The following is a 53,108-nucleotide window of genomic DNA, read 5'->3' as shown; positions in this document are numbered from 1 at the left end:
CGAGTTTTGCTTGCTCTGTGTACTTCCCCATGACACCCCCAAAGGTTGTGTCCAACATTTGGGGGTCAGTTCACAGAGCGTGGGAATGATCTATTCATGCCTCGACGTGGGAACGATTCGGTTTGTCGGGCTTGGCCAGCAACGTGTAGATGCAGGGCAGCACGAACAGCGTGAACAGTGTCCCGATCGACATGCCCGTGGCGATCACCATTCCGATATCGTAGCGGCTGACAGCCCCCGCGCCGGTGGCGATGATCAACGGCACCATGCCGAAGACCATGGCGGCCGTGGTCATCAATACCGGACGCAGGCGAATGGCTGCCGCTTGCTCCACGGCTTCGCGGGGCGTCAGGCCCTTGTCCTTGCGCAACTGGTTGGCGAACTGGACGATCAGGATCCCGTGTTTGCTGATCAGTCCGATCAAGGTCACCAGCCCGACCTGGGTGTAGATGTTCATGCTCGACCAGCCCAGGAACAACGGGATCAGTGCACCGCAAATCGACAGTGGCACGGTCACCAGAATCACCAGTGGATCACGGAAACTTTCGAACTGCGCCGCCAGCACCAGGAAAATGATCGCCAGTGCCAAGGCAAAAGTCACCCACAAGGCGCTGCCTTCCTGAACGAACTGCCGCGAGGTGCCGCCGTAATCGAAGGCATAACCCGGTGGTGCTTCCTCTTTGGCGATTTGGCGCACGGTATCGATTGCCTCACCCATGCTGACCGTAGAAACGCCGGAAACAATCGCCGAGTTGAGTTGCTGGAACTGGTTCAACTGCCGCGGTCGTGCGCGGTCACTGATGTTGATCAAGGTCGACAGGGGCAACAGTTCACCCTTGGTGTTTTTAACGTAGTAGCTGCTCAACCACTCGGGATTGTCCCGGTAAGGCCGTTCGACCTGGGCGATGACCTTGTAACTGCGCCCCTCGATGGTGAAGCGGTTGATCTCGGCTTCCGCCAGCAACGTCGACAGCGTCACGCCCAGATCTTCCATCGAGACGCCCATTTGAGCGGCCTTGGCGCGGTCGATATCCACCACCACTTCGGGCTTGTCGAAGGCCAGGTCGATGTCGAGGAACGCGAACTTGCCGGACTCCAGGGCACGCTTCTTCACCCGATTGACCAGCTCCAGCAATGGCTCGTAGTCATTGGCGGTGTTGATCACGAACTGGAACGGCAAGCCTTCACCCGTGCCCGGAAGAGAGGGCAGGTTGAAGCCGAAGATTTGCAGGCCGGAGATGCTTGAAAGCTTTTGCTGCACCTCTGGCAGAATCTGCATCTGGGTTCGTTTGCGCTCATTCCAGGGTTTGAGCAGGAAACCGCCAATACCTGACTGCACGCCGTTGAATCCGTTGATCTGGAAGGACGAGTAGTACTCGGGAAACGCCTTGAAGATCGCGAGGAATTCGTCGGTGTAGGTATTCAGGTAATCCAGGTTGGCCGTTTGCGGGGCGTTGGCCATCATGAAAATGACGCCCTGGTCCTCATCCGGTGCCAATTCCGACTTGGTGAACTTGAGAAACACTGGAATCAGGCACAGCACGATCACGGCGAACACCAGCACCACCGGCCGGGTATTGAGCGTGCCGTGCAGGACACTTTGATAACGACGCTTGAGCCCTTCGAAAATCAGATCGAGGCGATGGGCCAGGCCTGACGGGTTTTCATCGTGACGCAAGAGCAGTGCGCACATCATCGGCGACAGCGTCAGGGCAACGATCCCGGAGATCACCACGGCGCCGGCCAGGGTCAGCGCGAACTCCTTGAACAGAGCACCGGTCAGGCCCGTCAGAAAGCCGATGGGCGCGTAGACCGCCGCCAGAGTGATGGTCATCGAGACCACCGGCATGGCGATTTCCCGGGCGCCTTCGAGGGCTGCGTCCAGCGGCGTTTTGCCTTCTTCGATGTGTCGGTGAATGTTTTCGACTACGACGATGGCGTCGTCCACCACCAGGCCGATGGCCAGCACCATCGCCAGCAAGGTCAGCAGATTGATCGAGTAGCCCATCAGTTGCATGAAGAACATCACGCCGATCATCGACAGCGGAATGGTCACCACCGGGATCAGCACCGAGCGCAGCGCGCCAAGGAACAGGAATACCACGACAATCACGATCAGCACCGCTTCGAAAAGGGTTTTCACCACTTCGTTGATCGAGGCCTGAATGAACAGTGTGGCGTCGTAGGCGATTTCGGCCTTGAGGGTGGGTGGCAGCTGGGATTCCAGCTCCGGCATGAGCTTGCGTACTTCCTTGATCACGTCCAGCGGGTTGGCGGCCGGTGTGGCCTTGATCCCGATGTACACCGACGGTGTACCGCCGAAGGAGCTGACGGTGTTGTAGTTCTCGGCGCCCATCTCCACGCGTGCCACGTCGCTGAGCAGGACCCGACTGTCGCCGTCGACTTTCAACGGAATCGCGGCGAAGGCTTCGGCGCTCTTCAATTCGGTGTTGGCATTGATGCTGGTGACGACGTACTCACCTTTGACTTCACCGGCAGCGGACAGAAAGTTGTACTGGCGCACTGCGTTACCGACATCACTGGCGCTCAAGCCGAAACCGGCGAGTTTTACCGGGTCGAGCCAAAGACGCATGGCAAACACCTGATTGCCGAGAATGGCCGCTTCAGCCATGCCGGGAAGGGTGGCGAGCTTGGGCTGGATCACCCGCGACAGGTAATCGGTGATTTGCGGGTTGCTCAATTCCTTGCTGTAAAAACTCATGTACATCAGCGCCGAGGCACCTGCGGCTTCCTTGCTCAGCACCGGGTCTTCAGCGTCTTTGGGCAGTTTGTTCTTGACCTCGTTGGCCTTGGCCAGCAGTTCGGTGAACAGTCGGTCGCTGTTGGAGCCGATGCGCGCGTAAATCGAAATCACCGAGAAGTTCTGGCGGCTGACCGAAGTCATGTAGTCGATGCCTTCGGCACTGGCCAGGCTTTGCTGCAAGGGTTGGGTGATGTAACCCTGAATGGTTTCGGCGTTGGCGCCGGGGTAGGCCGTGGTCACCGTGATCAGCGCGTTCTCCATTTGCGGATATTGGCGCAGCGGCAGTTTGCTCCAGGCCTGGAAACCCAGCAGCACAATCAGCAGGCTGACCACGGTGGCGAGCACCGGGCGGCGAATGAACGGATCGGTAAAAGCCATGGGAATTCCTTGATCAGTTCGTGCGCGGTTGGCTGGTCTGTTCAGTTGGCAGGTTCTTGTCGGGGCTGACGACAATATGCGTGCCGTTGTCGAGTTTGATCTGACCGGCACTGACCACTTGCTCGCCGCTCTGCAGGCCTTTGTTGATCATCACCAGGCCTTCGCGACGCTCGCCGGTTTCGATGAAGCGCCGTTCGGCGATTAGGATCGGCTGGCCCTGGTCGTCTTTCTCGACGTTGCCGTTCGCGTCCTTCTTCTGGGCGACCACGTAGAGAGAGTTGCCATAGAGGGTGTAGGTGATCGCGCCTTCCGGTACGACGATTCTGGGTTGCGGGTCCGGCAACATGACCTGCAGGCTGGCGAACATGCCCGGCAGCAATGTGCCGTCCGGGTTGGCGAGAGTGGCACGTACCAGCACGTTGCGGGTGCTGCTTTCGACCTTGGGGTTGATCGCGCTGATGGCACCGGGGAAGTTCTGTGTCGGGTAGGCCGGGACCGTGATTTGAACCGCCTGGCCGAGGGCGATTTTCGGCACCATTTGTTCCGGCACGAAGAAGTCGACGTAAAGGCTGCTCAAGTCCTGCAGGGTGGCGATGACCGTGCCGCTGGGCAGGAAGTCGCCGACGTCCACCTGACGAATGCCGATGGTGCCGCTGAAGGGCGCGACGATGTGTTTCTTCGCCAGCGCAGCCTTGAGCTGATTGACGGTGGCCTTGTTCTTGGCGAGCACCGCGGTGAGCCGGTCGAACTCGCCCTTGGAGATCGCCTGACTGCCGACCAGTTGACTGCCACGACCGTAATCCAGTTGCGCCAGGCCCAGGTCGGCCTGGGCGGTTTCCAACAGGGCGCTTTCAACGGCGCTGTCGAGTTGCACGAGCGGTTGGCCGGCCTTGACCTTCTGCCCGGATTCGAACTGCACCACCTTGACCGTACCGGCGATCTCCAGGCTCAGGTTGACCCCTTGCAGCGCCTTGAGTGTGCCGACCGTGGGCAAGCGCGATTGCCAGGGCCGTTCGGTGGCCGTGGCCACGGCAACGCTCACCGGTGGTCTTGGCACAGCGAAGGTCTGGATCATCTTGTAGATGGAGAAGGCCTTGTAGCCTCCCAGCATCAGGACGATCAACAGCACGACACCCAACATGATCAGCATGCGGCGACGCAGCATATTCCACTTCCTTGGAAAAAATCAGGCGAGACAGACCAAACATTACTCCGTGTATGCGGGTGATTCCAGCTGCTACAGGGGAGCGTGATTCAGACCAGATGCAGGTGGTTTATTGATCGTTCCCACGCTCCCGCGTAGGAATGCAGCCAGTGACGCTCCGCGTCACCTGCCGAAGCGGACGCAGAGCGTCCGGTGAGGCATTCCCACGCAGAGCGTGGGAACGATCAATTTGGCAATTTCAGACCAGATGCAGGTGGTTATCCCAGAGCCCGGCGGGGAGTTCGAGGGGCTTGGCCAGCAGCGGTGTCTGGCGACAATCATAGAAACGGCAACGCCCTTGCCCCGAGGTCACGACAAAGCCATCGGCCACTGCCCCGACACCGGCGCAGTCGGGCAGCGGTGCATCGAGGCGCACTTCGCCGCTGTCCAGGTCCCAGATGAAAAACCGGTTGCCGCGCGGCGCGGTGAGCGCCACCAGCCGCAAGTCACTGTGCACCGCGACGCTTGCGGTGTAATGCCCCATGGCCTGCAATTGGTGCTCGGCCACCGGGAAGGCGACAAAGGGCTGGCCGGGACGCTTGATCGCCAACAGCTCGGATGATTCATGGGCGGCGCCCATGAATTGCTGGCCGGTGACAATGGTGCCGTCGCTGGCGATCCCCATGTGACGCACGCTGTTCATCTGCTGGGCCAGGGTTTCCTTGCTCAGCAGGCTGCCGTCGCGTTGCATCAGCACCAGGCTGGGTTCCATGGCGTCGAGGTTCATCTCGACCCGGCTTTCGGCTTCGGTACGAATCCCGCCGTTGGCCACCACCAGGGTTTCACCGTCGGGCATCCATGACACCTGATGCGGGCCGATGCCGTGGGTGGAAATCTCACCGCTGTAAACCAACCGCTGGCCCTCGAAACGGTACACCCCGAGCAGGCCGCGACCCGGGTCGGTAGTGTCGTTTTCGGTGGCGTACAACCATTCGCCGCTTTTATGAATAACCGCGTGACCGTAGAAGTGCCGGTTCGGTTGCGACACCACGGTTTGCAGCAGCGTACCGTCACGCAAATCGACCAGATAACTCTCGGTGCCCGGCCGCCGTGCGACGAACAGGGCTATTGGCAGAGCAGGGTGGTTGATGATGTCGTGGCAGCGCTGGCCGACTTCGGTGGCGAACACTCGAGTGCCGTCCAGCCGATAGCCGACGGCGTAATGTTTGCCGTCGCTGTCGTCGCGCGCCGAAAGCAGCAAAGGACCGTGGTCCTTTTGCTTGAACAGTTTCCAGCCGCCCAGCGTCACGGCGCCCAGCAACAAACTGCCTAAAGTCAGAGCCTGGCGTCGCAGCATGGCGCTACCCCTCATCAGTCACCGTCGTTGGCGTTGAAGCCGAGTTGGATGCCCAGCGCCTTGGCCAGATCACCTTCGTGCAGGCGATGAACGACGTTGAGGCTGTCGTAAAGGTCGTTGAGTTGCTGGCGACCGGCATCGTCGGTGAGCATTTCGGTCAGCGAGCGCTGGCTGCTTTCGAACAGTTTCAAGGACGCGGCGTAGGCGGCATCGATCTTGTCTGCCAGCGGCTTTTGTTCGGCCGGCAACAGGCCACGCAGGCCCTTGTTGTCGACACCGACCCAGACCGTCCGGGCGGCAGCCAGGCTCGCTTCCATGCTTTGCAGCGACGTATGACTGCGCCATGCGTCCGCCTGGAACGGCTGCGGAATGCCCTTGGTCTGACGCCCCATCGGCGTGCCGAGTTTTTTCTTCAGGGTATCCAGTGCGGTCACTTGCGCACGCAGCAGATCGGCGATGGCTTCGTGGGAATCGGCATAACGCTGGTTCGGGAATTTGCTCAGTTGCGCGAGCATGCCGTCGTTACTGTTCCAGCTTGTCAGAATCTCTTCGGCAAGCTGTTTCTGACGTTCGCCGATGGCAGTCAGCAGTGGGCAGTAACGGGCTTTTTGCGCGGCGTCGGCAACGTTGGTCTTGTCGTCGAACAGAATGTACTCATAGGCCGAGAGGCCCTGCACGACGACGCTGGATTTGGCCAGGGCAGCGGCGTCGATCTGCGGTTGTGCGCTGACCAATTGTTCGACCTGACGGCCGACCAGGTTTTTCTTGTCCGGCCAGAACTGCACCTGCCAGGAGCGATTGCCCTCTGCCAGCGGGCCAATCAGCAACGGTTGCAATTGTGCCCAGGCTTTTTGTGCATGGAGGAAATCGGCGCGAGCGGTCGCAAGGTCGGCCTTGCCTTCGCAGTAGGCCAGCGCACTGACGGCCAATTGGCGGTCAGCTTCAACCCAGCGACTGTAGGTCGGCAGGATCACTTGCTTGGCGATGGCTGCCGAGGTGACGGCTTGAGGGTCCTGGGGCGAGCAGGCACCGAGGACGAGTGCGGCAAAGCTGGTGAACAACAGCTTGGGGCGGAACATGTCGGGCTCCCTTTTTTATGGGCAAAAGCGTATGGGAAATGCGTCAAAGAGAATTCAAAAAGGCCAGCAACGCCGCGCGCTGCTCGGCGTTGAACGCTAAAACCTGCTGCTGCGCCGCGCGTGCTTCACCGCCGTGCCAGAGCACGGCTTCGAGCAGATTGCGGGCGCGGCCGTCATGCAAAAATTGAGTGTGGCCACTGACCGTCTGCGTCAGGCCAATGCCCCACAACGGCGGTGTGCGCCAGTCGCGGCCAGAGGCCTGGAATTCGCTACGGTTATCGGCCAGGCCTTCGCCCATGTCATGCAGCAACAGATCGCTGTAGGGGCGAATCACTTGATTGGCCAGTTCAGGTTCTGCGGCATTCGCGGCGGTGGTGAATTTCGGCGTGTGGCAGGACTGGCAACCGGCCTGATAGAACAGGTTTTTACCGGCCAGGACTTGCGAGCCGTTGACGTCACGGCGGGCCGGGACGGCCAGGTTACGGCTGTAGAACAGCACCAGGCGCAAGATGTTGTCGCTGACTTCCGGTTCGCCATTCGGGCCATTGCCGTTGGGCGCCTGCAGGCAGGCAGTCTGGGCCTGGGTGCAGTCATCAAAAGGTCTCAGGCTGGTCGTGAGGCCCATATCACCGGAAAACGCGTGAACGTTTTGCTGATTGAGATTCGGTTGCCCTGCTTTCCAGCCAAAACGCCCCAAAACGGTCTTTTGCTGCGCGTCATCCCACACCCGGTTCGGACGTCCGGCGATGCTGTTCTTGTCTTTTTTCTGCGCATCGGCGTTGGCCAGAATATCCGCGTCGGGGATCGCTTCGAGCAGTCCGAGGCCAATCATCGGCGGGGCGACTCGAGCGGAAAAAAGCGTGTCGGGATGCATCGGGCCGTAGCCCAGTTGCGTGATCAGCAGCTTGGGTTTGCGCAGTTCGACTTCGGTGCCGTCCTTAAAGCGCACCGGGACCGGATCATAGTCGACTCGAACCTTGCCTTCGGGGGCGACGCCGGGCACGGCCATGTCCTGAAGTTGCCCGCCGTAGACGGGTTCGGGCACCACACCCATTTGTTCAATGACCTTGGCGTAGGCGGGGGCGTTGGGGATCGACAGACGCACCAGCATCGACACGGCATTATTGGAATCGGCCGTCGGCGGATGACCGCGACCGTCCTTGATATGGCAGTTCTGGCAGGCGTTGGTGTTGAACAGCGGGCCGAGGCCGTCGCGGGCGGTGGTGGTCGAGGGGGCGATCACCCAAGGGCTGCGGAAAAAACTGTTGCCGACGCTGAAGTCCAGCCGACGGGTCGGCGAGAGGTTGGCTGAAGGCAGTGAGAACGCGTTCTGGTCGGTCTTTCTGACGGTCGCTGCGCCACCGGAGCGGGCTTCACCGGGTTCGGCCTTGGTAAAACGCGGGGCGTCATCGCAGGCACTCAGGCCCAGGGCCAGAAGCAGTGCAGACAAGCGAAGAGGCAGCGAGGGCATCGGCAATCCTGAAAGACGAGCCAAACAAGGGCGCAAAGTCTAACAGGGCAGCGGAGTTTGAATAAGAGGAATTATCGTTCGCTCTCACAGGTTGATCGCAATTCCCTGTGGGAGCGAGCTTGCTCGCGATAGCGGACTGACATCCGATCGTTCCCACGCTCCGCGTGGGAATGACTCTAGGGACGCTCCGCGTTCCGCTCGTGACATGTGACGCAGAGCGTCACGGGATGCATTCCCACGCAGAGCGTGGGAACGATCGGTGGCAAGCGTTGATCAGAACTCGTGATCGGCGTTGTCCGGGTTCAGGTCGCTGATGCCCAGTTTGCCGGCAGCCTGTTCGATCGAGGTAGTCTGCTTGACCAGTGCCGCAATGGCGTCACGCACAATCTGGTTACCCGCGGTGTTGCCGGCAGCGATCAACTGGTCGTAGTGCTCACCCTTGTTGGCGTGATCAACCATGACCTGGATTTTGGCCTCGGTGGTGGCCAGATCAGCCTTGAGCGCAGCATCGGCAGCCGGCTCGGCTTTGGCCACCAGCGACGACAGGCTGGCGCCGGTCATTTTGGTGCCGTCGGTGCGGGTGTATTCGCCCAGGTACACGTTACGAATGCCTTTGGCATCGTAGAAGTGCGAGTTGTGGGTGTTGTCGCTGAAGCAGTCCTGTTCGTCTTCCGGGGAGTTGGCTTCCAGGGAAACTTTCATGCGCTCGCCCGCCAGTTCGCCCAGCGAGAGGCTGCCCATGCCGAAGAGCATTTTGCGCAAACCGCTTTCAGCCGGTTCTTCTTCCAGCTCGGCGCGGTAGTTGTCGGGTACGTTCGGCTTCCAGTTGCCGACCATTTCTTCCAGGTCGCTGACCAGCAACTGGGTCACGGCTTTCAGGTAAGCGCGACGACGATCGTTGTGGCCACCGGTAGCCCCGGGGCCTTCCAGGTAGTCCGACGCCGGACGGTTGCCGGCACCAGGGCCGGTGCCGTTGAGGTCCTGGCCCCAGAGCAGGAATTCGATGGCGTGGTAACCCGTCGCGACGTTCGCTTCGGAACCGCCCAGTTCGTTCAGGCTGGCGAGTTTTTCCGGCGTGATGTCGGTCACGTCGATCTTGTCTTCACCCACCTGGATGATCGGATTGGCGATGATGTTGGCGTTGGCCCCCGGGTTACCCAATGCGTGCTCGTAGCTCTTGTCGACATAGTCGATCAGGCCTTCGTCGAGCGGCCAGGCGTTAACCTGACCTTCCCAATCGTCAATGATGGTGTTGCCGAAGCGGAATACTTCACTCTGCAGGTAAGGCACGCGTGCAGCGACCCAGGCTGCGCGAGCGGCTTTCAGGGTCTCGGCATTCGGCTTGGCGAGGAACGCGTCGATGGCCGTTTGCAGGGTTTTCGCAGTGGATTCGGCATCGCTGAAGACCGCAAAAACCATGTCGGCGTAGTGCGCGACAACGGCTTTGCCAGCGGCTTCATCGACTTTCCCGGTAGCGGCAGGCGCAGCGGGTGCCGCCGTGCTGGTGGCCGGAGTAGGCGCTTGAGGAGCGGCAGCCTTGTCTTTACCTTCGCCGCAACCGGCGAGGGAAATAGCGATGGCCAGCAAACTGGCGGTAGCCAGAGGCATACGAATCATGGCGAACATCCTGCTTCGGTAAATAATGGACAGGCGCGGGGGTGCGCAAAACTGCGACATAATGCAAATCTTTCGCATTATGTGTAAAGGGCCGCGATTGGAAATATTTCTTGTTTACGAGGGTGGTGCGGGGTAGATCAAAAGATCGCAGCCTGCGGCAGCTCTTACGTCGACCGCATACTTGCGCAGACTGCGATCTTTTAGACCGTCACAAGATCAACGCGTTACTGCGTTGGGCCTGTTTCAGATAAGCGGCCAGCTCTCGCGCAGGCAGCGGTTTACTGTAGAAATAGCCCTGACCTTCGTGGCAGCCTTCGGAGATGATGTAAGCCTCTTGTTCGACCGTTTCCACCCCCTCGGCGATCACCTGCATGCCAAGGCTTTTGCCGAGCTGGATGATCGCGCGAACGATAGTTGCATCGTCGTCGTCGTCGAGCAGGTCCTGAACGAAGCTCTTGTCGATCTTGATCTTGTCCAGCGGCAGACTCTTCAAATAACTCAGCGATGAGTAGCCGGTCCCGAAGTCGTCGATAGCGATCAAGGCGCCCGAACGGCGCAGGCTGAGCAGGTGTTGCGCGGCGGTGCTGATGTCTTCCATCAGACCGGTCTCGGTGACTTCCAGCTCGAGGCTGCGCGGCGGCAGGCGATACATTTGCATCAGGTTGTTGATGACCCGCGGCAACTCGGCGTGGTGCAGTTGCACAGTGGACAGGTTGACCGCCATGCGCAGGTCGCTGAACCCCTGGTCGTGCCATTCACGCAGTTGTCGGCAGGCCTGGTCCAGCACCCATTCGCCGATGGCGATGATCGTGCCGTTCTGCTCGGCCAGCGGAATGAACAGATCCGGCGGCACCAGCCCGTGTTCCGGGTGTTGCCAGCGAATCAGCGCCTCGACACCGACCACCCGCTGATCGCGGTAACTGATCTGCGGTTGGTAAACCAGATAGAACTGATTGCGGGTGAGGGCATCGCGCAGGTCTTTTTCCAGTTCGCGGCGACGGCGCATTTCGCTGTCGACGCTGGCGATATAGAACTGATAGCGATTGCGCGAACGGGTCTTGGCCAGGGTCATGGTCTGTTCGGCTTTCTGCAACAGCTTCTCGGTGCTGTCGCCATCTTCCGGGAACAGGGTGATGCCGATGGTTGCGCGCAGGCGGATTTCCTGATGATCGAGGGCAAACGCCGCTTCCAGGTCATCGAGGATGCTTTGTGCCAGCTCGGCGGCTTCGTAGGGTTGCTCGATATCGGCCTGAACCAGCGCGAACTGATCGCCCCCCAGGCGGGCGAGCGCGCCGAGACGACCACTGTGGGCACGCAGACGGTCAGCCAGGGCCAGCAGCAATTGGTCGCCAGTCTGGTAGCTGAACTGCTCGTTGATGCCTTTGAAATCATCCAGGCCCACACACAGCACGGCGACCCGGCGTTGCAGGCGACCGGCGTCTACCAGAATCTTGTCCAGTTGCTGCTGCAATTGCTGACGGTTCGGCAGGCCGGTGAGGAAATCGTATTGCGCCATGCGCAACAGGCTGTTTTCGGCTTCGTGGCGCAGGTGGGTATTACGTTCGATGGACTCAAGCAACTGGTTGGCGGTGTTGATCCAGATCCCCAGTTCGTTCTTTTCGTGGCCCTTGAGTTGCGGAATCTTGTGTTCGCTGGGACGGTCGGGATTGACGTTGGTCAGGTGTTCGATGATCCGTGACAGCGGTTTGGTCAGCAGCCAGTGATAGACCAGGTACAGCACCAGGCTCATGGCCATGGCCCGCAATACGCCGGAAATGAAGATGATCACCGAGCTGACAATAAAGCCCTGACCGTAGGTGGCGGTGTCGAGGGTGATGCTGAGGTCGCCGTAATATTCGCTGTAGGGACCGCGTCCCACCAGTTGCGTGGTGAACGTGCGTTCCTGGCCCAGAATGAGGTCGGTCAGCCAACGGCTGTGAGAATGCTGCAAGTCACGGGATTTTTCCGCAAGCATGGCTTCATTGGGATGGCCGATGGAGGCCATGCGCACGGCGTCGTCCTGGAACAGGCCTTCGATAACCTGCATACCCATTTCCCGATCGAGGCTGTACACCGCCTGGGTCGAGGGATCGCGGAACATGTCGAGGATGCGCTGGGCATCATTGGCCACGGCCTGGCGTGTTTTATAAGCATCGAAAACGATCTGCGCACAGCTCAACACCACGCCGACGATCAATGCCGACAGGAGCACGACCCGGAGCAACTTCACCGACAAGCTGTTTTTGAGTTCCAGCTTCAAAGGGTTATTCCTTGTTCCGTGCGGGTAACGTCAAGTTGCCATGAGTATTGGCAATCCCGTGATGGCAGTCAAAGGGACAATCAAGCCGTGTAGATTTTGTCTGCTGGCTTGGCCGCATTGCCCGGGGTATTGGCAATTAGGGCCCATTAGTAGTGTTTCGGTAGGCACCTCCTGCAACTTGAGGGGGAGGGGCGAATATTTGTGTCTGGTTGATGGTAGACGGCTGTGGCGTTGGGGCAAGGGAACGTTTGTTTTCGGTGGTGTTGCAGGTGTATTTCACGTTGCCCGGGCATAAAAAAACCCGGCAATGCCGGGTTTTTTTGACTGCAAGCAGACTTAAGCGGTGAAGACTTTGCCTTCGAACTGCTCAGCCACGAACTTCCAGTTGACCAGGTTCCAGAACGCTTCAACGTACTTCGGACGCAGGTTGCGGTAGTCGATGTAGTAAGCGTGTTCCCAGACGTCGCAGGTCAGCAGCGGGGTGTCGCCGCTGGTCAGCGGGTTGCCGGCGCCGATGGTGCTGGCCAGGGCCAGGGAACCGTCAGCTTTTTTCACCAGCCAGCCCCAACCGGAACCGAAGGTGCCGACCGAAGTCTTGGTGAATTCTTCTTTGAACTTGTCGAACGAACCGAAAGCGGCGTTGATCGCCTCAGCCAGTGCGCCGGTTGGTTGACCGCCAGCGTTTGGCGCCAGGCAGTTCCAGTAGAAAGTGTGGTTCCAGACCTGAGCGGCGTTGTTGAAGATGCCACCCGAAGAAGTCTTGACGATTTGTTCCAGGGTCTTGCCTTCGAACTCGGTGCCTGGCACCAGGTTGTTCAGGTTCACGACGTAGGTGTTGTGGTGCTTGTCGTGGTGATATTCCAGCGTTTCCTTGGAAATGTGCGGCTGCAGTGCATCGTGTGCGTAAGGCAGTGGCGGCAATTCGAAAGCCATGGTGATTCTCCTAATCAGGTCAGTTGCGGTGAGCGCAAGGCCGATCACGGGCGGCCAGACAAGCGCCGGGAGTTTGTACTCTTTGCGGCGCAGGTGTCGGATCATAGCACCGGGGTGGCGGCTTAACCACGCAACAACTGTGTGGAATAGAGGTTCCAGAGCCTTTGGGAATAATCAGGCGGCGCTGATCAGTTGGAAGGCCACGGTAAACATCATCACCGCCACCAGCAGGTCGAGAATCCGCCAGGTGCTCGGGCGTGCCAGCCACGGCGCGAGCCACGCGGCGCCCAGCGCCAGGGTGAAAAACCACAGCAATGACGCACTCGCCGCGCCCACCACATAAGCGCTCGGCACTGTTTGTTGGGCCCCGAGCGAACCGATCAGCAACACGGTGTCCAGGTACACGTGAGGGTTGAGCAGGGTCACCGCCAATGCACTGAGCAATACCGCGCGCAATGAACGCACGGTCTGGTTTTCACCCTGTTGCAGGCTTTGCTTGGAACAGGCGCGACGCAGGGCCAGGCTGCCGTACCACAGCAGGAAGGCCGCGCCGCCCCAACGGGCGATCGCCAGCAACAGTGGATTTTGCGCGAGGATCGTCGCCAGCCCGAACACTCCGGCGGCCACCAGCAACGCATCGCAGGTCACGCAGAGCGCCGCCACCGGCAGGTGATGTTCGCGGCGCAGACTTTGCGCCAGCACGAACGCATTTTGCGTACCGATCGCCATGATCAATCCCGCAGCGACCAACAGGCCGTTCACATAGCTTTGCCACATAAGGTTTACTCCGCGTTCGCCGCGAGTTGCCGCAGTACCGACATCGCGCGCTTGGTGTCGGCCTGGCCGACAAACAAATGGTCGTGGTAATAGCCGGCAATCACGTTGCAGCTGATCCCGGCCTGGCCGAGGGCTGTGGCGAAGGCGGCGGTCAGGCCAACGGCTTCGAGGGCCGAATGCACATTGAGGGTGATCCACGCCGCCAGGTAGTCGAAGCTGAACCCGGCCTTCTCGGCTTGCGAGCGCTCAAGGATCACCGTCAGGCCTTCCTGTTCGCGGAAACTGCCGATGATTTCGCAGTCCTTCGGCAGATGACCGTCGCGAATCGTGCAGAACACGTATTCGCCGTCGTTGAGCTGCGGGCTCATGCTGCGCAGCAGGGTGTTCAGTGAGGTTTCGCCAGCCATGTCGCTGATCCTTTGTGAGGAGTTCTTGCTGGTCATTCTCCTGTCCCAAGCTGTATAAGAAAAACCAATATTGCTGATCGCTCATTAGGAAAACTGATGTTCGACTATAAATTGCTGTCCGCCCTTGCTGCGGTGGTTGAGCAAGCGGGGTTCGAACGCGCGGCCCAGGTGTTGGGGTTGTCGCAATCGGCGATCTCCCAGCGCATCAAGTTGCTCGAAGCGCGTATCGGCCAGCCGGTGCTGGTGCGGGCCACGCCGCCGGCGCCGACCGAAATTGGCCGGCGTTTGCTCAACCATGTGCAGCAGGTGCGTTTGCTGGAGCGCGACCTGCAAAGCCTGGTGCCGGCGCTGGACGAAGAAGGCTTGCCGGAACGCCTGCGCATCGCGCTCAACGCCGACAGTCTGGCCACGTGGTGGGCCGAGGCGGTGAGTGACTTTTGCGCCGAGCAACATCTATTGCTCGACCTGGTGGTGGAAGACCAGACCGTTGGCCTCAAACGCATGCGCGCCGGTGAAGTGGCGGCCTGCGTGTGTGCCAGCGAGCGTCCGGTGGCGGGCGCCCGCAGTGTATTGCTGGGCGCCATGCGTTACCGCGCGCTGGCCAGCCCGGCGTTTATTGCCCGGCATTTTCCCCAAGGGGTCAGGGCCGATCAGTTGGCGCGCACGCCGGCACTGGTGTTTGGCCCGGATGACTTTCTGCAGCACCGTTACCTGGCGTCATTGGGCGTGGAGGGTGGTTTCGAGCATCATTTGTGCCCGTCATCCGAAGGTTTTATCCGTCTGACCGAAGCCGGTCTGGGCTGGGGGTTGGTGCCGGAGTTGCAGGTGCGTGAACAGCTTGAGCGCGGTGTGCTGGTGGAGCTGTTGCCAGATAAACCGATTGATGTGCCGTTGTACTGGCATCATTGGCGCAATGGTGGCCAGTTGCTGGGGTTACTCACCGAGCATCTGGTACGTTTATCCAGGCAGTGGCTGGTGCCGTTGGACTGACGGGCAGCGTCAAGAGCACACGAAATCTGTAATGCGACACGCATGAAAAACGAAACACATCGGAGCAAGTCATGAAAATTCTGGTCACCGGCGCAAGCGGCTTCATTGGCGGGCGCTTTGCGCGTTTCGCCCTGGAGCAGGGCCTGGACGTGCGGGTCAACGGCCGCCGGGCCGAAGGCGTCGAACATCTGGTACGGCGGGGTGCGGAGTTCGTTCAGGGCGATTTGAGTGACCCGGAACTGGTTCGCGAGCTGTGCGCAGACGTCGAAGCCGTGGTGCATTGCGCGGGTGCGGTGGGGCTTTGGGGGCGTTATCAGGACTTCCATCAGGGCAACGTTCTGGTCACCGAAAACGTCGTCGAAGCCTGCCTGAAGCAAAACGTCCGGCGGCTGGTGCACTTGTCGTCACCCTCGATCTACTTCGATGGCCGCGACCACCTGGGGCTGACCGAAGAGCAAGTGCCCAAGCGCTTCAAGCATCCCTATGCAGCGACCAAATACCTGGCCGAGCAAAAAGTCTTCGGCGCCCAGGAATTTGGTCTTGAAGTGCTGGCCCTGCGTCCGCGTTTTGTCACCGGTGCCGGTGACATGAGCATCTTCCCGCGCCTGCTGAACATGCAGCGCAAAGGGCGTTTGGCAATCATCGGCAACGGCCTGAACAAGGTCGATTTCACCAGCATGCAGAACCTCAACGAAGCCATGCTCAGCTGTTTGCTGGCGACGGGATCGGCGCTTGGCAAGGTCTACAACATCAGCAACGGTGCACCGGTGCCGCTGTGGGATGTGGTCAATTATGTAATGCGCCAGATGGACGTCCCGCAGGTGACTCGCCATCGCTCCTATGGTTTGGCCTACAGCATTGCGGCGCTGAACGAGGGCTTTTGCGCACTGTGGCCGGGGCGTCCGGAACCGACCCTGTCACGTTTGGGCATGCAAGTGATGAACAAAAACTTCACCCTCGATATCAGCCGCGCCAGGCATTATCTGGACTACGATCCCAAGGTCAGTCTGTGGACGGCGCTCGATGAGTTTTGCGGCTGGTGGAAGGCTCAAGACCCGGGCGCAAAATAAACTCTGAACCGAGCCAACTGATCACGGTCGATCAATGCGGCGAGCTCAGGGTTTATACTCGTCGCATTTAGCCATCACTGTGGTTCAGAAAGGTTGCCTCATGTCCATGCGTAACGATGCCAACGACGACTTCGACGATGTACCGAGCCTGCGTGCCGACCCTCACGATGCCGACGATTTTCCAACCGCCGCCGCTGCCCGTGAACACACCAGCGTACATGCGCGAAGCGCGAGCAGGGGCAAAGTAAAAGTCCCGAGTACCGGCCCACTGTGGGCCTTGGTCGGGGCGTTGCTGTTCGCTTTTGCCGGCCTTGCCTGGTGGAGCTTTCAGCAGATCTCGCTGATGGAGCAGCAACTGGTCGCGACCCAGGAAAGTTTTGCCCGCATCAGCGAGGAAGCCGCCGGGCGCTTGCAGGATATTTCCGGCAAAGTGGTCGCCAGTCAGTCGAACGTCACCAGTGACAGCGAAGCGCTGAAACTGAAAATCAAGCAACTTGAAACCAGGCTGGTGGAGCAGAACCAACAGCAGCAAGGCGTAGTCGGCCAGGCGTCGGACCTGGACAAGCGGCTGGCACAGATCGCTGCGCAAAGCGTCGAGCAACATGCCGTCAACGCTCAGTTGCAAACCGACCTGAAAGCCCTGGGCGCTGACGTGGCGACCCTGAAAAATACCCCGAGCGACACCAGCAAGTTCGATGCCCAGCTGAAAAGCCTCGGTGCCGAAATCGCCGCCTTGAAGAAACAAGGCAACCCGAGCGCGGCGATCGAGCGCCTGGAGCAAGAATTGGTGGTGATCAAAAGCCAGCAGGACAGCCGCCCGGCCGCCGCTCAAGGCAGCAACGCCAATGTCGCCGAGTTCGACGCCTTCCGTGGCCAGGTCACGCGTAACATCACCACCTTGCAGAGCCAGATTCAGAACCTGCAACAGCAGCTCAACGCTCGCCCTTGATGTATAGGCGTTGAATACCTGTGGCTGTTGGGTATTACAGCTCTTGATGATGTGGTGTTTGTGATGATGTCATCGCGGGCAAGCCTTGCTCCTACAGGTATTGCACTGCTCTTGTAGGAGCAAGGCTTGCCCGCGATACAGGCGACTCGGTCTTTCTACCGAACCTTGTCTTCCCGCCCGCGCAACACCTTGTTCGGCATCGCAATCGCTGCCGCCAGGCCCAGCAACGACACCGCCGCGCTGACCATCAGCAAATGCCGGAAGGTCAGCAGCAGCTCGGCGCGCAAGGCGTTTTGAGTCTCGCCCGGTGCGGCGTTCAGGCCATCGAGCAAAACGTTTCCGGAACTGCCTTCGGCGATCAGCGACGAGCCGGTCAAATGGGCGAAACTCGAATCCTGCAACAGCGCCAGCAACAAGGCCGACATCAATGCCACGCCGACCGCGCCACCGAGTGAGCGAAACAGGTTGGTGGTGCTGGTGGCGACGCCGATGTCGCGTTGTGCCACCGAGTTTTGCGTGCCGACCAATGAGGTCGGGAACTGCATGCCGGCGGCGATGCCGCTGAGCATCATGAAGAAGCTGCTGATGAGCATCGCTTGCGGCGGGCTGAACGCCATGCCGAGAATCGCGATCGGGGTGAGCAGGGCGCCTGTCAGGATCATCGGTTTGTAACGACCGGTCACCGAGGTTCGGCGACCGGCGAAGTAGGCGCCCATCGGCAACCCCATCGCCAGCGGCAACAGGTGCAGCGCCGCACTGTCGGCCCCGGCCCCGGTGACGCTCTGGAAGCGCAGCGGCATCAGCACAATCAGCGAAATCGCCTGGAAACTGGTGAAGAAAATCGTGCACCAGCAGAGGAGCGCATTGCGGTTGGCGAACAGGTGCATCGGCAGCAACGGCTCGCGCGCCCGCCGCTCATGCCAGACGAACAGCGTCAGGGTCAGCAGCGCACACGCCAGCAACCCGAGCACTTCGCTGCTGCGCCACGAATGCCCTTGGCCAACCTGAGTGATACCCAGCAGCAACGCGGTCAGGCCGATGATCATCAGCAGCGTGCCCAAATAATCGATGACCGGCTTGCGCTGTGGCACCGGCAAACCCACCAGCGTGCGGTTGGCCACCAGCCAGGCGCCGAGGCCCAGCGGCAGGTTGATCAGAAACACCCAGCGCCACGACAGGTACTCGGTCATGTAACCGCCGAGCACCGGTCCGGCCACGCTGGCTACTGCGTACATGCTGCTGAAGTAACCCTGATAACGCCCGCGTTCGCGGGGCGGCACGATGTCGCCGATGATCGCCTGGCTGACCGAAATCATTCCGCCGGCGCCGATGCCCTGAATGATCCGGGCGAGGACCAGCTGCTCCATGCTCTGGGCCATGCCGCAAAACACCGAGGCCAGGGTGAACAACCCCATGCCGAACAGCATCAGTCGCCGACGGCCGTAAAGGTCGCCGAGCTTGCCGTAGATCGGCACCGCCACGGTCATCGCCACCATGTAGCCTGCGATGACCCAGGCCAACAGGCTGAAATCCTTGAACTGGGCGGAAATGGCCGGCATCGAGACGGCGACGATGGTTTGATCCAGCGCCCCGAGAAAGATCGTCAGCATCAGGGAGACCAACACGCTGCGGATGGCCGGTTTGGTGGAGTCAGGCTGGTTCAGATTGGTCACGGGGCAAACCTGCGGGCAGTGATTAACCCGCAAGAGGCAAGGCGAGCGGGGATGCTCGCCAGTGTAAGTCGGTAGGAGGCTATTCGATAGCCTCGTACGGAAGTCCGACGTAATTTTCTGCAATGGTTTTTCGACCGGCTTCGGAGTCGACGAAATACTCGAGTTCCGACTCGCTGATGCGCTGGCTGAAGGCATCGCTGTCTTCGAAGGTGTGCAGCATCGAGGTCATCCACCAGGAAAACCGTTCGGCCTTCCAGACTCTCCGCAGGCAGATTTCCGAGTACTTCTCCAGCAATTCGGTGCGACCGTCGCGGTAGACCTTGAGCAGAATGTTGAACAAGGTGCTGACATCGCTGGCGGCCAGGTTCAGGCCTTTGGCGCCGGTGGGCGGGACGATATGTGCCGCGTCGCCGACCAGGAACATCCGTCCGTACTGCATGGGCTCGACCACAAAACTGCGCAGCGGCGCGATGCTTTTTTCAATCGACGGTCCGGTGACCAGCGTGTCGGCAAGTGCCTGCGGCAGGCGCGATTTCAGCTCTTCCCAAAAGCGCTGATCGGACCAGTCTTCGACCTTCTCGTCAGCGGGCACCTGCACGTAATAGCGGGTACGTGTGGTCGAACGCATGCTGCACAACGCGAAGCCGCGAGCATGTCGGGCGTACACCAGTTCATCGTGGACCGGCGGGGTGTCGGCGAGTATACCGAGCCAACCGAATGGGTAGACCCGTTCGAATATTTTCAGCGTGTCGGCGGGAATCGATTGCCGTGCGACACCATGGAAACCGTCGCAACCGGCAATGTAGTCGCAGTCCAGGCGCCAGGTTTCACCGTCCTTTTCAAAGGTCAGGAACGGCTCGGCGGATTTCATCCCGTGAGGCATCACGTTGCCGGCTTCGTAGAGGGTCGATGCCCCCGCCGACTGGCGGGCAGCCATGAGGTCGCGGGTGACTTCGGTCTGGCCGTAGATCATCACGGTTTTGCCGCCGGTCAACGCGTGCAGGTCGATGTGCACCTGGCGGCCATCGAGGGCCAGCTGGAAGCCGCCATGCACCAGACCTTCAGCGTCCATGCGCTGGCTGACGCCGGCCTGGCGCAACAGCTCGACCATGCCCTGTTCCAGGACCCCGGCGCGGATTCGCCCCAGTACATAGTCGGGTGTCTGGCGTTCGACAATGACCGTGGCGATGCCGGCGTTGTGCAACAACTGGCCGAGCAGCAGGCCAGAGGGGCCGGCACCGATAATCGCGACTTGGGTTTTGAGGGTTTTCATTATTGTTAGGGCTCTCAAGCTTCACGCGGACAAAGTCGGTGAATGGTTTTTATGAATCGAGTGCTTGCATTTTTCGCTTGTGAGTCGGTCAATTGAAGGTGAAAACTGCGCTGAAACCTGTACATTTCGCCAATCGGGGCGATTACCGCCCGTTACGCTGAGGCCTGGACTGAAGTGATGAACAAGCCTGCCCTTCCTTCGATTCCTGTATTCAAACTCTATGGCGAGAGCCTGGACTGGCCGACCCCTGACTTGTTGCATTGCGAAACCATTTCCAAACGTAGCCGTGAACATCAATGGGAAATCAAACCCCATCGGCATGCCGATTTATGTCAGTTACTGTTTGTGTACAAAGGTCAGGCGGAGCTGGAGATCGAGGGGCAGCGCACGCAACTGAGCGAAGCCGCGATCCAGATCCTGCCACCGCTGTCGGTACATGGTTTTCGATTTTCCGAAGATGTAGAGGGATTTGTGGTGACACTGGCGGCGCCGCTGGTGGCTCATCTTCAAGCGCAACTGGGCAGTTCGGTGAATGCCCTGGCAGTGGCCGAGAGTTACGCGGCAGGAAGCGATGCGGACTACCTCAACAGCCTGTTTACAGCCTTGCAGAATGAATACGTCGGGCACCAGCCTGCACGCGAAATGCTCATGCATTCGCTGGTCAGCGTGATCATGGTGTGGGTCAGCCGCCAGGTGATCCAGCGCCGCGCCGCTAGTCAGCGACCACAGCGTGCACGCGAATACCTCAACGGGTTTATTCAACTGGTGGAAGAGAATTATCGCCAGCACGTGAAGGTCGAGGATCTGGCACACCGACTGGGGATTTCCGTGTCCCACCTCAACGGCACCTGCCGTGAGCTGGCGGGGCAACCGGCATTGCAGATCATGCACGAGCGTCAGTTGCTGGAGGCCAAGCGATTGCTGACCTACACCAGCATGACCATTTACGAGATGTCGGATGTGTTGGGTTTCTCCGACCCGACCAATTTCACACGGCTGTTTCGACGCCGTGTAGGGATCTCACCGAAAGCGTTTCGGGATCGCTTGAAAGCTGATCAGGACAACGAGGGCTAAGGGCCCTCGTTACTTGAGGTTCAGGGTCGCGGTGTGTGGAATGCACCGTTCGAAGTTGCAGCTGGCGTACTCGCGCGGCAGCTGCCGGGCCTGTTCAACGCGGTAGGCGGCGGTGCCATACAACGCCAGCGCGGCGGTGCAGGTGATAAAGATCGCGAGATACCTTCTGGTTTTGACGTTCATGGCGCTGACCTCTGAACCCATACCCCTTATTTTTAAAGGGGTACTGATATCAGCATAGGTCAGCGGTGGTGAGTTGCCATAAACCCCGCCCACACCACTGATTGGGTGAAACCATTGTGGCGAGGGAGCTTGCTCCCGCTCGGCCGCGAAGCGGTCGTAATCCGGCAATCGCGGTCCAACTGAATACTCGCGGTGGTTGATTTTAGGGTCGCTTCGCCCGAGCGCGGACCGACCCGCGGGAGCAAGCTCCCTCGCCACAGCGTATTTACAACCCCACATCCCACGCCGGTTCTTCGGGAAATCTCGACACCAGAAAATCCAGCATGCTGCGCAGCGCTGCGGGCATGTGTTTGCGTGAGGCGTACACCGCGTACATGTTCATCTGCCGTGGTTCGGCGTGAGGCAGCAGGCGCACCAGTTCGCCGCTGTGGATATGCACGCCGGCCTGGTAGCTGGGCAGCATCGCCACGCCGGCACCGGCCATTGCTGCGCGTAACAGCGTGCTGGCTTCGTTGGCGCTGATGTTGCCTTGTACCGGCACCGAAACCTGCTCGCCGTCCTGTTCGAAATGCCAGAGGCTTTTGCCGAAGTAGGAGTGGGTCAGGCAATTGTGCTGGCTCAAATCCTCTACCCGTTGCGGCGTCGGGTGCTCGCGCAGGTAGGCGGGGGAGGCGCAGATCACCGAACGGCAGACGGTCAGCCGCCGGGCAATCAGGTTCGGGTCCAGGTCGTTGCTGGTGCGGATTGCGAGGTCAATGCGCTCGTCCACCAGGTTCACCGTGCGGTCGAGCATTTGCAGGTCGATACTGACGCCAGGAAAGCGTTTGACGTACACGGCCATGGCGTCGGCCAATTGCGCCTGGCCGAACGAGGTACTGACGCTGATCCGCAGCAAGCCGCGTGGCGCATCGTCCGGTTCACTGACGGCGGCTTGCATGTCGTTCGACAAGTCGAGCATCTGCCGACAGCGCGGCAGGATCTCGGTGCCGGCGGCGGTCAGGCTGAGTTTGCGCGTGGTGCGGTGCATCAAGCGCGCCCCGACCCAGTCCTCCAGTTCGGCCAGATAGCGCGATACCACCGGGCGCGACAGGTCCAGATGATCGGCCGCGGCTGACTGGCTGCCGAGGTCGACGACGGTGACGAACACCCGCATTGCTTGAAGACGATCCATGATTTGCCCGCTTTCAGAAACAAACTATGTTCAAGCATCGCATTTTTTGTAGCGAGTCAGGCAACTAAGCTCTGTCCCATCGCCAAACACGGCTTATGCACAACGGAGCAGCACCATGATCGGCTTCACTTCTCTCAAGCGTCTTTTACTCGCCACCGCCACCCTGGGCTTTGCCGCTCATGCGGCAGCCGCCACTCCGGCACTGACCCTGGACGTCTACAACCCAGGCGCCGCTGCGATCTTCCCGGTGACCTCGGTATTGGTCAGCGGCGAGAAAGAAGCGATTCTGGTGGACGCGCAATTCGGCAAATCCCAGGCCGAGCAGGTGGTGGAAAAAATCCGCGCCAGCGGCAAGCAACTGACCACCATCTACATCAGCCATGGTGACCCGGATTACTACTTCGGCCTGGACACCCTCACCGCCGCGTTCCCGAAAGCCAAAGTGCTCGCCTCGCAACCGACGGTTGATCACATCAAGGCCACCGTTGAAGGCAAAGTAGCGTTCTGGGGACCGAAACTGGGTGCCGATGCACCGGCAAAAACCATCGTGCCGGGTGTGCTCAAGGGCCATAGCCTGACCCTGGAAGGCAAGCAGCTCGACATCATTGGCCTGGACGGCAAGCAACCGGACCGGAGCTTTGTCTGGATCCCGTCGATCAAAGCCGTGGTCGGTGGTGTGGTCGTCGCGGAAAACATCCACGTGTGGATGGCCGATACTCAAAGCGCGCAGTCCCATGCCGATTGGTTGACTACCCTGAAGACCATCGACAGCCTGAAACCGAACACCATCGTTCCGGGTCATTACCTGGGTGACAGCGCGCGTTCGCTGGCCGCTGTGCACTTCACCGCCGACTACATCAAGGCGTTCGACGCTGAGACTGCCAAGGCCAAAGATTCGGCCGAGCTGATCGCCGCGATGAAAAAGCGTTACCCGAACCTCGGCGAAGAAAGCTCGCTTGAGCTGAGCGCCAAAGTCGCCAAAGGCGAGATGAAGTGGTAAGTCGCTGAAGTAACGACTGTAGCAAGGGGCTTTTGTGGCGAGGGGGCTTGCCCCCGTCGGCTTGCGAAGCGAGCCCGAAACTTGTGAACGAAATTTGTCAGGTAGAACGAGTTCGCAGGTTTTACGACTGCTTCGCAGCCGAACGGTGCGGTGCGGCGTTCCGACAAGCCCCCTCGCCACAAAAGCCCCTTGCCACAGGTCACACCTAATCAACTGGAGCATTGTTCATGAGCAAGATCGCAATCATTGGCGCCACCGGTCGTGCCGGTAGCCAACTGCTGGAAGAAGCCCTGCGTCGCGGTCACAGCGTCACCGCCATCGCCCGCGACACCTCGAAAATCAGCCCGCGTGCCGGCGTTGTCAGCAAAAATGTTGACGTTGCCGACAGCGCAGCGTTGCAAGCGGCGGTTGCAGGTGCTGATGCGGTGATCAGCGCGGCACACTTTTCGACAATCCCGGCCAGCGCGATTATCGAGCCGGTCAAAAAGGCCGGCGTGAAACGTCTGCTGGTGGTCGGTGGTGCCGGTTCGCTGTTGGTGCCGGATGGCAGCAAAGTCATCGAATCCCCGAACTTCCCTGAAGAGTACAAGGCCGAGGCGACTGCCGGTGGTGTCTACCTCGACACCCTGCGTCAGGAAAAGGATCTGGACTGGACCTTCCTTTCACCGTCGGCGCTGTTCGTCGAAGGCGAGCGTACCGGCACCTTCCGTGTGGGCAAGGACCATCTGCTGGTGAGCGCCGAAGGCAAGAGCTGGATCACCTTCGCCGACTACGCGATTGCGATGATTGATGAAGTCGAGAAGCCAGCGCATAGCCGTCAGCGGTTTACTGTGGGCTACTGATCCACACACTGTGGCGAGGGGGGGCTTGTGTGGCGAGGGGGCTTGCCCCCGTTCGGCTGCGCAGCAGTCGTAAAACCGGCAGATGCATTCTTCCTGATGCAATGCGATCACCGATTTTAGGGCCGCTTCGCGCCCCAGCGGGGGCAAGCCCCCTCGCCACAGTGAGTGATTGTCCCGATCCGGATGCTCAGCGCGCCTGCGCCTGCACCACCAGCCATTCCATCAGTTCACGCAACTGCGACGACGGTCCCGGTTTCTGCGGGAACACCAGGTAATACCCCAGCCCCGTTTTCACCTTCAAATCAAAAGGCATGACCAGCCGTCCGGCACTCAGGTCATCGCCGATCAACGACCAATCCCCAATCGCCACCCCCGTTCCTTGAGACGCTACGGACATCGCCAGGTCCAGGGTTTCGAAATGCTGACCCTTGCCGAGTGTGCTGAGGTTGACGTCCGCCGCTTTCAACCAGGCCTTCCAGTCCCGCTGATCGCGCGTTGGGTGCAGCAGCAAGTGTTGACTCAGGTCTGACGGACTGTGCAGCGGCACCGGGCCGTCGAGCAGAGGCTGGGAGCAGACCGGGGTCAGTTGCTCGTCAAACAGGTGCAGTGACGCCAGTGAACTGTCCGGCGGTGTGCCATACATGACCGCAGCGTCAAACTGCTCGCGATGAAAATCCACGCCATGTTGCACCGTGGTGGTCAGTTCCACCGGCACGTCCGGACGTTCCTTTTGCCATTGCAGCAAACGCGGCAGCAGCCAGCGCATGACACAGGTCGGGGCCTTGAGCTGCAAGGTTTCGCGGTGTGCGCCCACCTGTTCCACCGCCTCATCGATCAAGCCGAACACCTGCTGAATCCGTGGCAGCCACTCGAGCCCCTCGGCCGTCAGGCTCAAACCGCGTGCCTGACGGTGAAACAGCGTGTAGCCCAAATGTTCTTCCAGCCCGGCGATCTGCCGGCTCACCGCGCCCTGGGTGATGTGCAACTGCTCGGCCGCCCGGGTGAAATTACAGCACTGGGCCGTGATCAGGAACGTGTGCAGCGCGGGAAGGGGGGGAAGTCGTTTCATGGGACGCCAAGGCATGAGGTGAGGACATGGCGAGTATGACTTTTTATCGATTGTTGCGGCTACCCGCTGACCGTTCCAATAACGCCATACCTGAGCACCGCTGCGCGCCTTCAATTGCCGCGCGGGGCCAGCGTCTCAACGAACAAGAAGGGCAAAGATATGGCGACGTGCGGCGAAGTATTGGTCAAGTTACTCGAGGGTTACGGGGTCGAGCAGGTGTTCGGCATTCCCGGCGTGCATACCGTTGAGCTGTATCGCGGGCTGGCCCGTTCGAGCATCAACCACGTTACTCCGCGTCACGAGCAGGGTGCCGGCTTCATGGCCGACGGTTATGCACGCACCAGCGGCAAACCGGGTGTGTGCTTCATCATCACCGGCCCCGGCATGACCAACATCACCACGGCGATGGGCCAGGCCTACGCCGATTCGATCCCGATGCTGGTGATCTCCAGCGTGCAATCGCGCAGTCAGTTGGGTGGCGGGCGCGGCAAGCTGCATGAGCTGCCGAACCAGGGCGCACTGGTGGCCGGCGTTGCGGCGTTCTCCCATACGCTGATGTCCGCTGCTGAATTGCCGGGTGTGTTGGCCCGTGCTTTCGCCTTGTTCCAGGCCGGTCGCCCGCGTCCGGTGCACATCGAAATTCCGCTCGACGTGCTGGTCGAAGATGCCGATGCCTTGCTCGCCAGCCAACCGGTGAGCATCACCCGCGCCGGTGCAGCGCCGTCGGCCGTGGCCCGGATGAGCGAATTGCTGGCCAATGCCAAACGGCCGTTGATCCTCGCCGGTGGCGGTTCGATTGATGCAGCGGCCGAGCTGACCCGGCTCGCAGAATTACTCGATGCACCGGTAGCGTTGACCATCAACGCCAAAGGCATGCTGCCGTCGGCGCACCCGTTGCTGATCGGTTCGACCCAAACGCTGGTGGCCACCCGCGCCCTGGTGGCTGACGCCGACGTGGTGCTGGCAATCGGTACTGAACTGGCCGAGACCGACTACGACGTGACCTTTGCCGGCGGCTTTGAAATTCCGGGCACTTTGCTGCGGGTCGACATCGACCCAGACCAGACCGTGCGCAACTACCCACCGAAAGTGGCGCTGGTCTCCGATGCCCAAAGCGCGGCGCAGGCCTTGCTCGATGGCCTGGCCAAACATTCGCTGGCTGAGCGTTGCAGCGATTGGGGCCAGGCTCGCGCTGCCAGCTTACGTGCCGAGCTTGAAACCATCTGGGACGCGCCAACCCGTGCGCAGACGCTGTTTCTGCACACCGTGCAGGATGAGTTGCCGGAAGCGGTATTCGTCGGCGACTCGACCCAACCGGTGTACACCGGCAACCTGACATTCAATCCGGAGCGCCCGCGTCGCTGGTTCAACTCGTCGACCGGTTACGGCACCCTCGGTTATGCCTTGCCGGCGGCCATTGGCGCGTGGCTCGGCGGTGGTCAGGAACGCAACAGTCGCCCACCGGTGGTGTGCCTGATCGGCGATGGCGGCCTGCAATTCACCTTGCCGGAACTGGCCAGCGCGGTGGAAGCGCGCACCCCGGTCATCGTCCTGCTGTGGAATAACCAGGGCTACGAAGAGATCAAGAAATACATGGTCAACCGCGACATCGAACCGGTTGGCGTCGACATCTATACCCCGGATTTCATCGCCGTGGCCAAAGGCCTGGGCTGTGCGGCACATGCCGTCAGCGGCGTAGAAGAACTGCGTGCGGCACTGCGTGCGGCCACCGATCGCCAGGGCCCGACCCTGATCGAAATCGATCAGACCCAGTGGATGAAGGCGGTGTCGGCATGAGCTTTCCAATCATCCAGGAAGGGCTGTACATCGACGGCCAATGGTCGGCCGGCGACGAGCACTTGCGGGTCATCAATCCGGCGACCGAAGCGCTGTTGACCACCGTCAAGGGTGGCGATCAGCGCGCGGTTGACCACGCGGTCACAGCGGCCAGCGCGGCGTTTGTGCAGTGGTCGAAAACCACCGGTGCTGAACGTGGTGCGGTGCTGCGCAAGATCGCCAACGGTGTGCAGGCACGCCGCGAGCGCTTGATGCATTTGCAGTCGAGCAACAACGGCAAACCACAGTTCGAAGCGGGCATCGACGTCGACGACGTGATCGCCACGTTCGAGTATTACGCAGGTCTCGCCGAAGCGCTGGACGCCGGCCAGGACCGCGTTGTGGAACTGCCGAGCGAAGACTTCGCCGCCCGCGTGCGCCGCGAAGCGTGCGGTGTGGTCGGGTTGATCGTGCCGTGGAACTTCCCGATGGTCACCACCGCCTGGAAGCTCGCGCCAGCCTTGGCCGCGGGCTGCTGCGTGGTGCTCAAGCCTTCGGAAGTCACGCCGCTGCCGGAGCTGGAACTGGCAGCGATCATCGCCGAGAGCGGCTTGCCCAAGGGTGTGTTCAACCTGGTCTGCGGTACGGGGCTGGCGGTCGGTGCGCCGCTGTCGGCTGATCCGCGGGTGGCGAAAATCTCCTTCACCGGCAGCAACGCGGTCGGCGTTCAGGTCATGCAGCGTGCGGCGGAAACCGTCAAAGGCGTGAGCCTGGAACTCGGCGGTAAATCCTCGCTGCTGGTGTTGGCGGATGCTGATCTCGAGCTGGCCGTGGAGTTGGCCAGTGGCGGTGGTTTCTTCAACGCCGGGCAGATGTGTTCGGCCACCAGCCGGGTGTTGGTCGCCGATGAACTGGCGGACGAATTCCTGCTGCGTCTGACGGCGCGGGCCGAGGCGATTCGCGTGGCCGACCCGTTTGACCCCGAGGTTGAAATGGGCGCGTTGGTCAATCAGGCGCAATACCAGCGCGTGCTGGGCCACATTGATCGCGGCTTGAGCGTGGGCGCGCGGCTGGTCTGTGGCGGTGACCGGCCTGCCGATCTGCCGCACGGCTATTTTTTGCGGCCGACCATTTTCACCGAAGTGCCCCTCGACAGTGCGTTGTGGTGTGAAGAGATTTTTGGCCCGGTGCTCTGTGTCCGCAGTTTTGCCACGGAGCAAGAGGCGATCGAGCTGGCCAACGACAGCCAGTTCGGTCTGGTGGCCAGCGTGGTCAGCCGTGATCCGCTGACCGCCGAACGGGTCGCCAACGCCTTGCAGGCCGGGCTGGTGTGGATCAACGCGCCGCAGGTGATCTTCCCGCAGACGGCCTGGGGCGGCTACAAGCAGAGCAGCATCGGCCGCGAGTTGGGGCCGTGGGGCTTGCAGGCGTTCCAAGAAATAAAGCACGTGATTCGGGCCGTCTGACGGCACGAAAACGGCCCACGCATGCCTCGTGACGAGGCATGCGCCTGGGACATGGCACCAATGATTTTTTTTCGATTGTTGCGCGTTTTGCGTGACCTCAGGATGAACCCGCAGACCTCGCTACAGCCCTTGTAACACGGGGGCTTGCAGCGGATCGAAGAGCGCGGGCGCAAGGGATGCTCCTAACTCATACCTACAACAATAAAGGGAGTCCTTCATGGGCGATCATGATCTGAACAGAAGACAATTCATCAAGACCGTAGGCGTTGCATCGGTTGCCGCGGCCGCCATGAGCATGCCGTTCATCCGTGCCAACGCCAGCGATACGCGCTTTCAGGGCAAGACCCTGCGGCTGTTGACCTGGTCCGATGACACCGGGCTTGCAGCGCTGCGCAACATCGCTGCAACTTTTGAAGCCAAGACCGGCGCCAAGGTTATCGCGGACCGTACCGGCAGTACCTCGGAAATGGTCGCCAAACTGAAGGCCGGTGGTGATCGCCCGCAATACGACGTCATCACCCTGGCTGGCGTCGGCGCTGAAGGCCTGGCCGCTGCCGGGCTGCTGGAAAAGCCGGACCTGAACCGCATTCCCAACCTGGTCGACGTGCCTGAGAAATACCGCACCGGGGCCAACGGTCACGGCATCGGTTACCTGCTCTGGTGCAACAGCCTCGTCTACAGCAGCCGCACTCAGAAAGAAGCCCCGGACAGCTACGCTGCCCTGTGGGACGCGGACCTGGCGCCGAACATTTTCCTGCCGCCGCCGAACTGGACCGAGGCCATGGACCTGATCATCATCGCCGCCAAACTGGCCGGTGGTGACGAACACAACATCGAACCCGGCTTCAAGAAACTTGCCGAGCTCAAGAGCCGCGTGGTGACTCTGGGTGAAAACCCGAACCAGATTGCCGAGCTGTTCCGCACCGGCTCCCTGGACATGGGTGGGCTGTACGCTCCAGCGTTCTTCCCGAAACAGATTCGCGACCCGGCCTACGGTCTGAGTGCAACCTTTGGCATGAAGGAAGGTTTCTACACCGACCTGATGCAGTCGGTCATGCCGAAAAACCGTCCCGGCGATACCGACCTGGCCTACGCCTTCATCAACCACTCGCTCGACCCACTGGTGCAGGGCAAGATGGCCGAAGACATCTACAACGGCCCGGTCAACGCCAAGGCGATCATCTCTGCCGAAGCGCGCAAGAGCCCGTACATCCTGACGCCGGAGCAGATTGCCGAGAAGGCGATCATGCACGACAACGCCTTCCTGGCGACTGTGCATGACCAATGGATTCGTCGTTACACGGAAATCTTCTCTTCCTGACGTCTGCCGCCTGGAGATCCATTGTGGCGAGGGAGCTTGCTCCCGCCGGCCGGTCTGCGCTCGGGCGCAGCAGTCGTAAACCGATAGATGCGGTGTGTCGGATAAACACCGGTTGGCAGGTTTTGGGGTCGCTTCGCGGCCCAGCGGGAGCAAGCTCCCTCGCCACGGTTTCTCGTGCGGCTCCAGTTTTTTTGCCTTCCATTGACGAGACCATTGCTATGGAACACCAACCTCTGACCCACCCGGTCGGCGCCGTTGCCGTACGCCCGAGCTTCGGCGTTTCGCCGACGACGCGCGCCTGGTTATTTCTTTCGCCATCGATGCTGTTTCTCGGTGTGCTGATTGCTGCCAGCCTGCTGGTGTTGCGCATGAGCGTGGGCACCAAAGGCGCGGAATGGAGCGGATTCAGCCTGGCCAGTTATGCCCAGCTGCTGGAACCCTATTACCTCAAATCCCTGCTGCTGACCTTGCGCCTGGCATTGATCAGCGCGGTGATTGCCGTACTGCTGGCGATCCCGGTGGCGTACACCATGTCGCGCCTGACCTCACCGTTGCTGCGTCGAGTGTTTCTGGCCGCCGTGCTGTTGCCGTTGCTGGTCAACCTGTTGCTGCAAAGCTACGGCTGGCTGGTGATCCTCGGCCCAGGCGGGATGCTCAATCAGGCGTTGATGGGCCTCGGTTTGATCAAGCGTCCGATCATGCTGCTGTACAACCAGAACGGCGTATTGATGGGCCTGGTCCAAACCGCTTTCCCGTTGGCCGTGTTGCCGATTGCCAGCGCCATGCGCGGTGTCGCGCGGACCTACGAAGAAGCCGCCGCGACCCTCGGCGCGAGCCGTCTGAAGGTGTTTTTCCAGGTGGTGCTGCCGATGAGCATGCCGGGAATCATCACCGGCGCGACCCTGGTTTTTGCCTATAACGCCAGCAGCTTTGTGGTGCCCTTGCTGCTCGGTGGTCGGCGCGTGCCGATGCTCGCGGTGATGGTGCATGACCAGATCGCTCCATTGATGAACTGGCCAGCCGCTTCCGCTGCGGGTGTGGTGCTGATCGTCACCACGCTGGCCATCATGACCTTGTCCGAATACATCACTGGCCGTCGTCGGCGCATGCTGGAGGCTTCGCAATGAGCACGTTGAGCAAGAAGCGCCTGTCGCTGTTGCCAGGCGATACCGGTAAATTTGCCGGGATCCTTTCAGGCGTCATCCTGTTTCTGGCGGTGTTGCCGATCCTGACCATGATTGTCATGTCGTTCAGTGGTTCTTCGAACCTCGACTTCCCACCCAGCAGTTACAGCCTGCAATGGTACAAGGCCGCCTGGCACACCTTCGCGTCCCCGGACGCCAGCGATGTGCTGAGCCTGGGCAAAGCCATGACCACCAGTTTGATGGTGTCGTTCATGGCCATGATCTTCGCCACCCTCGTTGCGGTGCCGGCGGCTTATGCGCTGACCCGTCTGGAGTTTCGTGGCAAAGCCGTGGCACTGCAGTTGATGTCACTGCCATTGGTGTTTCCGATGGTGGTACTGGGCCTGGCGTTGTTGCTGGTGTTCGACAGCCTGCCGTTCCAGATGACCGTGTCGCGGCTGGTGATTGCCCACGTCATCCTGGCCTTGCCGTTTGTGGTGAAAAACTGCACGGCGGCGATGCTGTCCATCGGCAGCGAAGTCGAAGAGGCCGCACAAATGCTCGGCGCTTCGCCGATGCGGGCGATTGTCGATGTGGTCGTGCCGTTGATGAAGTCGGGGATCCTCGCCGGGATGCTGCTGGCGTTCATCGTCTCGTTCAACGAATTCACCGTGACGTACTTCCTCTACACCATCGATGTCATGACGGTGCCTATCTGGATGTTCAGCCGCACGGTGTCGTCGCTGGACCCAACCGTATTCTCGTTTGCCGTGCTGATCGTGCTGATCGACTTCGTTCTCATTTGGGCGTTGGAGAAGCTAGTCGGCGAAGGTGGCGTCTCGTTCTAGCTTCTGCCTGGAGGTGCCTGCGCTCGATCATGCTGCGTTAAAAGTCAGCTCAGAATGCTCATTGACTAAAGTCAACTCCGCTTCTTCGCCGCCTTTTGCCTTGCCTGATCGTCGCTCGGCGACCTCCAGACAGAACCAAATTTTGAGGTAATTAATATGACTGGTCTGATTCTGGAAAACGTCGAGAAGCGTTACGGCACAGCGTGTGCGGTCAAGGACGTCAATCTGCATCTGCCTGAGGGCAAACTGGTGTGTTTTCTCGGCCCTTCAGGCTGTGGCAAAACTACCTTGCTGCGGATGATTGCCGGCCTGGAAACCCTTTCCGACGGCGAGATTCGTCTGGACGGTGAAGACATTGGCAACACACCGGCGCACCTGCGTAACTTCGGCATGGTGTTTCAGTCGCTGGCGCTGTTCCCGCACATGACGGTTGGCGAGAACATCGCCTATCCGCTGAAACTGCGTGGCGTGAGCAAGGCCGATCAGCAGGCGAGGGTGGTGGAGTTGCTGGAACTGATTCAGCTGCAAGAAATGATTGATCGCCCGGTTGCGAAGCTCTCGGGTGGACAACGTCAGCGCGTGGCGATTGCCCGGGCGATTGCCTCGCACCCGAAAATCCTCCTGCTCGACGAACCGCTGTCGGCCCTCGATGCCAAGCTGCGCGAATCGATGCAAGTGGAGATTCGCCAGCTTCAGCAACGCCTCAACATCACCACCATCATGGTGACCCACGACCAGCGAGAAGCCATGACTATGGCCGATATCGTGGTAGTGCTGGGACAGAATCGGGTGCAGCAGGTCGGCACGCCGATCGAGATCTACCGGCATCCGGCCAACGAGTTCGTCGCCGACTTTATCGGTTCGGGTAACATTTTTCCGGCCACGGCGTTGGGTGACGGCAAAGTCGGTTTGCCCGGTGGCGATGCGCTTCAGGTACCGATTTGCAGCAGCATCGTGGTGGGCGAAAAGGTCAAGATGCTGGTGCGTCCGGAAGACCTCCAGCTGTCGCACCCACAGGCAACCGCCGGTAATCGACTGCTGGGCAAGGTGACGTTCGTGCGCGATATCGGCGCGACCATCGAAACCACGGTCGAGTGTTCCGGCGTGACGCTGACAGCCTTGAGCACGCCGTGCCAGGGCATCGGCTTGAGCATCGGCAACCCGGTGTCGGTGACCATTCCGTCCGAGGCTTGCCGCGTACTCGGCGCCTAAGTTACGACGCCGATCACTGTGGCGAGGGAGCTTGCTCCCGCTGGCCTGCGCAGCGGGCCCAACATCAGCAATCGGGTTGTGTCAGGCAAAACTCGTTTGCTGGGTTACGACTGCTTCGCAGCCGAGCGGGAGCAAGCTCCCTCGCCACAATAAGCATTCTGCAACCGCTTCAAACCGTCATTCGTAGTCGCGCCAAATCCCGCAACGGCGGCGCGCCAAACAGTCGGCTGTATTCGCGGCTGAACTGCGAGGGGCTTTCATAGCCCACGCGGTAGCCCGCCGCCGAGGCATCGATGCCCTCGGCGAGCATCAAGCGCCGAGCTTCTTGCAGGCGTAGTTGCTTCTGATACTGCAGTGGACTCATCGCCGTCATCGCCTTGAAGCGATGGTGCAGGGTCGACACGCTCAGGTTCACTTCCTTGGCCAACTCATCAATGCGCAACGGCTGCTCGTAGTTGCCGTTGAGCCATTTGATCGCCTGGCCGATGCGATGGCTCTGGCTGTTGGCGACGGCAATCTCATACAGCCGATGGCCCTGTGGGCTGCGCAACAATCGATAGAGAATTTCCCGACGAATCAGCGGCGCGAGCATCGCGATGTCCTTCGGGGTGTCGAGCAAGCGCGCCAGACGCAGCACGGCATCGAGCATCGGCTGATCCAGTTGTTCGACATACAGGCCACGTCCGGCCGGGCGGGTGGGCACGCCGATGGGCCCGGCGTCGGCAATCAATGCGGTAATTTCCGCCGGGTCGATATCCAGGCGCAAGGCCAGGATCGGTTCCTCGGGCGAGACATCGACCACCCGCCCGCTGAGCGGCATCGAGACCGAGACCACCAGATAGTTAAGCGGGTCGTAGTTGAAGACTTCGTCGGCCAGCCGGACCTCCTTGCGCCCCTGGGCCATGATGCACAGCGCCGGCTGCGCGAGCACCGGGGCAAAGTCGTGGGACTGGCTGTGACGCGACAAAAACAACGAACCGATGGCGGTCGCGTAGCTGCCGTCCTCGCAGGTATTACGACGAATGATTGCCGAGAGCTCCACACGCTGTTTTTCCATGTTGGCGTCCAGCGGGGCGTGAGTGGAATCCAGAGACGACATGCAAAACATCCTCGGCAAGGAGATGGGATGAGCACAGCTTAAATTTGTGCAAGCCCAGGTGGTAGGCGAATCCTGCGCAAAACTTGCCTGATCCTGCTGTGTGGTCGGATTCAGCATAGAGAACGTGAACAGAGCGTGGGAAAACTTGCTTGAAACCCCTTTGTCACATTTGCGCAGCTGACCTGGCGCTGGTTTGGCGGCAGTCAGCTGCGGGTGCAGGATTGTGCAACAAGCCGGCAGGAATCGACTAACGGGCCTTGAGCCCGTCGATTAATCTCTGTTCCTGTCGCAGCCTCTCTCAAGGCTGCTGATCGCTTACGCCTAGGGAGAGTCAAACATGTCCACGCAGATCCCTGTCAGCCATATGGCTTTTGTCCGTGCCCGCGCGGGCCGCTCGATGGAATTGGGCGCGCGTTTGAGCAGCCTGATCGAACCGTCGCGTCAGGCCAGCGGTTGCCTGCACTTTGCCTTGCAACATTCGTTGTGCGATCCGGAACTGTGGCTGGTGTCCGGTTTTTGGGTCGACCAGCAGGCCATGACCGCCTATTTCCGCACCCCGGCCATGCAGATCTTTGCCGAGCTGGTGCAAGAGTTGGTGGTCAACAGCCTGGATTTTCACACCTTCAGCGAAGTCTCGGCGGCTCAGGCCCACGGCGAATATCCGCAGTTGAACAGCGCCTCACTACAGCAGTTGGCCAGCTGACGGTTTAGAATGGCCGACTTTCCATTGGCCAGGATCCGCGACATGGCACGTAAAGAGTTTGCACAGTTCGAAGCTGTTTCCGCCGTAGTACCGGGTGAGGGAGGCTACAGCGCCGCCATCGCCGTCAAAGCCCTGGGTGGTTCAGGCGCCCCGCGTTTTCACAAAATCCTCGATGAACAGAAATTCAAGACCGCCTTCGAAGCCGATCAGGCTGCCGAGCAGAAGCTTGAGCAGTTGACCGACGTCGCTGAAGACGGCGAACTGGTCTGGTAACGATTTACTGGGTCGCCCCCGGGCGGAACATCTTGAACAAGGCCTCAGGCCCCAACTGAAAGTAATCCGCCGGCCCACCGCCGCGCAGAATAGGTTCTGCCGCGGCGGTGTCGTACACCCCATCCTTGAGCAGCCACTTGGCGATATGCACGGCGACCACTTCGCCGAGGATCAGCCAGCTCGGCACCACTTCCTTGTCTGCGCGTTGCAACTGAATGATCTGCGTGACCTTGCACTCGAAGGACACCGGGCTTTCAGCGACGCGTGGCACCTGAATGATTTTCGAGGTCGCTGGCGTCAGCCCGGCCAGTTCGAATTCGTTGACATCGGCCGGGACCGTCGCGCAGCTCTGGTTCATCTGCCCGGCCAGCGGACGGGTGGCCAGGTTCCAGGCGAATTCGCCGGTTTGTTCGATGTTGTTCAGGCTGTCTTTACGGCCGACGCTTGAGAACCCGATGATCGGCGGAATGTAGTTGAACGCGTTGAAAAAACTGTACGGCGCCAGGTTCAGCCGACCTTCGGCGTCCTGCGAGGAAATCCAGCCGATAGGTCGCGGGCCGACGATGGCGTTGAACGGGTCGTGGGGCAGGCCATGGCCCAGGGCAGGTTCGTAGTAGTGAATATCATCAGACATGGCGGGCTCTTGCGCAGACGTAAAAGTGAAGGTTGCCATAGTGCAAGTCATCGACGGTGAATGCCACTCTCGGTACATCGGATTTTTTTGCTGTGCCAGAAACAACTAAGCCCGGCCGAAGCCGGGCTGTGAAGTCTGCCCAAGGTGTTAGCCGATAGCGGCGGCAGTACCGGTGCGATCAAAACCATCGGCGGCGATAGCGTCGGCGGTGCCGGTGTGGTCAAAGCCGTCAGATGCGACCTTGGCCGAGCCAGTGCGATCGAAGCCATCAGCGGCGAAAGACGCCGAGCCTGTGTGATCGTAACCATCAGCCGCGACAGCAGCCGAACGTACAGCGGTGAAAGCGCCAGAACCGGTGCGGTCGTAACCGTCGGCGGCGAAGGTGTTGGCGGCCAGTACGGAGAGAGTCAGAGCGAGGATCAGTTGGGTTTTCATGATGTGTGCTCCAGGTTTGTTTGCGTTTTGTGCGTTGGGTATGGAACTCATACTACGCATGTAAAATTGATTAAAAAGCGCAAATAAATGCTAAAAACAATCGATTTTATCGATGTTAAGGTCGTCGCAGAGTATTTCCAGACGCTGCTTCGAGGCCTGCATTCTGTATACGCACCAGATGTCGATTTGGATTCAAACGGCGACAGAGCAAGAGTGCCGTTAGGGCATTAACGGATCGTTATCAGTTCGTCGCTGGTATTGGCGGGGGTATTGCTGGTGATGATGGCCGGCGCTTCGTTCGTGCAGAACAAGTACGCGAGTCGTGGGGCTGCCGAGTTGTCTTGATACCGAGTCGCGGCCTTCGCGAGCACTGCGTTGCTGTTGTAGGAGCAAGGCTTGCCCGCGATGACGGTTTAACATTCAACAAATAAACCGCCTGCCAGATCGCTATCGCAGGCAAGCCTTGCTCCCACAAAGGCCTTGCACCTTTGTGGGATTTTTGCCGGTCAGTCAGTCTCGATCCGTGAGTGTTTGCGGGTGTCTTTCATGGTCACGTACACCAGCAACGACACCGCGATGCAGGCCGTGACATACCAGTAGTAACCGGTTTCCATGCCGATGCTCTTGAACCACAGGGCAATGTATTCGGCGGTACCACCGAAGATCGACACCGTCAGCGCATACGGCAGGCCCACGCCCAGTGCGCGGATTTCAGTCGGGAACAGTTCGGCTTTAACCACTGCGTTGATCGAGGTGTAGCCGCTGACGATGATCAGCGCCGCCATGATCAGGAAGAACGCGCCCCACCAGGTCTGGATGGTGTGCAGGGTGGTGAGGATCGGCACGGTGAACAGGGTGCCGAGAATGCCGAAGGCAATCAGGATCGGCCGCCGCCCGACTTTATCCGACAAGCCGCCGATGATCGGTTGCAAGCACATGAACAGGAACAGCGTGGCCGCCGAAATGGTGGTGGAGTCGGAGATGCTCATGCCGACCGTGTTCACCAGGTATTTCTGCATGTAGGTGGTGTAGGTGTAGAAGGCCAGGGTGCCGCCCATGGTCAGGCCGACCACGGTCATCAGTTCCTTGGGATGACGCAGCAGGGTGCGCATCGCGCTTTCTTTGGACTTCTCTTTCTTGGTGAACGACTCGGTTTCTTCCATGCCGCGACGCAGGTAGAGCGCGACTACGGCACACAGTGCGCCGATGCCAAACGGAATGCGCCAGCCCCAGTCGTACAGTTGTTCGGTGGTCAGGGTTTGTTGCAGCACGATCAACACGCCCAGGGCGATGAGCTGGCCGGAGATCAGCGTGACGTACTGGAAGCTCGAGAAGAAGCCGCGACGTTCCTTGGTTGCCATTTCGCTCAGGTAAGTCGCCGAGGTGCCGTACTCGCCACCGACCGACAGGCCCTGTAGCAAGCGGGCGAACACCAACAGGATCGGTGCACCGACGCCGATGGTTTCATAACCCGGGCTCAACGCGATGATCAGCGAGCCAAAGCACATCAGATACACCGAAGCCATCAACGCGGCTTTACGCCCGGCGCGGTCGGCATACAGGCCCATCAACCAGCCGCCGATCGGGCGCATCAGGAAGCCCACGGCGAAAATCGCAGCGGTGTTCAGCAGTTGGGCGGTGGTGTCGCCTTTGGGGAAAAAGGCTTTGGCGAAGTACAGCGAGAAGGCGGCGTAGACATACCAGTCGTACCATTCGACCATATTGCCGACAGAGCCGCTGAAGATCGACTTGATGCGGCTGGCCGTGGTCTTTTCTTTGGCAGGCACAGCGGCCGACCCAAGAGGCAGGGTTTGCGAGTTATCCATGACGGATCCTTCATTTAATTGTTTTTGTGGAGCGCGCGTAAACGCAGCCTGCGAGGGCTATAGCAGGAGCTGTGCCAAGGGGGAGAGGGGCGGTTTAGAGGGGTTAACGGGAATGGGTGAGCGGAAATCCGCTTATCGATCAGGGGGCGGTAAGCGGAGATCCGCCTACACATGATCGTTCCCACGCTCTGCGTGGGAATGCAGCCCGTGACGCTCTGCGTCACTCTTGCAGGCGGGGACGCGGAGCGTCCCTTGAGGCATTCCCACGCAGAGCGTGGGAACGATTGAACGATCAATCAGAGGAATGTTTCTCGGCTCAGCCCATGCCGCTGCATCTTTTCATTGAAGGTGCGGCGCGGCAGTTGCAGTTCTTCCAGCACGGCTTTGATATCGCCCTTGTGCCGGGTCAGCGCGGCTCGCAGGCAGTGGGCTTCGAAGGCTTCCTGCTGGGCGGCGAGGGACTGGCCGGGCTCGATGCCGACCGGTTCCGGTTCACCCAGGCCCAGTACCTGGCGCTCGGCGACGTTCGCCAATTCGCGTACGTTGCCGGGCCAGTCGTGGCTCAGTAACCGACTCAGCTGTGGGCCGCTGAGCGGTGGAAAGCTGCGTCCCAGCCGCTGCGCGGCGGCATGAGCGAAGTGTTCGAACAACAACGGAATGTCTTCACGTCGTTCGCGCAACGGCGGCAGGCGCAACTCCGCGACGTTCAGCCGATACGCCAGGTCTTCGCGAAAACGCCCGGCGCGGGCTTCATCGAGCAGGTCGGGTTTGGTTGCGGCAATGATCCGCAGGTCCACGTGAATGCTTTGGTTGGAGCCCAGTCGCTCAAGCTTTTGCTCCTGCAACACGCGCAGCAATTTGACCTGCTGAGCCAGTGGCATGCTTTCGATTTCATCGAGGAACAAGGTGCCGCCGTCCGCGTATTCCAGCTTGCCGATACGTTTGCCCTGAGCGCCGGTGAAGGCGCCGCTTTCATGACCGAACAACTCGGCTTCGAACAGCTGCTCGGGGATCGCCGCACAGTTCAGCGCTACGAATGGCTTGTTGGCGCGCGGACCAAAATCATGCAGGCAGCGGGCGACCAGCTCTTTGCCGCTGCCGGTTTCACCGCGAATCAGCACGTTCACCGGCAGCGCCGCGAGGTCCAGCACCTGACGGCGCAGGGTCTGCAAACCACGGGAAACCCCGAGCAGGCTGGCGTCGAGTTTGCTGCGGTTATCGGCCTGTTCGTGCAGGGCACGGTTTTCCAGTACCAGTCGACGTTTGTCGAGCGCCCGGCGCAGGCTGCTGAGCAAGGTTTCCGGGCTGAAGGGTTTTTCGAGGAAGTCGTAGGCGCCATCGCGCATGGCTTCAACCGCCATCGGCACATCGCCGTGGCCGGTCAGCAGGATCACCGGCAAATCGGCGTCCCGCTGTTGCAGCCGGGCCAGCAGTTCCAGGCCGGTCATGCCGGGCATCCGCACATCGCTGAGGATCACCCCGGGAAAATTTGCCGGCAGTTGCGCCAGGCATTCATCGGCGCGGCTGAACAGTTTGACCTCGAACCCCGAGAGGCTCAGCCACTGTTCGACGGCATCACGAATACTGCTCTCATCGTCGACCACGATCACCGAGTTCACCATTGAATGTGCGCCTCCAGATCGATGGGCAAGGTGAGGGTGAAGACGGCGCCGTCGCCGTGATTGTCGGCGCTCAGGCGACCGCCGAGTTCATGCACGATGGCGAACGATACCGCCAGCCCGAGGCCCAGGCCATCACCCACCGGTTTGGTGGTGAAGAACGGATCGAAGACCTTCGGCAGATCCTGCGGCGCAATACCGCCGCCGCTGTCGGCGACGGTCAGGCGCCATAGCTGTTCATCGGCTTCAAGGCGGATTTCCAGACGCTTGAGTGGTTTGTCACGCATCGCATCGAGGGCGTTGCGCAGCAGATTGATCAGCACCTGTTCCAGGCGAATCGCATCGCCGCGAACCCAGGCCGGGCGACTCATGTGCAAAACCCGGTCGATCTGTTCATCGCGCAGTCGAGCGTCAAGTAACTGCAATGATTGATCGACCACCGCCGCCAGGTCCAGACGCTCGCGCAAACCGCTGGGGCTTTTGCGCGCGAACGTCTTGAGATGACCGGTGAGGGCGGCCATGCGCGTCAGCATCTCATCCACCGGCCTCAGCGCTTTATACGCGTCGTCGACTCGGCCATGATCGAGCAGCAGGCGCAAGGTTGCCAGCTGCGTGCGCTGGGCGGTGAGTGGCTGGTTGATTTCATGGGCCAGGGCCGCCGACATTTGCCCCAGCGCCGCGAGTTTGGCCGATTGCACCAGACCGTCCTGAGCGGTGCGCAGATCGCGGGTGCGCTCTTCGACCAGGCGTTCAAGCTCTTCGCGGCTGCGCTGGCGCAACCTGGCCAGACGCCAACGCTGGCTGAGAAACAGTAGCAAAAACACCAGCGTCAGCCACACTCCGGCAGCGGCCAGCCCGGCGTTTCGCAAATCTTCGAAGGCTACCTGCGGGCGACGCAGCAGGTGCAAGGTCCAGCCTTCGGTGCTCAAGGGCAGCGATTCCCACAGGTAATCCGCCATGCCGTCGGGGCCGTCGACGCGGGCCAGATAACTGTTCTGGTCAAAGTGCCGAATCGGTTGATGGTCAAGCGGGGTCAGCGGCTGTTTGTCGTATTGGCGGGTGGTTTTGAGCTCGGCGCGGTCGGTGTCCGATAGCGTGCCCAGTAACCGATAGCGCCACCCCGGCTGATTGGCGATAAACACTATGCCCCGTGCATCGCTGACCAGCAGCGTGTCGCTGCCTTGACGCCATTCGCGTTCCAGCTCCGGAAACTCGAGTTTCACCACCATGGCGCCGAGAAACTCGCCGTTATCGCCCGTCACCGCACTGGACAGAAAATACCCGGGAATTCCACTGGTCACGCCCACCGCGTAAAAGCGCCCGGCGCCCTGGCTGCGGGTCTGGCTGAAATAAGGGCGGAAGCCGTAGTTGTGGCCGACGTAGCTGCTGGGCAAGCGCCAATTGCTGGCGGCCACGGCCAGGCCCGTGTGATCCATCAGTTCCAGGGTGGACGACTGGGCCGCGCCGTTGATCTTTTCCAGTTTGCGGTTCAGCGCGTCTTGCTGTTCCGGGGTGACAGGGCCATCAAGTGCCGAGCGTAGTTCCGGGTCCAGCGCCAGCACGGCGGGGAGGGCGCGGTAGCGTTCGATCAAGGTGTGCAGGGAGTTGGCGTACAACGCCAGTTGCTGATTGGCGCGGGCGGCATCGTCCACCTGGGCCTGGCGTTCGGCGTGGCGCATGGCCAGGGTGGCGGCGAGGGCGGCACCAGCGAGGATCAGTAAGGTGTAGAGCGTCAACCTGGATGCGCGAGAGATCAGAGGCATGCGGTCGGGAATGGGCAGTCATCGGGATCGGCACCATAGCACGCCGTTGCCGAGTATCAGTAATAGTCTCGCGTACCTTCCGAGCCTGCGGTGCATGAGGCGATCGCTCTTACCAACCCTGCCGCTGTGCATACCTGGAAGCTAATTCTCGACCTTTATTAACTTTGGCCCGGAATATATTCATTTCTGCTTTTACGCCCTCGAGAGTTATCAACTTCTCACTTTCTGTCAAACCGCCGGTTGAAAACAGAACATTGGTTTTCAACGCGATAAAGTTCTCCATCGTGAGGTGGAAATCTGCTTCGGCATTGCTTTTTAATTTCGCGTACTCATCGCCCAGTCTCTTGATCTTCATAGGGCTTAAGCCGTTTTGTGCATCATTTGCCTCTTCAGAGAGTTTTCCTAACTGGATCATCTCTTTTGCACCGTATGTTATGAACTCTTTAAGATTTTTTTTTGCTAACTTCATAAAGGCTTTCTTTTGGCCTTCCTGAGTCTTCGGGTCATATTTTTTGTAAGTTTGATTAGCATTTTCAATGGTAAATGTCGGTGTGTTTTTCTCTTTGATTTTTTCCCAAGAGAGCTCCGCTGCCTTGGGAGTGATCGAAGGTTCCAAATGGGTCTCTTTGCCAATTTTCTTCATGACCTCAGAGGCCGCCTTTTTAGCACCGAATGCACCGAGACCAGCACCCCCTATAGTGCCTGCTACGGGCAACGTGAGCGTTCCCGCCAGGCCACCTAACAGGCCTCCGCCAATGGTTGCAACTGTGGTCACAATGCCAGTCACTACCGTGAACGTGGTGACTTTGGCGATCGTTGTGTTTCTATCCTTATCCTCAAAGAGGTGTTCGAACAATGCGTTTTGTTTGTCCACGACCTTGATCGCGGTGGACAGGTTTTTGCTGAACGCCTTTATGTCGTCGCGTAATTCGCTTTCTGTTTTAAAAGAGCCCTCTGCATCGATGTAGCGAATCGGATTATTGCCCACCATCGCATATAGATTCAGCCCATCAACATCTCCCGCCGGATCGGCACTGATCCAATGCAGCAACCACGGTGCGTAGTAACGCAGCCCGTAGTAATACAGCCCACTGACATCCATCTCCTTACCCGAATATCGAATGGTCTTGTAATTGGCCTCAAGCTCTGAGGTCGCCGCCCACCAGCACGTACCGCCAAAGGGGTAATACACTTCGTGGCTGATCACTGCGCCGTCGCGATCCAGCTCCAGAGCGATGGAATCCAGATGATCACCGAGGTGGTAACGCAGTTGATCAGGCTCGATGTCGGTGGGTTTTCCAACGACCCAGTGCAGGCAACGCACACTGCCCACACCGGTCGACAAGCTGATGACATGCAATTGCTGGCCATCGCTACGCGTGCGGATTTCAAGCCCTGGCAGATAGTGCACGTCGTGGAAGTGGTTAGCGGACGGGGTATGCCACACGTGGTGTTTGTAGACCCGCGCGCCTTGGCTATAGAGATAGGTTTCTTCGTCGTCGGGCAGGCCGTTGCTGTGGGTGAGCAAGGTCACTTTGGCCAGCTGGCCGCGGGTATTCCAGCTCAGGGGCTGGCCGCGTTGCAGCCATAACTGGTTGCCGTGGGGGTCGAAGAGCTCATCGAAAATCGGTTCCGGATCACCTTCTTCCCAGCGCACGCCGCGGTTGCTGTGCTCATCGATGCACATTTCGCGAGTGAAGTTGTTGCCGTCGCGGCGGTGACACACCGTCGTCAGGTTGTTGCCATGGTCGTATTGGTAGTGCTCGGTGTAGTTGAAGCGGTGACCGGGGTCGATGGGCGTGATCAAGTCTGGCAAGCCCGGCTGGAGATTGGGTTTCTCGGCCTCAAAACCACTGGCGCAGGTCAGCCGGTACAGCGAGTCATAGGAAAACTCGCGATGGCCGTCGACGCGCTGGTTGGCGAAGAACACCGTGGTCAGCGTGTGGTCGTCGATACGCAGCACATTGCCCATGCGGTCATGGACATACTCAAGGTTTTGGCACAACGCTTTGCCCGGCTTTCCGGCCTTGAGGGTGTGTAGTCGGCCACCGGCGGGGTCGTAGCCCCTGGTGTGGATCACGCCGTTGCCGGCGCTTTGTTCGATGATCTGGCCGGCAGCGTTGTACTGCGCGTCTTTGAGGATGTATTGACGCGCACTGGCCGTATCGAGTTGCAGCATGACCTGCTTGAGTTGGCCGGCAATGTCGTAGCGCCTGTGCTGCTGATGGTCGCCGGCATCGGTCTGGGTCAGTACCGCGCCGAGGGCGCTGCAGTGTCGGCGGCTGGTATAGCGCTGGGTGTCGGGAAAGGTGCGGGTTTCACTCAGTGGCTGACCGTGCAGGCTGAAGCCACTGAAACTCAACGCACCTGCGCGATCGACCTGCTCGATCATCTGGCCGCGTCGATTGTGCTCGGGGACGGCAGAGGCGTCGGCGTAGGTAAAGGTTTCGACCTTCGGTTGAGCGTTTTCCTCGATGGCGACCACGCGCAGTTGGTTATCGTAAGTGGTTCGCCAGTGATGACCGCGTTGATCCCAGTGTTGAAGAATTTCACCGGCCAGTCCGGCCAGGCTCAAGCGCTGACCGGCGTCGACACTGTCGACCCTGAGCGCTTCACCTGACAGTCGATAGACTGTGGCCTGGTTAGGTCTGGGCGCCTTGCCGAACAGCCGCGGGTCCCATTGCTCCACAAGGCGCCCGAGCGTGTCATGGTGCTGTCGGGTGATCAGTGTGTCCACCTCTGCACCGGCAACCTTGCGCAGATAAGCCACCTGGCGGATCGGCAAGCCGCGAGGGTCGTTGGCTTTCAGTTCAGGTGTGCGCCAGTGGACATTTGTGTTCATCGTGTGGAGCCCCAGTCTCATACCGTTGTTTCAAGGGTTTTTCGGGCCCTTGGTTTGGGTATAGGGCGTTGACCCGATGAAGATCCCAGGGCCTCGGGCAGTACAACCTTGCCGGCTTCATCGAACATCAGGGCAACCTCTTTACTCAGGTTGGCGGCGGAGTTGCCAAGCTCGGCGGCCTGATCCTTGAGACCTTCCAGTGTCTGATCCAGTTGCTCTTTTGCACTGTCTTTCAGCTGTTCAAACACCTCCGATGGCGTGATGCCATTCTTCAGCATCTCGATCGCCCTCAGTCGACTCAAAGGCTCCAGATCTTTTAATAAAGAGCCAATGGTTTCATCTGCCATGCTGTTCAGGGTTTGTTCAAGAGCTTCCGGAAGCTTGCCGTTGGCCAGGTCATTGGCGGCGTTGGAGGCGCCTCGGGTAGCATTCTTTATCTGGTCCGTTCCCAGCGTCTCTGCGACCTTGACTCCGTGCTTGTACGTGAAATAACGTGCAGCAATGCCAATTGCACCTCCGATCAGTACACCAAAAAAACCTCCGATAGCACCTCCGACAGCGGCTCCAGCTGGGCCTCCTGTCAGCATTCCTACGAGCCCGCCTATAGCTGCGCCAGCACTTAAACCTATTCCCGCGCCCCATCTAAAGGAAAGCTTTCCACTCTTGGAACGTGCAAATTTCCAGAGTGTCAGGTCTTTTTTTTCCTCAGGAGTAAAGGCGCCTTCTGGAACAAGTCCGTCAAACTGGTGGGCATGTTTGTCAACGGCGTCGGCATAGTTCGCGGCTTGATTCAGGACGTCTTGGGTCCCCGTCACAATCTCGCTGACGTTTTTCATGCCCCCTGTCCGGTCGACATACAACATCGGGTTATTGCCTGCCATCCGATACAGATTCAACCCATCCACATCCCCACCGGGATCGGCACTGATCCAGCGTTGCAACCACGGTGCGTAATAGCGCTGCCCATAGTAATAAAGCCCGCTGACATCCATTTCCTTGCCGGAATAACGGATGGTTTTGTAATCGGCTTCCACGACCGAGCGCGCCGCCCACCAGCAGGTACCGCCGAAGGGGTAATACAACTCGTGGCTGATCACCGCGCCGTCGTGGTCCAGTTCAAGGGTGCTGGAACCCAGGTGATCGTCGAGGCTATAGCGCAATTGGTTATTGTCGATGTCTTTGGGTTTACCCAAGGCCCAATGCAGGTAACGCACGTTGCCGTGAAGGGTGATGACATGCAGTTCTTGCGTGTTGTTGAGGGTGCGAATTTCCAGTCCCGGCAGGTAGTAGACGTCGCATTTGTGGCTGATGGACCTGGCCTGTGTGGTCAGCTGTTTGTGCACGCGTACGCCCTGGCTGTAGGCGTAGGTTTCTTCATCGTTAAGCCCTGTGCCTCGATCGATCAGGGTAGCGATGTTCAATTGATCGCGATGATTCCAGGTCAGCGGCTGACCTGCTTGCAACATCCGTTGATTGCCATGGGCATCGAAGCTTTCGTCGAACACCGGCTCAGGGTCGCCTTCCTTCCAGGCCAGACCGCGATTGCTGGTGGGGTCGATGCGCATGTGGTGGGTGTAACAGTTGCCTTCGCGCTGGTGACAGAGCCACGTCAGGTTGTCACCGTGGTCGTAGTCATACTGCTCGGTGTAGTTGAGGAGACGGCCCGTATCGATAGGCGTGATCAATTCGGGCAGACCCGGCTGGAGCGTGGCGCCGGCCACTTCAAGACCACTGGCTCTGGTCAGCCGGTACAGCGAATCATAGGCAAAGTCGCGGTCGCCATCGACGCGCTGGTTGGCAAAGAATACCGGTTTGAAGCCGTGGTCTTCGATACGCAGTATGTTGCCCATGCGGTCATAGTGATAGCTGAGGTTTTGCAGCAGCGATTGGCCTGGGACGCCGGCCGTCTGGCTTGTCAGGCGACCGTCGGCAGGGTCATAGGTCCAGGTGCTGACAACGCCGTTGCCAGCGGTTTTCGTTTCAATGTGAGCGAACGCGTTGTAGGTCAAACCCTGCACTATCGGTTGCAGTGAGTCGCCATCCTTTAGCTGAAGAAAACTCTGCTTGAGCTGCCCCGCGAGGCCGAAACGTGTGTGCTGTCGATGGCCGGCGGCATCGGTCCGGGTCAGCTCCGCGCCATTGGCGCTGTAGTGCCACGCGGTGGTGCAGGTTTTGCCGTCGAGGAATGTCCGGGTTTCGCGCAACGGCGCGCCAAGCAGGCTGAATCCTGCGAGGTCGAGCCTGCCTGCCGGATCCTCCAGAGTCGTTTTCTGGCCGCGCAGATTGTGGTCCGGGTTTGCCAAATGATCGGCGTAGGTGCTGCGTTCGACGGCAGTCTGCGGTTGCCCGGGCGGCTGTTCGTGCAGGGCGATCACGCGTAACTGGTTGTCGTAGTCGGTTTGCCAGTGACAACCGCGGCCATCCCAGCGTTGCAGCGCTTGTCCGGCGACGCCGATCAGGTTCAAACGCATACCTGCATCAACGCTGTCGACCTGCAATGCTTCACCGGAAAGCCCATGGACACTGAATAGGTTGGGTTTTTCAGCGGTGCCGAACAGTCGCGGGTCCCATTGCGCGATCAGTCGCCCGATAGAGTCATGGATTTTCCGGGTAACGAGGGGCGTCACGGGGCCCTCGATGACTTTGCGCAGGTATTGGACGTGCCGGATGGGCAATCCACGGCCGTCGTTGACCTTCAGGGTCGGTGTATGGCGATGCACCTGAAGGTTCATGGCGTGTTCCGGTGCCGAAGTTTGATGGGCTGCGAGTCATCGGTGTCGTTGAAGTCCTCACTGGTCTGATACCACGGATGGTAAGTCTCGCGTGACACATAGCCTTTGGCACTGATGACTTGAACCGGCCGGCCCAGCGGGTCGTAAAACTGCTGGTCGTGATAGCCGAACCGGCGAAACGATGCATCGTTGATGTAGCGCCAGGCGTTGGCAAAGTAGGGGCGATAGACCCGCACGACCAAGCCCTTATTGTTGTATTCCACCCGTTCGCTGACGCGCCAGCGCGGGTCGGCATGACGTTCCAACGGTTTGCCGGTTACCGGGTCGAGTTCCAGCTCACCTTGTGGCGTGACCACATAGGCCATCCCCGGCTCAACCAGCTGCTTGGTTTGCAAGGTCCGGCCAAAGCCATCGATGCAGGTCAGTTGCATCTGGATTTGCTGGCCCGTTTCGGCGTCTGGATAGTCATCGGCGGTCAGCACCAGGCTGTGCACGGGTTCACGCGCAATACTGCGAATCAGCTCCAGCAGCGTCTGTTCATCCGCTGTTCGGGCCTTGAGCCTGGTAAGACGCAGGCGAGCGGAGGCGCGAATGTGCAGGGACGGCAGGATGTAACCTTGTGCAATCCATTGGGCTAACTGATCAGGGCGCTGGCAAGCCGTATCGGGCGGCTCGCTCATCCAGCTGAGCAAGTCCTTGCGTAATACGCTGGCCGCTTTTTGCAGGGCTACGATCGGGTCCAGAATCGCTTCACCAGGGCTTCGATCGTCAGGGAGAAGGTGTTTATCGAGGGGATCGAAACCGACGTTCGCGCCGTATTCAGTGCCAAATAAACTCGTCGCCAGCGGTTGCCCGGAGGGTTCGTAGATCGCTTCCCGAGTATTTTCGTTGGCATCGATGACGCGTTTTGGCTGGAGTGCGTGGTAGTCGTATTCGGCGTGTGTGATGCAGCCGTCTGGCAACTCAACTGCCGTGGTCAGCAAGCGATAGGGGTCGTAGCTGATCGTGGTCTCGCCGTGACTGGCGGTCGCATTGAATTGCAGCACCTTGTAGAAGCCGTCGAGGTCGGCGTAACAGGAAAAGCCATGCTTCCCGGACCACAGTTCCTGGTTCAGATCGATTTTTGGTGAATAAGGCAGGAACAACGGCATGGGTTTGAAGCCGATGTTGCGAAGTTCCTCTCTGATGTCGAACGGCGCAGGCAAGGTTTCATAAGCGTTCAGAGCCGTCCTGTCATATTCCGCCCGCTCCAGGGGGCCCGCCAACGCCTGGATCCGGGCGCTGCCGTCTGGCAACGGGCTGCCGTCTGCAGACAGATAGCTTTGTCGCGACAATTGGCTCAACTGCCGCAACGCGTTCCATTCCTTCCACATGTGGGATTTTCTCAAGCATTCATACGACACTTCTTGGGGATTGAGGCCGGTAGGGAGCGAGCCTTTGGGCAGCTCAAGTGCGTTGAGGCGCTGGCGCCACGGTAGTCCCAATCGCCAGCCTTGCAGCTCGTCCAGGTGAATGAACTCGGCACGCGACTCGCTCAGGTAATAACGCTGTTGAGCTTCATCGTGGGCATCCAGCCACCATTGAGCCTTATCGGGATCTGCAAAGGGAGGTTCATCCTTTTTGGTTTTGCGCCGTGCATAGCTGACGGTCAACGCGTGAACAGGCGTGCCGAAACGGTCCCACTGCAGCGTGATTTCATGACGGCACAACGGATCATCAACGCAGCGTTCATATTGGTAGCTGATTTTCTCGGCCAGCAACGGCAGGACGATCGCATGGGGATGGTGCGGGGCCATGGGCCTGAGTTCTCGCACCAGATAACGTGACTGCTCCACCGAGTAGGGCATGGCCGCGACGCGGTCTTTCTGTAGCCCGAAGACCTCCACGCGCAGCACCGAGCCACTCAGTGCCCGGGCAATTTCATGCAGCGTGTCCTTGTCGACCGGCTTGAAGAGTTCATCGGCATTGTCATTTTCGTGGTAGTGACTGATCAGCGTTGGCCCCAAGGGGCAGGCGTCACTGTCGCCGTCGAAATATCCCGCGCGAGGCAAGTCGACCAGACGTCCGATATGGAACCAGGTACGGGTCAGTGCCGGTGCGCTAAACGTCGTTTCGCCTTCCTCCGGGCTGGTTTCGCTGTCGGTCTGGTGCAGCAGGCCAAAGCCACGGAACTCGCGGTCATGGCTGTCGTAATAACCATGAAAATAGTTGAAAAACTGATTCAGGCAGTTGCCGGTAATCTCGTCGAGCTGGCTCTGTCGGCTGACCACCTGTACCGGGAACGGCAGGTAGCAGGGCGGCGGTTTATCGGCATCCGGCCATTGTCGTTTTTCATCCAGCCACTCTTGTGCCGAACTGCGATAGCGCACGGTGCCACAGCAACCCATGTTGTTGTTGGTCATCACCAGCGCGTAAGGCCGCACGCTGACAAAGTCGTAACGCCAGTGCTGTGGCGATGGGTGTGGCTGCGTGAAGATCAAACTGGCGCAACCGAGCCCTTGCAGGTCGGCGAAATTGACCTGGCTCAGGCTGTCGTAGCGCACACCCTCGGGCCAGGCCACGCTGATCGGTATTTGCTCGAGCCGATTGCCACCGAGATTGAGGTAGATATCGAAGTGATCCGAATGCAGGTAAAACACCGACGTGGCACCGCAACCATCGATGTCGACGATTCGCACCCGCGCAGCGTCGAACGTCCCGTACTCGAAGGGCAAGGTATCCATGACGAACCCTTTGCCGAAACGTCCGTGGCCCAGGTTCGGCCAGCATTTGATTTCGTCGTGACGAATGCGGCACAGGTCCGGCAGGTCGCTGCCGAGCATATGGCCCAGAAACACCAGTTCGCTGCGTGAGTTGCTGAACAATGGCAGGCTGTCGCCGTTCGGTTCATGGTGCACGTCCTTCGCGGGCCCAAAACCGTCTTCCCGAAGGCTGGGATAAAGACGTACGCTTTTTGGACCGATCAGCGCCAGTGAACTGAGGCCGCTGCCCGTCAGGTCTCCGAATTGTGCCAGAGCGTTGAAGAACTCCAGAGGAAAGGACGTGAAGGGGCTGAACGGCGACCAGCTGCGGTCAGGGTTGAGGGCATAGAAACCACTGAAAGCCGGTTGTGCAACGACCCAGTCGAAAAAGCCATCACCGGTCAGGTCGTTAAGCGACTGCTTCACCGGTTTGCTGCCATCGGCAACCGGGAGGGTCGGCAATACCTGCCACGGACCGTAGATGATTTCATCGGGATGGTTCGGCCCTCGCATCGGTTCTCGGTAGTACCAGCTCCGGTCGTATTGGCAGAGAAAACCCGGTACACCCTCACCATACAGGTCGATACTTTGATGGTGTTGCCCGTCCTGAATACCGGGCATGTGTTCGAAGGGGAAGAACGGTGTCGACTGGGTGTTGATTTCGAATGGCGAGTAGCCGAACTCCATGGGCGGCATGTTTTCCACTGCACCACGGGCGTCAAAAGCTTGATAGTGCGCGGCGCACAGCTGGCTGTAGAACGCCGGCTCTGGGTGATAGTCCAGCAACAGGCGTTTGACCAGCGCAGGCTTTGGCCCCAGTTCATCGGGGAAGTGGTGAAACATCAAAACCTGCCGGCACAGGCGGCGGGTGCTCAATTCGAAGCCATAGCCATAGGAAAAGAACGAGTCGGGGCGAATCAGCCACTCGCCGATGTCATCGTCCGGTTGTGGAAACGGTTCGCCAAAGACGGGTTTCTTGTCCCACTCCGTCGTGCGTTCGCCGTAGTCGAACACCAGGTGAAAGTGCCAATCCAGTGCCGCCGGGTTTTCCACGGTCCAGGCGTACAGATGCTCGCTGGCGTTGACGTTGCCGTAACACACTCGCCGCAGATAACGCTGGGTCCGGTAATCGTGGAGCTGATCGTTGAGCGGGTCTTCAGGTTTGTACTCATAGACGATGTGTTCGCCATGGGCGCTCTTGCTTTCAAGCAGCAACCAGACGCCAACCCGTAACCCGTCGTTCGGATCGGCGCGCCGCGAAGCCTCGCTCTTGCCATAAATGTGCAGACTGCCGTCGGCCCCGTGTACCAGCCAGAAAGGCGGCTGGTTAAGCTTGGTGCTCGATTGCCAGAGCTCGATCCGATCGAAGGCGCCTTCGACCCGAGGCCAGTAACGGACCACCGAGTGCTTGCCGACAGGTTCACCGTTGTAGTGATCTTCGGGGCGGGACTGGATGTGCCTGGCCAGATCGCGTTCGGGCATCCATTCATCACCGCTGGGCCCCACGATGACATCGTCTGCGAGGTAGCGAGGTACGCCTTTGCTGGTCTGGCGCGTGATGGCGTTGACGGTCAAGCGCCAGCCGAGGCCAAACGGGCCATTGCCCGCCTGGCTGTCGTAACTCAGCCCGAGTGCCGGATCAAAGCCGCGTCCCGGCGAGATCGGCAACGGTAGCTCGAAGGAAGCCTTACCGCTGGTGCCAATGGCGCCCCAGCTTTTGCCGATGCTGGTAATCGCGGCACTCTTGGCAATGGAAGGCGGGGTGATGTTTTGGGCGGCTTGATCTTCCATGGTCAGATTCTGTTCCAGCCTGGCGAGCGGGGGGGCGGATGGCTCACGCTACCAAGTTGGGTACATGACGTAACCTGTCAGACTTGACAGGTTTCAAGGGTTTTTCTAGAACGAATCGGCCTATCCAATGAGCTTTTCATCGCTGTCAGTTCGTAGCGTCTTGCGCAAATGACAGGCGAAAAAAAGCCGCGCTGTTTTTGCAAACAGTGCGGCTTTCTTTTCCAGCGGTTAAAGGCTTATTGCACTTCTACTGCCAGGCTTTCACTGATTTTCTTCTGCCAGATGGCTGGGCCGGTGATGTGCACCGACTCGCCCTTGCTGTCGACCGCAACGGTCACCGGCATGTCTTTGACGTCGAACTCGTAGATCGCTTCCATGCCCAGTTCGGCGAAAGCCACAACGCGGGATTTCTTGATCGCTTGCGCCACCAGGTAAGCCGCGCCGCCGACTGCCATCAGGTAAACCGCCTTGTGGTCCTTGATCGCTTCGATCGCGGTCGGGCCGCGTTCGGATTTGCCGATCATGCCCAGCAGGCCGGTTTGCTCGAGAATCTGACGGGTGAACTTGTCCATCCGCGTCGCGGTAGTCGGGCCGGCTGGGCCCACCACTTCTTCGCGCACCGGATCGACCGGGCCGACGTAGTAGATGAAGCGACCCTTGAGGTCCACCGGCAAGGTTTCACCCTTGTTCAGCATCTCGACCATGCGTTTGTGCGCAGCGTCGCGACCGGTGAGCATCTTGCCGTTCAGCAGGACGGTTTCGCCCGGCTTCCAGCTCTGCACGTCTTCAGGTGTCAGGGTGTCGAGGTTGACGCGACGGGCCGACGGGCCGGCTTCCCAGACGATTTCCGGGTAGGCGTCCAGCGGTGGCGCTTCCAGCGACGCCGGGCCGGAACCGTCGAGCACGAAGTGCGCGTGACGGGTGGCGGCGCAGTTGGGGATCATGCACACCGGCAACGAAGCGGCGTGGGTCGGGTAATCCATGATCTTCACGTCGAGCACGGTGGTCAGGCCACCCAGGCCCTGGGCGCCGATGCCCAGTTGGTTGACCTTCTCGAACAGCTCCAGGCGCATCTCTTCGATACGGTTCTGTGGGCCACGGGCCTTCAGCTCGTGAATGTCGATGGATTCCATCAACACTTCCTTGGCCATGACCGCAGCTTTCTCGGCGGTGCCGCCGATGCCGATGCCGAGCATGCCCGGTGGGCACCAGCCAGCGCCCATGGTCGGAACGGTCTTGAGCACCCAGTCAACGATCGAGTCGGACGGGTTGAGCATGGCCATTTTCGACTTGTTCTCGGAACCGCCGCCCTTGGCTGCCACGTCGACTTCCACGGTGTTACCCGGAACGATCGAGTAGTGGATCACCGCCGGGGTGTTGTCCTTGGTGTTTTTACGAGCGCCCGCCGGGTCGGCGAGGATC

General features: G+C 59.9%; 39 protein-coding genes (1 of these 39 cut by a window edge). 14 read left to right on the top strand and 25 right to left on the bottom strand.

Annotated features, from left to right (window positions below):
* Nucleotides 1–94: 94 nt before the first annotated feature.
* The 10 genes from KRR23_RS08430 to KRR23_RS08385 form a co-directional block, all read right to left on the bottom strand.
* A complete protein-coding gene (locus tag KRR23_RS08430) occupies nt 95–3,142 on the bottom strand; it encodes a multidrug efflux RND transporter permease subunit (protein ID WP_216742112.1) in 3,048 nt (1,015 codons plus the stop codon).
* A 13-nt stretch (nt 3,143–3,155) separates the two neighbouring features.
* Entirely contained in the window at nt 3,156–4,307 is a 1,152-nt protein-coding gene (locus KRR23_RS08425; protein WP_216742111.1) for an efflux RND transporter periplasmic adaptor subunit, read from the bottom strand.
* Nucleotides 4,308–4,545: 238 nt separating this feature from the next.
* On the bottom strand, nt 4,546–5,643 hold the full coding sequence (locus KRR23_RS08420; protein WP_216742110.1) for a DUF1513 domain-containing protein: 1,098 nt from the start codon (nt 5,641–5,643) through the stop codon (nt 4,546–4,548).
* Nucleotides 5,644–5,657: 14 nt separating this feature from the next.
* Nucleotides 5,658–6,722 carry an imelysin family protein gene (locus KRR23_RS08415; protein ID WP_216742109.1) on the bottom strand — a complete coding sequence of 355 codons (1,065 nt, stop codon included), beginning with the start codon at nt 6,720–6,722 and terminating at the stop codon, nt 5,658–5,660.
* A gap of 43 nt (nt 6,723–6,765) precedes the next feature.
* Nucleotides 6,766–8,193, bottom strand: coding sequence for a di-heme oxidoredictase family protein (locus KRR23_RS08410; protein ID WP_216742108.1), 1,428 nt, complete (start codon nt 8,191–8,193; stop codon nt 6,766–6,768).
* A gap of 273 nt (nt 8,194–8,466) precedes the next feature.
* Nucleotides 8,467–9,810 (bottom strand): imelysin family protein, encoded by a 1,344-nt coding sequence (locus KRR23_RS08405; protein ID WP_216742107.1) that lies wholly within the window; start codon nt 9,808–9,810, stop codon nt 8,467–8,469.
* A 208-nt stretch (nt 9,811–10,018) separates the two neighbouring features.
* The gene (locus tag KRR23_RS08400; RefSeq protein ID WP_216742106.1) at nt 10,019–12,070 is read right to left on the bottom strand and encodes a bifunctional diguanylate cyclase/phosphodiesterase; all 2,052 of its coding nucleotides are present in this window, start codon (nt 12,068–12,070) and stop codon (nt 10,019–10,021) included.
* A 336-nt stretch (nt 12,071–12,406) separates the two neighbouring features.
* Entirely contained in the window at nt 12,407–13,003 is a 597-nt protein-coding gene (locus KRR23_RS08395; protein ID WP_123584154.1) for a superoxide dismutase, read from the bottom strand.
* 174 nt (nt 13,004–13,177) lie between these two features.
* The gene (locus tag KRR23_RS08390; protein WP_145018036.1) at nt 13,178–13,780 is read right to left on the bottom strand and encodes a LysE/ArgO family amino acid transporter; all 603 of its coding nucleotides are present in this window, start codon (nt 13,778–13,780) and stop codon (nt 13,178–13,180) included.
* A gap of 5 nt (nt 13,781–13,785) precedes the next feature.
* Nucleotides 13,786–14,187: an ACT domain-containing protein gene (locus tag KRR23_RS08385; protein WP_216742105.1), complete on the bottom strand. Its 402-nt coding sequence runs from the start codon at nt 14,185–14,187 to the stop codon at nt 13,786–13,788.
* A 96-nt stretch (nt 14,188–14,283) separates the two neighbouring features.
* On the opposite strand from KRR23_RS08385, the gene KRR23_RS08380 reads away from it, so the two are divergent.
* From KRR23_RS08380 to KRR23_RS08370, 3 genes are all read left to right on the top strand, one after another.
* Nucleotides 14,284–15,177 carry a LysR family transcriptional regulator ArgP gene (locus KRR23_RS08380; RefSeq protein ID WP_054593769.1) on the top strand — a complete coding sequence of 298 codons (894 nt, stop codon included), beginning with the start codon at nt 14,284–14,286 and terminating at the stop codon, nt 15,175–15,177.
* A 71-nt stretch (nt 15,178–15,248) separates the two neighbouring features.
* Entirely contained in the window at nt 15,249–16,247 is a 999-nt protein-coding gene (locus KRR23_RS08375; RefSeq protein WP_216742104.1) for an NAD(P)-dependent oxidoreductase, read from the top strand.
* A gap of 100 nt (nt 16,248–16,347) precedes the next feature.
* Nucleotides 16,348–17,196, top strand: a complete 849-nt coding sequence (locus KRR23_RS08370; RefSeq protein ID WP_216742103.1) for an ATPase — start codon at nt 16,348–16,350, stop codon at nt 17,194–17,196.
* Between the two features lie 155 nt (nt 17,197–17,351).
* Here KRR23_RS08370 and KRR23_RS08365 read toward each other — a convergent pair whose 3' ends face one another.
* Both KRR23_RS08365 and pobA read right to left on the bottom strand, forming a co-directional pair.
* Nucleotides 17,352–18,869 (bottom strand): MDR family MFS transporter, encoded by a 1,518-nt coding sequence (locus tag KRR23_RS08365; RefSeq protein WP_216742102.1) that lies wholly within the window; start codon nt 18,867–18,869, stop codon nt 17,352–17,354.
* 79 nt (nt 18,870–18,948) lie between these two features.
* Nucleotides 18,949–20,142, bottom strand: a complete 1,194-nt coding sequence (gene pobA / locus KRR23_RS08360) for a 4-hydroxybenzoate 3-monooxygenase (RefSeq protein ID WP_216742101.1) — start codon at nt 20,140–20,142, stop codon at nt 18,949–18,951.
* 177 nt (nt 20,143–20,319) lie between these two features.
* Between pobA and KRR23_RS08355 the strand changes: the two genes are divergently transcribed.
* Nucleotides 20,320–21,216 carry a helix-turn-helix domain-containing protein gene (locus tag KRR23_RS08355; RefSeq protein WP_216742100.1) on the top strand — a complete coding sequence of 299 codons (897 nt, stop codon included), beginning with the start codon at nt 20,320–20,322 and terminating at the stop codon, nt 21,214–21,216.
* Between the two features lie 9 nt (nt 21,217–21,225).
* On the opposite strand, the gene KRR23_RS08350 is transcribed toward KRR23_RS08355, so the two are convergent.
* Nucleotides 21,226–21,399, bottom strand: coding sequence for a hypothetical protein (locus KRR23_RS08350; RefSeq protein ID WP_020723547.1), 174 nt, complete (start codon nt 21,397–21,399; stop codon nt 21,226–21,228).
* A 265-nt stretch (nt 21,400–21,664) separates the two neighbouring features.
* Nucleotides 21,665–22,570, bottom strand: coding sequence for a LysR family transcriptional regulator (locus KRR23_RS08345; protein WP_216742099.1), 906 nt, complete (start codon nt 22,568–22,570; stop codon nt 21,665–21,667).
* 115 nt (nt 22,571–22,685) lie between these two features.
* Here KRR23_RS08345 and KRR23_RS08340 point away from each other — a divergent pair, with 115 nt between their 5' ends.
* Together KRR23_RS08340 and KRR23_RS08335 are read left to right on the top strand one after the other, a co-directional pair.
* Nucleotides 22,686–23,570, top strand: coding sequence for an MBL fold metallo-hydrolase (locus tag KRR23_RS08340; RefSeq protein WP_216742098.1), 885 nt, complete (start codon nt 22,686–22,688; stop codon nt 23,568–23,570).
* Nucleotides 23,571–23,797: 227 nt separating this feature from the next.
* A complete protein-coding gene (locus tag KRR23_RS08335; protein WP_216742097.1) occupies nt 23,798–24,412 on the top strand; it encodes an NAD(P)-dependent oxidoreductase in 615 nt (204 codons plus the stop codon).
* Nucleotides 24,413–24,599: 187 nt separating this feature from the next.
* On the opposite strand, the gene KRR23_RS08330 is transcribed toward KRR23_RS08335, so the two are convergent.
* Nucleotides 24,600–25,481 (bottom strand): LysR substrate-binding domain-containing protein, encoded by an 882-nt coding sequence (locus tag KRR23_RS08330; RefSeq protein WP_216742096.1) that lies wholly within the window; start codon nt 25,479–25,481, stop codon nt 24,600–24,602.
* A gap of 159 nt (nt 25,482–25,640) precedes the next feature.
* Between KRR23_RS08330 and KRR23_RS08325 the strand changes: the two genes are divergently transcribed.
* From KRR23_RS08325 to KRR23_RS08300, 6 genes are all read left to right on the top strand, one after another.
* A complete protein-coding gene (locus tag KRR23_RS08325) occupies nt 25,641–27,278 on the top strand; it encodes a 5-guanidino-2-oxopentanoate decarboxylase (RefSeq protein WP_216742095.1) in 1,638 nt (545 codons plus the stop codon).
* The gene (locus tag KRR23_RS08320; RefSeq protein ID WP_216742094.1) at nt 27,275–28,723 is read left to right on the top strand and encodes an aldehyde dehydrogenase family protein; all 1,449 of its coding nucleotides are present in this window, start codon (nt 27,275–27,277) and stop codon (nt 28,721–28,723) included. The genes KRR23_RS08325 and KRR23_RS08320 overlap by 4 nt, the downstream gene beginning before the upstream one ends.
* 217 nt (nt 28,724–28,940) lie before the next feature.
* Entirely contained in the window at nt 28,941–30,044 is a 1,104-nt protein-coding gene (locus KRR23_RS08315) for an extracellular solute-binding protein (RefSeq protein ID WP_216742093.1), read from the top strand.
* Between the two features lie 218 nt (nt 30,045–30,262).
* Nucleotides 30,263–31,171: an ABC transporter permease gene (locus tag KRR23_RS08310; protein WP_216742092.1), complete on the top strand. Its 909-nt coding sequence runs from the start codon at nt 30,263–30,265 to the stop codon at nt 31,169–31,171.
* Nucleotides 31,168–32,016, top strand: a complete 849-nt coding sequence (locus KRR23_RS08305) for an ABC transporter permease (RefSeq protein ID WP_216742091.1) — start codon at nt 31,168–31,170, stop codon at nt 32,014–32,016. Before KRR23_RS08310 ends, KRR23_RS08305 begins: the two co-directional genes overlap by 4 nt.
* 156 nt (nt 32,017–32,172) lie before the next feature.
* Nucleotides 32,173–33,228: an ABC transporter ATP-binding protein gene (locus KRR23_RS08300; protein ID WP_216742090.1), complete on the top strand. Its 1,056-nt coding sequence runs from the start codon at nt 32,173–32,175 to the stop codon at nt 33,226–33,228.
* A 169-nt stretch (nt 33,229–33,397) separates the two neighbouring features.
* On the opposite strand, the gene KRR23_RS08295 is transcribed toward KRR23_RS08300, so the two are convergent.
* Entirely contained in the window at nt 33,398–34,327 is a 930-nt protein-coding gene (locus tag KRR23_RS08295; protein WP_216742089.1) for an AraC family transcriptional regulator, read from the bottom strand.
* Between the two features lie 337 nt (nt 34,328–34,664).
* On the opposite strand from KRR23_RS08295, the gene KRR23_RS08290 reads away from it, so the two are divergent.
* Entirely contained in the window at nt 34,665–35,030 is a 366-nt protein-coding gene (locus KRR23_RS08290; RefSeq protein WP_216742088.1) for a putative quinol monooxygenase, read from the top strand.
* A 9-nt stretch (nt 35,031–35,039) separates the two neighbouring features.
* Nucleotides 35,040–35,303: a hypothetical protein gene (locus KRR23_RS08285; RefSeq protein WP_054593752.1), complete on the top strand. Its 264-nt coding sequence runs from the start codon at nt 35,040–35,042 to the stop codon at nt 35,301–35,303.
* 4 nt (nt 35,304–35,307) lie between these two features.
* Here KRR23_RS08285 and KRR23_RS08280 read toward each other — a convergent pair whose 3' ends face one another.
* From KRR23_RS08280 to KRR23_RS08240, 9 genes are all read right to left on the bottom strand, one after another.
* On the bottom strand, nt 35,308–35,937 hold the full coding sequence (locus KRR23_RS08280; RefSeq protein ID WP_216742087.1) for a flavin reductase family protein: 630 nt from the start codon (nt 35,935–35,937) through the stop codon (nt 35,308–35,310).
* A gap of 147 nt (nt 35,938–36,084) precedes the next feature.
* Entirely contained in the window at nt 36,085–36,372 is a 288-nt protein-coding gene (locus KRR23_RS08275) for a hypothetical protein (RefSeq protein WP_216742086.1), read from the bottom strand.
* Between the two features lie 506 nt (nt 36,373–36,878).
* The gene (locus KRR23_RS08270; RefSeq protein WP_216742085.1) at nt 36,879–38,198 is read right to left on the bottom strand and encodes an MFS transporter; all 1,320 of its coding nucleotides are present in this window, start codon (nt 38,196–38,198) and stop codon (nt 36,879–36,881) included.
* 296 nt (nt 38,199–38,494) lie between these two features.
* Nucleotides 38,495–39,820 (bottom strand): sigma-54 dependent transcriptional regulator, encoded by a 1,326-nt coding sequence (locus KRR23_RS08265; protein ID WP_216742084.1) that lies wholly within the window; start codon nt 39,818–39,820, stop codon nt 38,495–38,497.
* Nucleotides 39,814–41,580 (bottom strand): ATP-binding protein, encoded by a 1,767-nt coding sequence (locus KRR23_RS08260; RefSeq protein WP_216742083.1) that lies wholly within the window; start codon nt 41,578–41,580, stop codon nt 39,814–39,816. The genes KRR23_RS08265 and KRR23_RS08260 overlap by 7 nt, the downstream gene beginning before the upstream one ends.
* A gap of 109 nt (nt 41,581–41,689) precedes the next feature.
* Nucleotides 41,690–44,422, bottom strand: a complete 2,733-nt coding sequence (locus KRR23_RS08255) for an RHS repeat-associated core domain-containing protein (protein ID WP_216742082.1) — start codon at nt 44,420–44,422, stop codon at nt 41,690–41,692.
* A 17-nt stretch (nt 44,423–44,439) separates the two neighbouring features.
* Entirely contained in the window at nt 44,440–47,154 is a 2,715-nt protein-coding gene (locus KRR23_RS08250) for an RHS repeat-associated core domain-containing protein (RefSeq protein ID WP_216742081.1), read from the bottom strand.
* Nucleotides 47,151–51,686, bottom strand: a complete 4,536-nt coding sequence (locus KRR23_RS08245; RefSeq protein WP_216742080.1) for a SpvB/TcaC N-terminal domain-containing protein — start codon at nt 51,684–51,686, stop codon at nt 47,151–47,153. Before KRR23_RS08245 ends, KRR23_RS08250 begins: the two co-directional genes overlap by 4 nt.
* Nucleotides 51,687–51,922: 236 nt before the next feature.
* Nucleotides 51,923–53,108: the 3' portion of a fumarate hydratase gene (locus KRR23_RS08240; RefSeq protein ID WP_216742079.1), read on the bottom strand. 338 nt of this gene lie beyond the right edge of the window; the window shows 1,186 of its 1,524 coding nt (coding positions 339–1,524); its start codon lies beyond the right edge, outside the window; it ends in the stop codon at nt 51,923–51,925.

Origin of the sequence: Pseudomonas sp. CVAP#3 (assembly GCF_018986375.1) — a bacterium.
Lineage (GTDB): Bacteria > Pseudomonadota > Gammaproteobacteria > Pseudomonadales > Pseudomonadaceae > Aquipseudomonas > Aquipseudomonas helvetica.
The sequence above is the reverse complement of the archived record's forward strand: the minus strand, read 5'-3'. Positions and strand labels throughout refer to the sequence as shown.

What these genes read in the sequence shown, in the direction of transcription:
- KRR23_RS08425 (WP_216742111.1), bottom strand. Translation starts at nt 4,307, where the DNA reads ATGCTGCGTCGCCGCATGCTGATCATGTTGGGTGTCGTGCTGTTGATC.
- KRR23_RS08325 (WP_216742095.1), top strand. Translation starts at nt 25,641, where the DNA reads ATGGCGACGTGCGGCGAAGTATTGGTCAAGTTACTCGAGGGTTACGGG.
- KRR23_RS08275 (WP_216742086.1), bottom strand. Translation starts at nt 36,372, where the DNA reads ATGAAAACCCAACTGATCCTCGCTCTGACTCTCTCCGTACTGGCCGCC.
- KRR23_RS08245 (WP_216742080.1), bottom strand. Translation starts at nt 51,686, where the DNA reads ATGGAAGATCAAGCCGCCCAAAACATCACCCCGCCTTCCATTGCCAAG.
- KRR23_RS08335 (WP_216742097.1), top strand. Translation starts at nt 23,798, where the DNA reads ATGAGCAAGATCGCAATCATTGGCGCCACCGGTCGTGCCGGTAGCCAA.
- KRR23_RS08315 (WP_216742093.1), top strand. Translation starts at nt 28,941, where the DNA reads ATGGGCGATCATGATCTGAACAGAAGACAATTCATCAAGACCGTAGGC.
- KRR23_RS08300 (WP_216742090.1), top strand. Translation starts at nt 32,173, where the DNA reads ATGACTGGTCTGATTCTGGAAAACGTCGAGAAGCGTTACGGCACAGCG.
- KRR23_RS08290 (WP_216742088.1), top strand. Translation starts at nt 34,665, where the DNA reads ATGTCCACGCAGATCCCTGTCAGCCATATGGCTTTTGTCCGTGCCCGC.
- KRR23_RS08270 (WP_216742085.1), bottom strand. Translation starts at nt 38,198, where the DNA reads ATGGATAACTCGCAAACCCTGCCTCTTGGGTCGGCCGCTGTGCCTGCC.
- KRR23_RS08295 (WP_216742089.1), bottom strand. Translation starts at nt 34,327, where the DNA reads ATGTCGTCTCTGGATTCCACTCACGCCCCGCTGGACGCCAACATGGAA.
- KRR23_RS08420 (WP_216742110.1), bottom strand. Translation starts at nt 5,643, where the DNA reads ATGCTGCGACGCCAGGCTCTGACTTTAGGCAGTTTGTTGCTGGGCGCC.
- KRR23_RS08410 (WP_216742108.1), bottom strand. Translation starts at nt 8,193, where the DNA reads ATGCCCTCGCTGCCTCTTCGCTTGTCTGCACTGCTTCTGGCCCTGGGC.
- KRR23_RS08320 (WP_216742094.1), top strand. Translation starts at nt 27,275, where the DNA reads ATGAGCTTTCCAATCATCCAGGAAGGGCTGTACATCGACGGCCAATGG.
- KRR23_RS08310 (WP_216742092.1), top strand. Translation starts at nt 30,263, where the DNA reads ATGGAACACCAACCTCTGACCCACCCGGTCGGCGCCGTTGCCGTACGC.
- pobA (WP_216742101.1), bottom strand. Translation starts at nt 20,142, where the DNA reads ATGAAAACCCTCAAAACCCAAGTCGCGATTATCGGTGCCGGCCCCTCT.
- KRR23_RS08330 (WP_216742096.1), bottom strand. Translation starts at nt 25,481, where the DNA reads ATGAAACGACTTCCCCCCCTTCCCGCGCTGCACACGTTCCTGATCACG.
- KRR23_RS08345 (WP_216742099.1), bottom strand. Translation starts at nt 22,570, where the DNA reads ATGGATCGTCTTCAAGCAATGCGGGTGTTCGTCACCGTCGTCGACCTC.
- KRR23_RS08340 (WP_216742098.1), top strand. Translation starts at nt 22,686, where the DNA reads ATGATCGGCTTCACTTCTCTCAAGCGTCTTTTACTCGCCACCGCCACC.
- KRR23_RS08280 (WP_216742087.1), bottom strand. Translation starts at nt 35,937, where the DNA reads ATGTCTGATGATATTCACTACTACGAACCTGCCCTGGGCCATGGCCTG.
- KRR23_RS08285 (WP_054593752.1), top strand. Translation starts at nt 35,040, where the DNA reads ATGGCCGACTTTCCATTGGCCAGGATCCGCGACATGGCACGTAAAGAG.
- KRR23_RS08265 (WP_216742084.1), bottom strand. Translation starts at nt 39,820, where the DNA reads ATGGTGAACTCGGTGATCGTGGTCGACGATGAGAGCAGTATTCGTGAT.
- KRR23_RS08350 (WP_020723547.1), bottom strand. Translation starts at nt 21,399, where the DNA reads ATGAACGTCAAAACCAGAAGGTATCTCGCGATCTTTATCACCTGCACC.
- KRR23_RS08305 (WP_216742091.1), top strand. Translation starts at nt 31,168, where the DNA reads ATGAGCACGTTGAGCAAGAAGCGCCTGTCGCTGTTGCCAGGCGATACC.
- KRR23_RS08430 (WP_216742112.1), bottom strand. Translation starts at nt 3,142, where the DNA reads ATGGCTTTTACCGATCCGTTCATTCGCCGCCCGGTGCTCGCCACCGTG.
- KRR23_RS08415 (WP_216742109.1), bottom strand. Translation starts at nt 6,722, where the DNA reads ATGTTCCGCCCCAAGCTGTTGTTCACCAGCTTTGCCGCACTCGTCCTC.
- KRR23_RS08370 (WP_216742103.1), top strand. Translation starts at nt 16,348, where the DNA reads ATGTCCATGCGTAACGATGCCAACGACGACTTCGACGATGTACCGAGC.
- KRR23_RS08390 (WP_145018036.1), bottom strand. Translation starts at nt 13,780, where the DNA reads ATGTGGCAAAGCTATGTGAACGGCCTGTTGGTCGCTGCGGGATTGATC.
- KRR23_RS08260 (WP_216742083.1), bottom strand. Translation starts at nt 41,580, where the DNA reads ATGCCTCTGATCTCTCGCGCATCCAGGTTGACGCTCTACACCTTACTG.
- KRR23_RS08405 (WP_216742107.1), bottom strand. Translation starts at nt 9,810, where the DNA reads ATGATTCGTATGCCTCTGGCTACCGCCAGTTTGCTGGCCATCGCTATT.
- KRR23_RS08375 (WP_216742104.1), top strand. Translation starts at nt 15,249, where the DNA reads ATGAAAATTCTGGTCACCGGCGCAAGCGGCTTCATTGGCGGGCGCTTT.
- KRR23_RS08250 (WP_216742081.1), bottom strand. Translation starts at nt 47,154, where the DNA reads ATGAACCTTCAGGTGCATCGCCATACACCGACCCTGAAGGTCAACGAC.
- KRR23_RS08355 (WP_216742100.1), top strand. Translation starts at nt 20,320, where the DNA reads ATGAACAAGCCTGCCCTTCCTTCGATTCCTGTATTCAAACTCTATGGC.
- KRR23_RS08380 (WP_054593769.1), top strand. Translation starts at nt 14,284, where the DNA reads ATGTTCGACTATAAATTGCTGTCCGCCCTTGCTGCGGTGGTTGAGCAA.
- KRR23_RS08255 (WP_216742082.1), bottom strand. Translation starts at nt 44,422, where the DNA reads ATGAACACAAATGTCCACTGGCGCACACCTGAACTGAAAGCCAACGAC.
- KRR23_RS08395 (WP_123584154.1), bottom strand. Translation starts at nt 13,003, where the DNA reads ATGGCTTTCGAATTGCCGCCACTGCCTTACGCACACGATGCACTGCAG.
- KRR23_RS08385 (WP_216742105.1), bottom strand. Translation starts at nt 14,187, where the DNA reads ATGGCTGGCGAAACCTCACTGAACACCCTGCTGCGCAGCATGAGCCCG.